This is a genomic window from Micromonospora sp. NPDC004704, from assembly GCF_053601675.1.
In genome coordinates, this window is the sequence record NZ_JBSGCD010000002.1 from 113,709 (window position 1) to 171,379 (window position 57,671).

51 protein-coding genes, 1 tRNA gene and 1 other RNA gene are annotated in these 57,671 nt (G+C 69.8%); 33 read left to right on the top strand and 20 right to left on the bottom strand.

Annotated elements, in window-relative coordinates:
- Positions 1–47: 47 nt before the first annotated feature.
- The 5 genes from ACWEFB_RS02765 (at position 48) to ahcY (ending at position 5,459) form a co-directional block, all read left to right on the top strand.
- The gene (locus tag ACWEFB_RS02765) at positions 48–236 is read left to right on the top strand and encodes a Trm112 family protein (RefSeq protein WP_326560860.1); all 189 of its coding nucleotides are present in this window, start codon (positions 48–50) and stop codon (positions 234–236) included.
- Positions 233–1,426 carry an SIS domain-containing protein gene (locus ACWEFB_RS02770; RefSeq protein ID WP_326560859.1) on the top strand — a complete coding sequence of 398 codons (1,194 nt, stop codon included), beginning with the start codon at positions 233–235 and terminating at the stop codon, positions 1,424–1,426. Before ACWEFB_RS02765 ends, ACWEFB_RS02770 begins: the two co-directional genes overlap by 4 nt.
- Before the next feature lie 31 nt (positions 1,427–1,457).
- Complete coding sequence (locus ACWEFB_RS02775) at positions 1,458–2,444, top strand: cation diffusion facilitator family transporter (RefSeq protein ID WP_452281587.1); 987 nt, start codon at positions 1,458–1,460, stop codon at positions 2,442–2,444.
- A 2-nt stretch (positions 2,445–2,446) separates the two neighbouring features.
- Positions 2,447–3,640: a mannose-6-phosphate isomerase, class I gene (manA, locus tag ACWEFB_RS02780; RefSeq protein ID WP_452281589.1), complete on the top strand. Its 1,194-nt coding sequence runs from the start codon at positions 2,447–2,449 to the stop codon at positions 3,638–3,640.
- A gap of 319 nt (positions 3,641–3,959) precedes the next feature.
- Positions 3,960–5,459 (top strand): adenosylhomocysteinase, encoded by a 1,500-nt coding sequence (ahcY, locus tag ACWEFB_RS02785; RefSeq protein WP_326560856.1) that lies wholly within the window; start codon positions 3,960–3,962, stop codon positions 5,457–5,459.
- Between the two features lie 40 nt (positions 5,460–5,499).
- On the opposite strand, the gene ACWEFB_RS02790 is transcribed toward ahcY, so the two are convergent.
- Positions 5,500–5,667 (bottom strand): hypothetical protein, encoded by a 168-nt coding sequence (locus ACWEFB_RS02790; protein ID WP_326560855.1) that lies wholly within the window; start codon positions 5,665–5,667, stop codon positions 5,500–5,502.
- A gap of 115 nt (positions 5,668–5,782) precedes the next feature.
- On the opposite strand from ACWEFB_RS02790, the gene efeU reads away from it, so the two are divergent.
- The 8 genes from efeU (at position 5,783) to hpf (ending at position 15,267) form a co-directional block, all read left to right on the top strand.
- The gene (gene efeU, locus ACWEFB_RS02795; protein ID WP_326560854.1) at positions 5,783–6,634 is read left to right on the top strand and encodes an iron uptake transporter permease EfeU; all 852 of its coding nucleotides are present in this window, start codon (positions 5,783–5,785) and stop codon (positions 6,632–6,634) included.
- Positions 6,635–6,738: 104 nt separating this feature from the next.
- Positions 6,739–7,875 (top strand): iron uptake system protein EfeO, encoded by a 1,137-nt coding sequence (gene efeO, locus ACWEFB_RS02800; RefSeq protein ID WP_452281592.1) that lies wholly within the window; start codon positions 6,739–6,741, stop codon positions 7,873–7,875.
- Positions 7,876–7,985: 110 nt separating this feature from the next.
- Positions 7,986–9,266, top strand: a complete 1,281-nt coding sequence (gene efeB / locus ACWEFB_RS02805; protein ID WP_452281594.1) for an iron uptake transporter deferrochelatase/peroxidase subunit — start codon at positions 7,986–7,988, stop codon at positions 9,264–9,266.
- Between the two features lie 54 nt (positions 9,267–9,320).
- A complete protein-coding gene (mtrA, locus tag ACWEFB_RS02810; protein ID WP_326560851.1) occupies positions 9,321–10,010 on the top strand; it encodes an MtrAB system response regulator MtrA in 690 nt (229 codons plus the stop codon).
- A 12-nt stretch (positions 10,011–10,022) separates the two neighbouring features.
- The gene (gene mtrB / locus ACWEFB_RS02815) at positions 10,023–11,798 is read left to right on the top strand and encodes an MtrAB system histidine kinase MtrB (RefSeq protein ID WP_452281596.1); all 1,776 of its coding nucleotides are present in this window, start codon (positions 10,023–10,025) and stop codon (positions 11,796–11,798) included.
- Entirely contained in the window at positions 11,795–13,642 is a 1,848-nt protein-coding gene (locus ACWEFB_RS02820; protein WP_452281598.1) for an LpqB family beta-propeller domain-containing protein, read from the top strand. Before mtrB ends, ACWEFB_RS02820 begins: the two co-directional genes overlap by 4 nt.
- Before the next feature lie 14 nt (positions 13,643–13,656).
- Positions 13,657–14,364: a ComF family protein gene (locus tag ACWEFB_RS02825; protein WP_452281600.1), complete on the top strand. Its 708-nt coding sequence runs from the start codon at positions 13,657–13,659 to the stop codon at positions 14,362–14,364.
- A gap of 255 nt (positions 14,365–14,619) precedes the next feature.
- A complete protein-coding gene (hpf, locus tag ACWEFB_RS02830; RefSeq protein WP_326560848.1) occupies positions 14,620–15,267 on the top strand; it encodes a ribosome hibernation-promoting factor, HPF/YfiA family in 648 nt (215 codons plus the stop codon).
- A 72-nt stretch (positions 15,268–15,339) separates the two neighbouring features.
- Here the strand turns inward: hpf and ACWEFB_RS02835 are convergent, their stop codons facing one another.
- Both ACWEFB_RS02835 and ACWEFB_RS02840 read right to left on the bottom strand, forming a co-directional pair.
- Complete coding sequence (locus tag ACWEFB_RS02835; RefSeq protein WP_452281602.1) at positions 15,340–16,452, bottom strand: GNAT family N-acetyltransferase; 1,113 nt, start codon at positions 16,450–16,452, stop codon at positions 15,340–15,342.
- The gene (locus ACWEFB_RS02840; RefSeq protein ID WP_452281604.1) at positions 16,449–17,660 is read right to left on the bottom strand and encodes a GNAT family N-acetyltransferase; all 1,212 of its coding nucleotides are present in this window, start codon (positions 17,658–17,660) and stop codon (positions 16,449–16,451) included. The genes ACWEFB_RS02835 and ACWEFB_RS02840 overlap by 4 nt, the downstream gene beginning before the upstream one ends.
- A gap of 163 nt (positions 17,661–17,823) precedes the next feature.
- On the opposite strand from ACWEFB_RS02840, the gene secA reads away from it, so the two are divergent.
- Positions 17,824–20,679, top strand: coding sequence for a preprotein translocase subunit SecA (secA, locus tag ACWEFB_RS02845; protein WP_452281606.1), 2,856 nt, complete (start codon positions 17,824–17,826; stop codon positions 20,677–20,679).
- 168 nt (positions 20,680–20,847) lie between these two features.
- On the opposite strand, the gene ACWEFB_RS02850 is transcribed toward secA, so the two are convergent.
- Both ACWEFB_RS02850 and ACWEFB_RS02855 read right to left on the bottom strand, forming a co-directional pair.
- Positions 20,848–21,465, bottom strand: a complete 618-nt coding sequence (locus tag ACWEFB_RS02850; protein ID WP_452281608.1) for an Rv3235 family protein — start codon at positions 21,463–21,465, stop codon at positions 20,848–20,850.
- A 145-nt stretch (positions 21,466–21,610) separates the two neighbouring features.
- Entirely contained in the window at positions 21,611–21,838 is a 228-nt protein-coding gene (locus ACWEFB_RS02855; protein WP_326560843.1) for a helix-turn-helix transcriptional regulator, read from the bottom strand.
- Between the two features lie 290 nt (positions 21,839–22,128).
- Here ACWEFB_RS02855 and ACWEFB_RS02860 point away from each other — a divergent pair, with 290 nt between their 5' ends.
- Positions 22,129–22,629, top strand: a complete 501-nt coding sequence (locus tag ACWEFB_RS02860; RefSeq protein ID WP_452281610.1) for a DUF6912 family protein — start codon at positions 22,129–22,131, stop codon at positions 22,627–22,629.
- A gap of 41 nt (positions 22,630–22,670) precedes the next feature.
- Here ACWEFB_RS02860 and ACWEFB_RS02865 read toward each other — a convergent pair whose 3' ends face one another.
- Positions 22,671–23,846 (bottom strand): hypothetical protein, encoded by a 1,176-nt coding sequence (locus tag ACWEFB_RS02865; protein ID WP_452281612.1) that lies wholly within the window; start codon positions 23,844–23,846, stop codon positions 22,671–22,673.
- Positions 23,847–24,162: 316 nt separating this feature from the next.
- Between ACWEFB_RS02865 and pruA the strand changes: the two genes are divergently transcribed.
- The 9 genes from pruA to ACWEFB_RS02910 all read left to right on the top strand — a co-directional run bounded on the left by pruA (position 24,163) and on the right by ACWEFB_RS02910 (position 32,513).
- Positions 24,163–25,791, top strand: coding sequence for an L-glutamate gamma-semialdehyde dehydrogenase (gene pruA, locus ACWEFB_RS02870; protein WP_452281614.1), 1,629 nt, complete (start codon positions 24,163–24,165; stop codon positions 25,789–25,791).
- Positions 25,792–26,252: 461 nt separating this feature from the next.
- Positions 26,253–26,768, top strand: coding sequence for a PadR family transcriptional regulator (locus ACWEFB_RS02875; RefSeq protein WP_326560839.1), 516 nt, complete (start codon positions 26,253–26,255; stop codon positions 26,766–26,768).
- Between the two features lie 67 nt (positions 26,769–26,835).
- Positions 26,836–27,957, top strand: a complete 1,122-nt coding sequence (gene prfB, locus ACWEFB_RS02880; RefSeq protein WP_326560838.1) for a peptide chain release factor 2 — start codon at positions 26,836–26,838, stop codon at positions 27,955–27,957.
- A 119-nt stretch (positions 27,958–28,076) separates the two neighbouring features.
- Complete coding sequence (gene ftsE, locus ACWEFB_RS02885; RefSeq protein ID WP_326560837.1) at positions 28,077–28,757, top strand: cell division ATP-binding protein FtsE; 681 nt, start codon at positions 28,077–28,079, stop codon at positions 28,755–28,757.
- Positions 28,758–28,835: 78 nt separating this feature from the next.
- Positions 28,836–29,711: a permease-like cell division protein FtsX gene (ftsX, locus tag ACWEFB_RS02890; RefSeq protein WP_452281617.1), complete on the top strand. Its 876-nt coding sequence runs from the start codon at positions 28,836–28,838 to the stop codon at positions 29,709–29,711.
- A 162-nt stretch (positions 29,712–29,873) separates the two neighbouring features.
- The gene (gene smpB, locus ACWEFB_RS02895; protein WP_326560835.1) at positions 29,874–30,350 is read left to right on the top strand and encodes an SsrA-binding protein SmpB; all 477 of its coding nucleotides are present in this window, start codon (positions 29,874–29,876) and stop codon (positions 30,348–30,350) included.
- A gap of 99 nt (positions 30,351–30,449) precedes the next feature.
- Positions 30,450–30,825: a transfer-messenger RNA gene (gene ssrA, locus ACWEFB_RS02900) on the top strand.
- A gap of 164 nt (positions 30,826–30,989) precedes the next feature.
- Positions 30,990–31,469, top strand: a complete 480-nt coding sequence (locus ACWEFB_RS02905) for a hypothetical protein (RefSeq protein ID WP_326560834.1) — start codon at positions 30,990–30,992, stop codon at positions 31,467–31,469.
- Positions 31,470–31,562: 93 nt separating this feature from the next.
- The gene (locus tag ACWEFB_RS02910) at positions 31,563–32,513 is read left to right on the top strand and encodes a hypothetical protein (protein WP_452281620.1); all 951 of its coding nucleotides are present in this window, start codon (positions 31,563–31,565) and stop codon (positions 32,511–32,513) included.
- 81 nt (positions 32,514–32,594) lie between these two features.
- Here the strand turns inward: ACWEFB_RS02910 and ACWEFB_RS02915 are convergent, their stop codons facing one another.
- Positions 32,595–33,398 (bottom strand): S-methyl-5'-thioadenosine phosphorylase, encoded by an 804-nt coding sequence (locus ACWEFB_RS02915; protein WP_452281622.1) that lies wholly within the window; start codon positions 33,396–33,398, stop codon positions 32,595–32,597.
- Between the two features lie 282 nt (positions 33,399–33,680).
- Between ACWEFB_RS02915 and ACWEFB_RS02920 the strand changes: the two genes are divergently transcribed.
- The 4 genes from ACWEFB_RS02920 to ACWEFB_RS02935 all read left to right on the top strand — a co-directional run bounded on the left by ACWEFB_RS02920 (position 33,681) and on the right by ACWEFB_RS02935 (position 36,970).
- Positions 33,681–34,280, top strand: coding sequence for a YqgE/AlgH family protein (locus ACWEFB_RS02920; protein ID WP_326560831.1), 600 nt, complete (start codon positions 33,681–33,683; stop codon positions 34,278–34,280).
- A 121-nt stretch (positions 34,281–34,401) separates the two neighbouring features.
- Positions 34,402–34,474, top strand: a tRNA-Ala gene (locus tag ACWEFB_RS02925).
- A gap of 280 nt (positions 34,475–34,754) precedes the next feature.
- Entirely contained in the window at positions 34,755–35,933 is a 1,179-nt protein-coding gene (locus ACWEFB_RS02930) for an ATP-binding protein (RefSeq protein ID WP_452281624.1), read from the top strand.
- A complete protein-coding gene (locus tag ACWEFB_RS02935) occupies positions 35,930–36,970 on the top strand; it encodes a ParA family protein (protein ID WP_452281626.1) in 1,041 nt (346 codons plus the stop codon). Before ACWEFB_RS02930 ends, ACWEFB_RS02935 begins: the two co-directional genes overlap by 4 nt.
- Positions 36,971–37,268: 298 nt before the next feature.
- Here the strand turns inward: ACWEFB_RS02935 and ACWEFB_RS02940 are convergent, their stop codons facing one another.
- The 5 genes from ACWEFB_RS02940 to rfbA form a co-directional block, all read right to left on the bottom strand.
- Positions 37,269–38,255, bottom strand: coding sequence for an HIRAN domain-containing protein (locus tag ACWEFB_RS02940; protein WP_452281628.1), 987 nt, complete (start codon positions 38,253–38,255; stop codon positions 37,269–37,271).
- Between the two features lie 447 nt (positions 38,256–38,702).
- The gene (locus ACWEFB_RS02945) at positions 38,703–40,292 is read right to left on the bottom strand and encodes a DUF2142 domain-containing protein (RefSeq protein ID WP_452281630.1); all 1,590 of its coding nucleotides are present in this window, start codon (positions 40,290–40,292) and stop codon (positions 38,703–38,705) included.
- Positions 40,293–40,452: 160 nt separating this feature from the next.
- On the bottom strand, positions 40,453–40,677 hold the full coding sequence (locus ACWEFB_RS02950) for a ferredoxin (RefSeq protein WP_452281632.1): 225 nt from the start codon (positions 40,675–40,677) through the stop codon (positions 40,453–40,455).
- A 44-nt stretch (positions 40,678–40,721) separates the two neighbouring features.
- Positions 40,722–41,711, bottom strand: coding sequence for a dTDP-glucose 4,6-dehydratase (rfbB, locus tag ACWEFB_RS02955; RefSeq protein WP_452281634.1), 990 nt, complete (start codon positions 41,709–41,711; stop codon positions 40,722–40,724).
- A gap of 6 nt (positions 41,712–41,717) precedes the next feature.
- Positions 41,718–42,590 (bottom strand): glucose-1-phosphate thymidylyltransferase RfbA, encoded by an 873-nt coding sequence (rfbA, locus tag ACWEFB_RS02960; RefSeq protein ID WP_452281636.1) that lies wholly within the window; start codon positions 42,588–42,590, stop codon positions 41,718–41,720.
- A gap of 134 nt (positions 42,591–42,724) precedes the next feature.
- Between rfbA and ACWEFB_RS02965 the strand changes: the two genes are divergently transcribed.
- The gene (locus ACWEFB_RS02965; RefSeq protein ID WP_452281638.1) at positions 42,725–43,759 is read left to right on the top strand and encodes an NAD-dependent epimerase/dehydratase family protein; all 1,035 of its coding nucleotides are present in this window, start codon (positions 42,725–42,727) and stop codon (positions 43,757–43,759) included.
- Here the strand turns inward: ACWEFB_RS02965 and ACWEFB_RS02970 are convergent.
- From ACWEFB_RS02970 to ACWEFB_RS03000, 7 genes are all read right to left on the bottom strand, one after another.
- A complete protein-coding gene (locus ACWEFB_RS02970; protein ID WP_452281640.1) occupies positions 43,713–44,357 on the bottom strand; it encodes a dTDP-4-dehydrorhamnose 3,5-epimerase family protein in 645 nt (214 codons plus the stop codon). The genes ACWEFB_RS02965 and ACWEFB_RS02970 overlap by 47 nt on opposite strands.
- A 23-nt stretch (positions 44,358–44,380) precedes the next feature.
- Complete coding sequence (locus ACWEFB_RS02975; RefSeq protein ID WP_452281642.1) at positions 44,381–45,637, bottom strand: methyltransferase domain-containing protein; 1,257 nt, start codon at positions 45,635–45,637, stop codon at positions 44,381–44,383.
- A 46-nt stretch (positions 45,638–45,683) separates the two neighbouring features.
- Positions 45,684–46,805, bottom strand: coding sequence for a DegT/DnrJ/EryC1/StrS family aminotransferase (locus ACWEFB_RS02980; RefSeq protein WP_452281644.1), 1,122 nt, complete (start codon positions 46,803–46,805; stop codon positions 45,684–45,686).
- Positions 46,806–46,875: 70 nt separating this feature from the next.
- Positions 46,876–48,171: an acyl-CoA dehydrogenase family protein gene (locus ACWEFB_RS02985; protein WP_452281646.1), complete on the bottom strand. Its 1,296-nt coding sequence runs from the start codon at positions 48,169–48,171 to the stop codon at positions 46,876–46,878.
- Between the two features lie 47 nt (positions 48,172–48,218).
- Positions 48,219–49,601 (bottom strand): NDP-hexose 2,3-dehydratase family protein, encoded by a 1,383-nt coding sequence (locus tag ACWEFB_RS02990; RefSeq protein WP_452281648.1) that lies wholly within the window; start codon positions 49,599–49,601, stop codon positions 48,219–48,221.
- Positions 49,602–49,775: 174 nt separating this feature from the next.
- Positions 49,776–51,020, bottom strand: a complete 1,245-nt coding sequence (locus tag ACWEFB_RS02995) for a cytochrome P450 family protein (protein WP_452281650.1) — start codon at positions 51,018–51,020, stop codon at positions 49,776–49,778.
- Positions 51,021–51,210: 190 nt separating this feature from the next.
- Entirely contained in the window at positions 51,211–51,615 is a 405-nt protein-coding gene (locus ACWEFB_RS03000) for an SgcJ/EcaC family oxidoreductase (RefSeq protein ID WP_452281652.1), read from the bottom strand.
- A 233-nt stretch (positions 51,616–51,848) separates the two neighbouring features.
- Between ACWEFB_RS03000 and ACWEFB_RS03005 the strand changes: the two genes are divergently transcribed.
- Both ACWEFB_RS03005 and ACWEFB_RS03010 read left to right on the top strand, forming a co-directional pair.
- On the top strand, positions 51,849–53,156 hold the full coding sequence (locus tag ACWEFB_RS03005) for a nucleotide disphospho-sugar-binding domain-containing protein (RefSeq protein ID WP_452281654.1): 1,308 nt from the start codon (positions 51,849–51,851) through the stop codon (positions 53,154–53,156).
- Positions 53,157–53,307: 151 nt separating this feature from the next.
- A complete protein-coding gene (locus tag ACWEFB_RS03010) occupies positions 53,308–53,703 on the top strand; it encodes a YciI family protein (RefSeq protein WP_326560817.1) in 396 nt (131 codons plus the stop codon).
- Positions 53,704–53,927: 224 nt separating this feature from the next.
- Here ACWEFB_RS03010 and ACWEFB_RS03015 read toward each other — a convergent pair whose 3' ends face one another.
- The gene (locus tag ACWEFB_RS03015; RefSeq protein WP_452281656.1) at positions 53,928–55,115 is read right to left on the bottom strand and encodes an acyl-CoA dehydrogenase family protein; all 1,188 of its coding nucleotides are present in this window, start codon (positions 55,113–55,115) and stop codon (positions 53,928–53,930) included.
- 340 nt (positions 55,116–55,455) lie between these two features.
- Here ACWEFB_RS03015 and ACWEFB_RS03020 point away from each other — a divergent pair, with 340 nt between their 5' ends.
- Positions 55,456–56,337 carry an alpha/beta fold hydrolase gene (locus tag ACWEFB_RS03020; RefSeq protein WP_452281658.1) on the top strand — a complete coding sequence of 294 codons (882 nt, stop codon included), beginning with the start codon at positions 55,456–55,458 and terminating at the stop codon, positions 56,335–56,337.
- A gap of 153 nt (positions 56,338–56,490) precedes the next feature.
- Positions 56,491–57,651, top strand: coding sequence for an epoxide hydrolase family protein (locus ACWEFB_RS03025; RefSeq protein ID WP_452281660.1), 1,161 nt, complete (start codon positions 56,491–56,493; stop codon positions 57,649–57,651).
- Positions 57,652–57,671: the final 20 nt, after the last annotated feature.

Here is a 57,671-nt window from a genome sequence, read left to right on the forward strand (position 1 = left end):
CCGGAACGCCGATCCGGCCGCCCGGATGACGTGGAAGGAGCCGCATCGTGGCCCTTGACCCGCAGTTACTCGAGATTCTCGCCTGCCCGGACACGCACCACGCCCCGCTCGATTACGACGCGGAGGCGCAGACCCTGACCTGCACCGAATGCCAGCGGATCTTCGAGGTTCGCGACGACGTACCGGTGCTCCTGCTCGACGAGGCCCGCGGCGGTACCGCTCAGGAGGAGAAGTGATGGACGCCCACGCCGGCGTGAGCGGGCGACGGGTCCCCGACGAGGGGCTGCTCGACGACGTGGCGGCGCTGGCCGAGGCCGATCCGGGCGGCATGCTGCGGTTCACCGCCTCGGCCGGTGCCCAGGTACGCGAGTCGGCGGCGCTGGCCGCGGAGGCGAACCTGGGGGTGCTGGCCGAGGAGGGCCGCCCGCGTGCGGTGGTGATCGCGGGCATCGGTACCGCCGGGCGTACCGGCGACATCCTCGCCACCGTCGCCGGGCCGCGTTGCCCGGTGCCGGTCATCGCGCACCGCAGTGCCGGGGTGCCGGGCTGGGTGGGCGCCGCCGACGTGGTGATCGCGGTCAGCGCCTCGGGACGCAGCCCGGAGGCGCTCGGCGCCGCCGAGGCGGCTGCCCGGCGCGGGGCCAGGCTGGTCGCCGTCGGTGCCCCGGACTCGCAGCTCCAGTCGGTGGCCGAGGGGGTCCGGGCGCCGTTCATCCCGGTGCCCCGGCGGGCGCCCGCGCGGGCCAGCCTCTGGGGCCTGACCGTGCCGGTGCTGCTCGCCGCCCGCGCGCTCGGGTTGGTGAAGGTCAACGAGGCGGACCTGGCCGAGACGGCCGCCCGGCTGGACGCCGACGCGGACCGGAGCCGGCCCGACGCCGAGTCGTTCGTCAACCCGGCCAAGTCGCTGGCTCTGGCTCTGGCCGGGTCGGTGCCGGTGGTCTGGGGCTCGTCCCCGCTGGCCACGGTGGCCGCCCGGCGGTTCGGCGACACGCTGTCGGCGAATGCGCGTTACCCCGTGGTCGCCGGTGCGCTCGGCGAGGCGGGCCGGGGCCGGGTGGGGCTGCTCGACGGGGTGTTCGGCGGGCTCGCCGAGTCGACCCGGGACATCTTCGCCGACCCGGAGGACGAGTCCGACTGGACCCGGCTGCGGGTGGTGCTGCTGCGCGACGGCGGGTTGAACGCCGACGACGACAGCGACGAGCCGCTGGCCGTCGAGGAACGGCGGGCGGACGCGTTGCAGACCCTGGCCGAGCGGCGCGGGGTGCGCTGCGACGTGGTCACCGCCGAGGGCGGCTCGGCCCTGGAGCGGCTCGCGTCGCTGATCGCCGTACCGGACTTCGCGTCCGTGTACCTGGCTCTGGCACACGGGCTCGATCCGATGGCGGTGCCTGCGGTCACCGAGATGAAGGAGCTTTCGAACCCGTGAACGTACAGAGCGACCGGCGGGGGACGCCGGCATGAGCGCCGGTGGGGGGACGCGGGCGATCATCGCCGCGTTGCTGGCCAACCTGGGTATCGCGATCACGAAGTTCGTGGCGTACCTGCTGACCAGTTCGTCGTCGATGCTGGCCGAGTCGATCCACTCCGTGGCCGACTCGGGAAACCAGGCGTTGCTGCTGCTCGGCGGCCGTCGGGCCCAGCGCGGCGCGACCCCACAACACCCCTTCGGGTACGGGCGTGAGCGCTACATCTACGCGTTCATCGTGTCGATCGTCCTGTTCAGCGTCGGTGGCCTCTTCGCTCTGTACGAGGGTTACCACAAGTGGCGAGACCCGCACGGGTTCGACAGCTGGCAGTGGCTGCCGATCACGGTGCTGATCGTCGCGATCGGCCTGGAGGGCTTCTCCTTCCGTACCGCGATCAAGGAGTCGAACCACATCCGGGGCAGGGCGACCTGGGTGCAGTTCGTCCGGCGGGCGAAGGCGCCCGAGTTGCCGGTGGTGCTCCTGGAGGACCTGGGTGCCCTGATCGGCCTGATCTTCGCCCTGGTCGGCGTCTCGATGACGCTGGTCACCGGGAACGGCCGCTGGGACGCGGCCGGCACCCTGGCGATCGGCATCCTGCTGGTCTGCATCGCGATCATCCTGGCGGTGGAGACGAAGAGCCTGCTGCTCGGCGAGGGGGCCTCCCCGGAGGACGTCAGCGCGATCGAGCGGGCGGTCAACGAGGGCTCCGAGGTCGAGCGAATCATCCACATGCGCACCCTGCACCTGGGGCCGGAGGAGTTGCTGGTCGCCGCGAAGATCGCGGTCACGCCGTCGGCGTCGGCCGAGGCACTGGCCCGTGACATCGACACGGTCGAGGCGCGGATCCGTACGGCGGTGCCGATCGCCCGGGTGATCTACCTGGAGCCGGACATCTACAGCGCACAGGCCGCGAACCTGCGGAGCGCGTCGGAGAACGTGGAGCCGCCGGTTGGCGGCGAAACGGGCGGGAAAGGCTGAGCGTGGAACCGTTGTACGGCCCGATCCGCGACTACGCCTGGGGATCCCGCACGGTGATCGCCGGGTTGCAGGGTAGATCCGTGCCGAGTGCCGGGCCGGAGGCGGAACTCTGGCTCGGCGCACACCCCGGATCCCCGGCGATGGTGTGCCAGCAGGACGCCCGGATCAGCCTGGTGGAACTGCTCGCCGCCGAGCCGGGGCGCTGGCTGGGGGACGAGGTGGTGGCCCGGTTCGACGGGCGGCTGCCGTTCCTGATGAAGCTGCTGGCGCCGGAGGCACCGCTGTCGTTGCAGGCCCATCCGGATTCCGACCAGGCCCGCACCGGGTACGCGGCCGACCAGGACCTGCCCCCGACCGCGCACCGCAACTACGTCGACCCGTACCACAAGCCGGAAGTGCTGGTGGCGATCGCGCCGTTCGAGGCGCTCTGCGGTTTCCGGGATCCCCGGGAGTCTGCTGCGGTGCTGGAGGCGTTCGACATCCCGGCGTTGAAGCCGGTGGTGGCGTGCCTGCGTACGGGGGTGGCGGGGCTGCGGGACGCCGTACAGCGGTTGTTGACGTGGCCGGCGGTGGACCGGGCCGCGCTGGTGGAGACGGTCCGGAGCACCGATCTCGGCCCGGAGTTCACCGAGGAGCAGGAACTCGTCCGCCGGCTGGCCGGCTGGTATCCGGCCGATCCGGGGGTGTTGGTTGCGCTGATGCTCAACCACGTACGGCTGGAACCGGGGACCGCGATCTGGATGCCGGCCGGCAACCTGCACGCGTACCTGCGGGGTGCCGGTGTGGAGATCATGGCGGCCAGTGACAACGTCCTGCGGGGCGGGCTGACGCCGAAGCACGTGGACATCGCCGAACTGCTCCGGGTGCTGCGGTTCGAGGTGCTGGAGGATCCGCTGCTCGCCCCGGCGCCGGTGGCACCGGGTGTGGTCACCTGGCCGGTGCCGGTGGACGACTTCGCCCTGTACCGGGTGCGCCTGGACGACGCGCTGCCGGAGGCCCGGCTCACGGTGACCGGGCCGCGGGTGCTGGTCGGCACCTCCGGCGCAGTGACCGTACGGGACGCGGCCGGTGCGGTGACGGTCGAGCCCGGTCGGGCGGCGATCGGGGCGGCCGACGGGGGTGACCTGGTCTTCTCCGGTCGGGGAGAGGTTTTTGTCGGCGCCGCCGGCATTTCGGATATTCCCGGATCGGCTTGACAGGTCATATGCGGAGTGTGACTCTATAACCACGCAGCGTCATTGCGATGGGGGTCGTAAGACGCGCGCGGGGGTACCAAACCGGGGGGATGCGCGGGGCGGAGGGATGCTGGGCGGGAAACCGTCCATGCCCCACCGCCCCGCGCGCTGTGCGACCATCGCTGGCGTAGACGCCGGCCAACCATGGCCATCCCCGTACCCGTTGTCGTTGCCAAATGTCGTGCTTGTCCGCCAGCGGACGGCACCGCCTGTGCCGGCACGGGTGCGGTCGGGCGTAATGTGGAGGGTCGCGCAGCAGACCCGTACGACAGGAGCTTTCATGACCAGCACTCTCCCGGCGCCCTCCGGTGGCGCGTCGACCGAGGCCCGACCCACGACCCTCGCCGGTGGCGACTTCAAGGTGGCGGATCTGTCGCTCGCCGAGTTCGGACGCAAGGAGATCCAGCTGGCTGAGCACGAGATGCCCGGCCTGATGTCGCTCCGCCGGGAGTTCGCCGCCGCGCAGCCGCTGCGGGGCGCCCGGATCACCGGCTCGCTGCACATGACCATCCAGACCGCGGTCCTGATCGAGACCCTGACCGCCCTCGGGGCGGAGGTCCGGTGGGCGTCGTGCAACATCTTCTCCACCCAGGACCACGCCGCCGCCGCGATCGTGGTCGGCCCGGAGGGCACCGTCGACGCCCCCGCCGGTGTCCCCGTGTACGCCTGGAAGGGCGAGTCGCTCGAGGAGTACTGGTGGTGCACCGAGCAGGTGCTGCTCTGGCCGGACGGGCAGGGCCCCAACATGATCCTCGACGACGGTGGTGACGCCACCCTGCTCGTGCACCGGGGCGCCCAGTTCGAGGGCGAGGGTGCGGTGCCGCCGATCGAGTCCGCCGACTCCGAGGAGTACGCGGTCATCCTCGGCGTACTGCACCGCTCGCTGGCCGAGGACAACACCCGGTGGACCCGGGTCTCGGCCGGCATCAAGGGTGTCACCGAGGAGACCACCACCGGTGTACACCGGCTGTACGAGATGCAGCAGGCCGGATCGCTGCTGTTCCCGGCGATCAACGTCAACGACTCGGTGACGAAGAGCAAGTTCGACAACAAGTACGGGTGCCGTCACTCGCTGATCGACGGCATCAACCGCGCCACCGACGTGCTGATCGGCGGCAAGGTCGCCGTCGTGCTCGGCTACGGCGACGTCGGCAAGGGCTGCGCGGAGTCGCTGCGCGGCCAGGGCGCCCGGGTCATCGTCACCGAGATCGACCCGATCTGCGCGTTGCAGGCGGCGATGGACGGTTACCAGGTCGCGACGCTGGACGACGTGGTCGAGACCGCCGACATCTTCGTCACCGCGACCGGTTGCTTCGACGTCATCACCAACGAGCACATGGCCCGGATGAAGCACCAGGCGATCGTCGGCAACATCGGCCACTTCGACAACGAGATCGACATGGCCGGTCTGCAGAAGCGGTCGGACGTGCAGCGTACGAACATCAAGCCTCAGGTCGACGTCTGGAAGTTCGCCGACGGGCACTCGATCATCGTGCTCTCCGAGGGTCGGCTGCTGAACCTCGGCAACGCCACCGGGCACCCGAGCTTCGTCATGTCGAACTCGTTCGCCAACCAGACGATCGCCCAGATCGAGCTGTTCACCAAGACCGACGAGTACCCGGTCGGCGTCTACGTGCTGCCGAAGCACCTGGACGAGAAGGTGGCTCGGCTGCACCTGGACGCCCTGGGTGTCCGGCTCACCGAGCTGACCAAGGAGCAGGCCGCGTACCTGGGTATCCCGGTCGAGGGTCCGTACAAGTCGGACCACTACCGGTACTGAGTCTCCGCCGTACCACCGGTCGGGTCGGCTGGCGCTCGCGTCAGCCGGCCCGACCGCTGTTGTTTCCGGCGCGGGCGGCGCGGATCCAGGTCCAGACGCAGTAGCCGAGCCAGCCGAGCGCGACCGCGGTGGCGAGCGGGCGCAGTCGCAACGCACTGAGCGCGAAGATGACCGCGAGTACGACCAGCCACGGTACGAAGGCCTTCATGCGGTCATTGGATCAGAGAGCCGGTGTGCGGCGCCACATTGACAAGATGTAGAAGGAGGGAGCAAGGTAGGCTGTCCTAACTTAGGGACGCCTAACCGAGTGACCCGGAGTCCTGATGTTCGCCACCTACCTGATCGGTCTGCGTGAGGGACTGGAAGCCACCCTGGTGGTCAGTATCCTGGTCGCGTTCCTGGTCAAGTCCGAGCGCCGGGACCGGTTGCCCCAGGTGTGGGGCGGCGTCGCACTCGCGGTCGTCCTCTCCGTCTTCTTCGGCTGGCTCCTCGAATACACCAGCACCACCCTGCTGGCCCGGTCCTCCGACCGGGAACTGTTCGAGGCGGTGACCTCGGTGGCCGCAGTCGCCTTCGTCACTGCGATGATCTTCTGGATGCGTCGGGCGGCCCGCTCGCTCAGCGGCGAACTGCGGGGCAAGCTCACCGACGCGCTCGCCGTCGGCTCCCTGGCGGTCGCCCTGATGGCCTTCCTGGCCGTCGTCCGGGAAGGACTGGAGACCGCCCTCATCTTCTACTCCGCCGTTCAGGGCGCGAACGTCAACGGCGGCCCCCTCTACGCGCTGATCGGCGGCATCGCCACCGCGATCGCGATCGGCTACCTGCTCTACGCCAGCGCGGTCCGGATCAACCTGACCCGCTTCTTCACCTGGACCGGCGCGCTGCTCATCCTGGTCGCCGCCGGGATCTTCAAGTACGGCACCCACGACTTCCAGGAGGCCGGCGTCCTGCCCGGCATCAGGAACCTGGCGTACTCCGGCCTGTTCGACCCGTCGACCTGGTACGGCACCCTGCTCAGCGGGATGTTCAACGTCACCGCCGAGTCGACCGTGCTGGAGATCGTCGCCTGGGCGGCGTACGCGATCCCGGTTCTGCTCCTCTTCCTGCTTCCCGGACGCCGCGCGTCCGGGACCGCCGCGCCCGCCGCACCGGCGCCCGCGGCCCAATCGGCCTGACCCGTTCGACCACCCCGACTGCTCGAAGCCTGCCCGTGTCCGCTCCCGCCCATCCCGGCGGCAGCCGACCGGGCCGGATCACCCGAACCGCAAGGAGAACCCGCATGCGTACCACCCGCTTTCTGGCGCTGGCCGCCGCCGGCGTGCTCGCCGGTGCCGGCCTGGCCGGCTGTGGCGCCGAGGACGACAGCGCCGGGGACGCCGCCGGTGGCGGGCCGATCACCGTCAAGGCCAGCGACACCGCGTGCGAGGTCGGCTCGACCGAGGTCGGCGCCGGCACGGTCGTGTTCAACGTGACCAACTCCGGTGCCAAGGTCACCGAGTTCTACGTCTACGCCGCCGGTGACCGGGTGATGGGCGAGGTCGAGAACGTGGTTCCCGGCCTCAGCCGCGAGCTGCACGTCGAACTGCCCGCCGGCACGTACGAGACCGCCTGCAAGCCGGGCATGATCGGCAAGGGCATCCGGGGCGCGCTGACCGTCAGCGGCTCCGCCGCCCCGCTCACCGACGACGCGGCCCTGGCCGGCGCGACCGACAGCTACCAGCGGTACGTGCAGAGCCAGACCGGTGCGCTGCTGGACAAGACCACCGAGTTCGTCGCCGCGGTCAAGGCCGGCGACGTGGCGCAGGCCAAGGCGCTCTTCCCGGTGGCCCGGACCTACTGGGAGCGGATCGAGCCGGTCGCGGAGATCTTCGGTGACCTCGACCCGAAGATCGACGGCCGGGAGGAGGTGCTCGAGGAGGGCATGGAGTTCACCGGCTTCCACCGCCTGGAGAAGGACCTCTGGACCACCGGCGACGTCAGCAAGGACGGCCCGATCGCGGACCGGCTGCTGACCGACGTCAAGGAGATCGTGGCCAAGGCGAACGCGGAGAAGCTCTCCCCGCTGAATCTGGCCAACGGCGCCAAGGAACTGCTCGACGAGGTCGCCACCGGCAAGATCACCGGTGAGGAGGACCGCTACTCGCACACCGACCTGTGGGACTTCAACGCCAACGTCGAAGGCTCCAAGGCGGCCATCGCCGCGCTCCGCCCGGTGCTCACCGAGCGCGCGCCCGACCTGGTCACCTCGCTCGACGCCGGGTTCGCCACGGTCGACACGACGCTGGGCAAGCACCGCGCCGGTGACGGGTGGAAGCTGCACAACGAGCTGAGCAAGGCCGACCTGAAGGATCTCTCGGACGCGATCAACGCGCTCGCCGAGCCGATCAGCAAGGTCGCCGCGGTGGTCGCCAAGTAGGGCGGTGGTCGCCGGGTAGGGCGGTCGAGCCGGGTGGGTCGACCGGTGCCCGGCGCCGCCTCGGGCGGCGCCGGGCGGCGTGGGACGGGCGAGCGATTGGGGGGTTGGACGTGACGGAGAACCGGGTGTCGCGTCGGCGGGCGATCGGGCTCGCCGGGGCGGCCGGCGTCGCCGGGGTCGGGGTCGCCGCCGGTACGGGTGCGCTGCTGCGCGGTACGTTCGACCCGAAACCGACCTCGGCCAGTTCCGCCTCCGGCGCGGTCCCGTTCCGGGGCGAGCACCAGGCGGGCATTACCACCGAGGTGCCGGACCGGCTGCACTTCGTCGCCTTCGACGTGATCACCAAGGACCGGGCCCGCCTGGTCGAGCTGCTCCGGGACTGGACCGTGGCCGCCGCGCGGATGACCGCAGGCCAGGACGCGGGGGTCGTCGGCGCGGTGAACGGGGCGCCGGAGGCCCCGCCGGACGACACCGGGGAGGCGCTCGGCCTGCCACCGTCCGGGCTCACCCTGACCGTCGGGTTCGGCCCCACCCTGTTCCGGGACGCCGACGGCCGGGACCGGTTCGGCCTCGCTGACCGGCGCCCCGCCGCCCTGGCCGAGCTGCCCCGCTTCCCGGGCGACGCCCTGCAACCGGAGATCTCGGGTGGCGACCTCTGCGTACAGGCCTGCGCCAACGACCCGCAGGTGGCGGTGCACGCGATCCGCAACCTCGCCCGGCTCGGGATGGGCGTGGTGAGCGTCCGCTGGTCGCAGCTCGGCTTCGGCCGTACCTCGTCGACCTCTCGGGAGCAGGCCACCCCGCGAAACCTGTTCGGGTTCAAGGACGGTACGGCCAACCTGAAGGCCGAGGACACCGACCTGCTCCGGGACCACCTCTGGGTCCAGCCGGGGGACGGCCAGGAGTGGATGGCCGGCGGCTCCTACCTGGTGACCCGGAAGATCCGGATGATCATCGAAACCTGGGACCGGACCTCCCTGGGCGAGCAGGAGGAACTGGTCGGCCGGACCAAGGGCAGCGGGGCACCGCTCGGGCAGCACGACGAGTTCGACGAGATCGACTTTCACGCGACCGGCCCGGACGGCAAGCCGGCTATCGCCGAGACGGCGCACGTCCGGCTGGCCCACCCCGACCTGAACAACGGGGCCCGGCTGCTCCGCCGGGGCTACAACTACGTCGACGGCTCCGACGGGCTCGGTCGGCTCGACGCCGGACTGTTTTTCATGGCGTACCAGCGTGATCCGCGAAAGCAGTTCGTGTCCATCCAGACCCAACTCGCTCGTCACGATGCGTTGAACGAATATCTACGGCACGTATCCAGCGGGCTCTTTGCCTGCCCGCCCGGCGTACGGGATCAGGGCGATTTCTGGGGTCGCGCACTCTTTGACTGATCGTCGGGGTGGTGCCGGTCCCATGAACATGAACGGGGATGGAATATTGGTGCCATGAGAGCCCGGGTACTGGTGGTCGACGACGACCCCGCGCTGGCCGAGATGCTCGGCATCGTGCTGCGCAGCGAGGGATTCCTGCCCTCCTTCGTCGCAGACGGAGAGCGGGCGCTGGCCGCGTTCCGCGACAGCCGGCCCGACATCGTCCTGCTCGACCTGATGCTGCCGGGGATGAGCGGCATCGACGTGGCCCGGTCGATCCGGGCCGAGTCGGGCGTGCCGATCGTCATGCTGACTGCGAAGAGTGACACCGTCGACGTCGTACTCGGCCTGGAGTCGGGTGCCGACGACTACGTCGTCAAGCCGTTCAAGCCCAAGGAACTGGTGGCCCGGATGCGGGCCCGGCTGCGCCGGGGCGAGGATGCCGCGCCGGAGATGCTGACCATCGGCCCGCCCGGCAACCAGATCAACATCGACGTACCGGCGCACACGGTGAGCCGGGACGGCGAAGAGGTCAAGCTGACCCCGCTGGAGTTCGACCTGCTGGTCGCCCTGGCCCGCAAGCCCCGCCAGGTGTTCACCCGCGAGGTCCTGCTCGAACAGGTCTGGGGCTACCGGCACGCGGCCGACACCCGGCTGGTCAACGTGCACGTACAGCGGCTCCGGGCCAAGATCGAACCAGATCCCGAGCGCCCCGAAATCATCCTGACCGTGCGGGGCGTGGGCTACAAGGCGGGCACCGGATAGCCTGGGCACACTGTGGCTCACCCTGCGCTTCCCCCCGCACTGACCCGTGCCCGCATCGCGGCCCGGGAGTTCTGGCGTGCGGCGTTCGCCCGGTCCCGGGCGATCGCCGCCGGCCTGCACCAGGCCTGGCGCCGGTCCCTGCAGTTGCGGGTCGTCAGCATCACCCTGGTCGCGTCGAGCCTCCTGGTCGGCGGCTTCGCCGTCCTGGTCGCCGAGCGGATCACCAACATCCTGCTCGACAACGCCACCGCCGACGTCAAGCAGCGGCTGGAGAACGGCCGTAACTACGCCGAGGACCAGATCAACGTCTACACCGTGTCGTACGCGCCGAAGCTCAGCGCCACCTTCGAGACGACCGCCCTCTACCTCGCCGGCAACGACCCCGAGCAGGTCGCCGGCGTGGTGGTGGCGCTCCAGGCGGACGGGTACCGGACGATCGAGCCGGCCACCTCGCCGGTCGGGGTGGACGTGAGCCCGATGATCAGCGACGAGCTGCGCGAGCGGGTGGCCGGGGGCGAGGTGGCCCACCAGTTCCGCACCGGCAACCTCGACGGCGGTACGGCGAAGTACCTCGTCTACGGCTCCCCGGTGCCGACCAAGTTCGGCCAGGTCGAGCTCTACTACTTCGTACCGCTGACCCGCTGGGACAAGATCGCCGACGAGGCGCGGTCGACCGTGGTGGCCACCGGGATCACCCTGGTGCTTCTGCTCGGGCTGCTCTCCGCGCTGGTGACCCGACTGGTGGTCAACCCGGTACGGGTGGCCGCCCGGACCGCCCAGCGGCTCTCCGCCGGCCTGCTCGACCAGCGGATGGTGGTCAACGGGGAGGACGACCTGGCCCTGCTCGCCGCCTCGTTCAACCAGATGGCGACCAACCTCCAGCGGCAGATCGTCCGGCTGGAGGAGATGTCCCGGTTGCAGCGGCGGTTCACCTCCGACGTGTCACACGAGCTGCGTACGCCGCTGACCACCGTACGGATGGCCGCCGATCTGATCTTCGCCGAGCGGGACGAGTTCGACCCGGCGGTGGCCCGCAGCGCGGAGCTGCTCCAGGCCGAACTCGACCGGTTCGAGGGCCTGCTCACCGACCTGTTGGAGATCAGCCGGTTCGACGCCGGCTTCGCCATGCTCGACGCCGAGCCGACCGACCTGGTGCCGGTGGTGCACCGGGTGGTGGACCGCCTCGACGGCCTGGCCGCCCGGCTCGGCGTACCGCTGCTCCTGAACGCGCCCGACCTGCCGGTGATCGCCGAGGTGGATCCGCGCCGGGTGGAGCGGATCCTGCGCAACCTGGTCGGCAACGCGGTCGAGCACGGCGAGGGACGTCCGGTCGAGGTCGTCCTGGGTGTGGACGAGCAGGCGGTGGCGATCACCGTCCGGGACCACGGGGTGGGGCTCAAGCCCGGCGAGGAGAAGCTCGTCTTCAACCGGTTCTGGCGGGCCGACCCGTCCCGGGCCCGGCAGACCGGCGGTACCGGCCTGGGGCTGTCGATCAGCCTGGAGGACGCCCGGCTGCACGGCGGCTGGCTGGAGGCGTGGGGGGCTCCCGGACAGGGGGCCCAGTTCCGGCTCACCCTGCCGGTGCGCGCCGGTGACCGGCTGACCTCCGCGCCGTTGCGACTGGTGCCGAGCGACGCCGCGGCCGGTGCCGTGGTGCCGGTGCCGAGCGGGGCACGGTTGGCGATCGGCGCGGGTCCCGTGCCGGAGACCGTGGCCGCCGGACCGGATCGGCCGGTGGACCCGACCGCGTCGGAGTCCGGCGCGCAGCGTACGGAGGTGACCACGTGAGTCGGAGGAACCTGCCCGCCGCGACGGTGGCCCTGCTGCTCTGCGTGGGGCTGGTCGGCTGCGGCATACCCGGCGAGACCGAGGTACGCGTCGACGGCAAGGGACCGGAGTCCGGGCAGGACTCGGGCGGCGGTTCCACCCAGCGGCTGCCGCAGCGGCTGGACAGCGAGGTTCCCGAGCAGGTCGCGGCGAACTACCTGACCGCCGCGGCCGGGGGCGAGACCGACGAGATCTACCAGCGCGTGAACAGCTACATCCCCGAGGGCAGCGGCAAGCTCAAACTCAAGGTCGGCGGCGAACCGGCGATCAACCTGGTCCGGCTGATCGGCCGGCCGCAGGTGAAGGGCGATCCCGCCCGCAGCGGTAGCTGGCTGGTCACCATGCAGGTGCAGCAGGTCGGCGTACTGCGGATGAACGGCACGATCGGCGAGCCGGAGCTGACCGAACGCACCTACGTCTTCCGGATCGGTCCGGCGCCCGTCGTCGACGGCGCGGCGCCGCCCACGGGCGGGATGTGGGTGATCGACCCGCCGCCGGTACTGCTGATGAGCACCGGTGCACTGGACGCGTACTACAGCCCGCGCACGATCTACTTCTGGAACGCCGGCCGGACCGTGCTGGTGCCCGACGTGCGCTACCTGCCGCTGTCCGTGCCGAGGGAGTCGCAGGCCACCGAGCTGCTCGGCTGGCTCATCGGTGGCCCGGCACCGTGGCTGTCGCCGGCCGCCGTACCGCTGCCGGAGGGGACCAGCCGGATCGGCAACGCGCCGACGTCCGGCGGCCGGCTGGAGGTCAACCTCTCCGTGCCGGCCAGCGAGGTGACCAACGACGTCGACCTGGACCGTCTCTTCACCCAGCTCGCCTGGTCGCTGCTGCCGCCGAATCCGCAGGGTATGGGCGGTGACGACGGTGAGCTGGAGTTGAAGATCCAGAGCCAACGGCGGAAGGTGGCCGCCGTCGACGGCTACCGGCGGGTCAACCCGCCCTACCCGCTGACCGGCACCGCCACCCGGTTCTGTGTGTCCGAGGGGGCGGTGCACCAGCTGCGGGACGGGGACGAGGCGATCGAGCCGGTCCCGATCGTGCCGGAGCAGAACCGCGACGTGCACTCCGCCGCGCTGACGCGGGACGGCAACCAGGTCGGGGCGGCGCTCGTCACCCCGGACGGGGAGCGGTGGCGGCTGCGGGTGGCCAGCGGTGCCGAACCGTTGCAGACCTTCGCCCTCAGCGACCCGTACCCGAGCATGGAACGGCCGATCTGGCTGAAGGGCGTCGACCTGCGGGCGCCGATCGGGTTGGTCGTCGCGGACGGGAACCTCTACCGGTTCGACTCCAACGCCCGGCTGGTCAGGATCGCGCTGCCGGGGGTCACCGGCCGGGTGACCGGGGTCGGCGCGGCACTGGACGGGCACCGGATCGCGGTGGTCGCCGGCGGCGCCGTCTATGTCGCGGCGCTGAGCACCGACGGCGGTACGGTCACCGTCGGCCGGGCCCGCCGGTTGGACACCTCCCTGACCACGGTGACGGCGGTCGACTGGAGCGGGGAGAGCCGGCTCGCGCTGGCCGGTGCCCAGTCGGACCGACGGTCGGTGATCGAGAACATCAGTGCGGACGGGGTGCTGGAGACCGGGCTGGTGGACGACACCCGCGGTGACGTCCTGCACCTGGCCGCGTACCCCGACAATCCGCTCAGCCGTACGCAGCTCGGCGTGATGTACGAGACCAACGGCGCCGCCTCGGCGGCGGACCGGCTGATCGGCCGGGACCAGGTGGTACCGAACCCCGGCCCGACGCCCTCGGTGAGCGCGTCGAGCAAACCGAGCGCGCCGTTCTTCCGTTACTGAGTGCGGGGGAGTATGTGACCGGAGTCTGGGCCGAGCTGGCCGATCTGGTGCTGCCGGCCGAGTGCGCCGGTTGCCGGGTCACCCGGACCGAGTTGCGGCACGGTGTCTGCCCGCGCTGTGCCGGTGCGCTCCAGGCGCTGCGTCCCGCACCGGTACGCCCCACCCCGGCACCGCCGGGACTGCCCGCCTGCGTGGCGCTCGGGGCGTACGGGGGAGAGCTGCGGGAGATGCTGCTGGCGTACAAGGAACGGGGTCGGCACTCGTTGGCCCGGCCGCTGGGGCGGTTGCTCGCCGAGGTGGTCGCGGAGGCCGCCGGCGCACCGCGACCGGTGCTGCTGATCCCGGTGCCGACGACCGCGGTGGCGATCCGCGCGCGGCACGGTGACCACCTGCGCCGGTTGGCCCGGCATGCCGGACAGCGGTTGCGGGCGGCGGGTTGGCCGGTCGCGCTGGGGGCGCCGCTGCGGGCCCTGCCCCGACCGGACTCCGCCACACTGGACACCGCCGGTCGGGCGGCGGCGGCCCGGCACGCCTTCGCCGTACGGGCGGGTCGCCTGCCGGCGGTACGCCGCAGCGGCGCCGGCCGGTTCGTGGTCGTGCTCGACGACATCGTCACGACCGGGGTGACCCTGGCCGCGGTGAGCGGTTCGCTGCGGGCGGCCGGGCTGCGGGTGGATGCAGCGGCGGTACTCGCCGCAACGAGTCGATGGGGTCGACGGTAACGGTCCGTGCAGCCGATTTCACACGATCGTGCCACAAGTGACTGTTTCCAAAGGTTCTTGGTAGCGGGGGGTGACTATAGGAAGAACAGGAGTTAGCGTTTTGGGGACCGGGGGTATGAGGGGGACTCCACCCCGCCCCGGGTTTGAGGAAGGAGGCGGCGTCATTCTCGACCGGTCGGTGCCGAAGGACGATTCCTGGAGGCAGGCTGACCGGGTTTTTCTGTTTCCGGACCGTCCGATCACAGGAGGTCACGCATGGATGTCGTGGTCAAGGGCCGTAACGTCGAAGTCCCGGAGCATTACCGGGTTCATGTAGCCGACAAGCTCGCGAAGATCGAGCGCTACGATCACAAGCTCATTCGAGTCGACGTCGAGCTGTCCCACGAACGCAATCCGCGACAGGCTGACAACTGTCAGCGAGTAGAGATAACCTGCGTCTCTCGCGGACCCGTCGTGCGCGCCGAGGCGTGCGCCAAAGACTTCTACAGCGCCCTGGATGTGGCGATAGCCAAGCTCGACACCCGGCTGCGCCGGGCTGCCGACCGCCGCCGGGTGCACCGTGGCCGGCACGCGCCGATCTCCGTCGCCGCCGCGACGGCCGGCCTGCCAGTGGCCGACCTCGGCGACTCCGCCGTGGCCACCCTGACCGCCGACCCGGACCTCCGGGACGAGCCGGAGTCCACCGAGGACCCGTACGGCTACGGCTACGAGGAGCACGAGCCGGGCCACATCGCCCGGGCGAAACTGCACCCGGCCGAGCCGATGACCGTCGACGACGCGCTGTTCCAGATGGAACTCGTCGGGCACGACTTCTACCTGTTCCTGGACAAGGAAACCGGGCGGTCCAGCGTCGTCTACCGGCGCAAGGGCTACGACTACGGGCTCATCGCGCTCACCGAGTAGGGCGCCGGTCGGTCGCGCGGGGCGCAGCGGCAACTCGCCCCGCCCGGCCGGACCGGATCCGCCGGCGGTAGCTCAGCGGCGCAGGTCCTGCGGCAGCATCCCGTAGAGCACGTCGTCCAGCCGCCGTCCGGCGGGACCGGGCAGCCGGCCCCGTAGCTCACCCTCCTGCCGGAAACCGGCCTTCTCCAACACCCGCCGGGAGCCGGGATTGTCCGGTGCGGCGCCGGCGATCAACCGCTCGATCCCGGCGTCCTCGAAGGCCCATCGGGCCACCAGCCGGGCGGCGCGGGTCGGGTAACCCCGGCCCCGCCAGTCCGGGCTCATGCCGTACCCGATCATGGCCTGGCCGGTCTGCGGTTCCTGGTAGTAGAGCCCGATCTCGCCGGCCGGCGTACCGGTGGCGGTGTCCAGGATGACCAGGTCGGCGCGTTCGCCGGCCAGCCACTGGCCCGGTGCGCGGGCACACCGGTCCGCCACCTCGGCGCGCTCCGGTGCGACCGGCGGGACGCTGGTCGCGACCATCTCCGGCAGGCTCCGCAGCCGGTGCACGAACTCCGTGTCGGCGGCGGTCAGCGGGCGGAGCGTGACCACGCCGTCGGTCAGCAGTCCGCCGGGGAGGTCCGGCAGGAGCCGGGCCGCCGGACCGGGCGGATCGTCCGCCAGCCGGGCCCAGGCCACCAGGTCGTGCCGGCTGCCGTCGGGGGCGTTCCCGGCGCCGCGCCGGATCCCCTCGCGGCTGAACCCGCTGCCCAGGGCCACCCGCTGGCTCGCCACGTTCTCCGGGTCGGTGAGCAGTTCCAGCCGGGCGAAGCCGTGGGTCAGGGCCCGCCCGGCCAGCAGGGTGGTGGCGGCGGTGGCCACCCCGCGACCACGGGCGCGGGGCGCCACCCAGTAGCCGATCTCGCCCTGACCCCGCGCGGGTGCGACCTGGTCGATGCCGATTCCGCCGAGGAGGCGGTCGGTGGCCGGGTCGGCGATCGCGTACGCCGCACCGCCTCGGGCCCAGACCGCCGCCGTACCGTCGCTGATCCACCAGTGGGCGTCGGCGGCGGTGTACGGGCCGGGCAGGTGCGGGAGGAACCGTCGGGTCAGCGGGTCGTTGCAGCCCACCATCAGGTCTTCGAGGTCGGTGTCGCGGAACAGTCGCAGCCGTACGCCGGGCGCCTCGATGGTCTCCCGGTTCACGCCGTGCCCGCGCCGGCCCGGCCAGGTACGACGCCGTCCTGCGCCAGCAGCGCGCCGACCCAGACGTCCACCCGGGCGCCCCGGTGCGGGATGCCCTGCCGGCTGATGCCCTCCACCACGAAGCCGACCTTCTCGGCGGCCCGCCGGGAGGCGTCGTTGCCGACGTGGGCCCGCCATTCGATCCGGGCGAGGGCGAGGCTGCTGAAACCCCAGGCGCAGACGGCGGCGAGTGCCCGGGGGCAGTAGCCGCGCCCCCGGGCGTGCGGTGCGACCAGGTAACCGACGTCGGCCACGCCGGGGTCGTTGCCGTTCAGGCGTAGCTCCATGGTGCCGGCGAAGTTGTCCTCCGGGTCGGCGATGACGAACACCGCCCCGTCGCCGCGTCCCCAGCGCAGGGCGGTGTGCCGGTGGGTGAAGAACTCCGCGTCCGAGCGCTGGTACGGGTCCGGCAGGCTCAGCCAGCGCAGCGCCCACGGGTCGCGGCAGGCGGTGACCATCGCGTCCAGGTCGCGTTCCTCCGGCCGGCGCAGCCGGATCTCTCCGTCCGCCGTGGTGGCGAACAGCACCGGTTGCGGGCGGCCGAAGACCGCGGCCCGGCGGGCCACGAGCGAGCCCGGTCCGGCCGGCCCACCGGTTCCGGTCGGATCGGCGTCCGGCTTGGGCAGGTCGCCGGGCAGCAGCGAACCGATCCAGCCGTCGGAACCGCCGTGGTGGTGCGGCTGCGCCAGCCGGAGCTGGCCCTCGATCCGGAACCCGGCCCGGAGCGCGACCAGCCGGGAGGCGTGGTTGCCCACCTCGGCCTGCCAGACCATCCGGCGCAGGCCGAGGTCCCGGAACGCCCATCGGGCGACGGCGCGGGTGGCCCGGACCGCGACGGCGCGACCCCGGGCCCAGGGGGCGGTCCAGTAGCCCACCTCGCCCGACCGCAGACTCGGGTCGATCGTCACCAGGCCGCAGGAGCCGAGCAGTTCGCCGGTGACGGCGTCGCAGACCGCGAACGGGGCGCCGGTGCCCGCCTCCCAGGCCGCCGGGGCGCTGCCGCCGACGAATCCCTCCGCGTGTTCTGGCAGGTAGGGGGCGGGAACAGTGGTCCAGCGCTGGATGTCCGGATCCTGGCAGGCCCGGTGTACGGCGCTCGCGTCCGCCGGATTCCAGGGGCGGAGCAGTAGGCCGCCCTCGATGATCTCCACGGGCTTCACGTCGGCCATCTTGCCGGAGAGTTCGCCCTGGGCGTAACTGGATTCGGCGCGTCTGCTCGAACCTATAGGGTGAATTGTCCGGTTAGCTCGGACCGGTCGACAGCGCGGCTGCCGATTGCCCCGGCGGAGCGCCTACGATGGTTCGGCAGACCGTCTAGGGGAGCGTTGATCCGTGTCGATTCTCGAAAAGTTCCTCCGCGCCGGCGAAGGCCGCATGGTGCGGCGGCTGAAGGCCGTCGCCAATGCCATCAACTCGATCGAGGACGACTATGTCGATCTCACCGACGAGGAGCTGCGCGCCCTGACCGAGCAGTACCGCCAGCGGATCGCCGATGGCGAGTCCCTCGACGACCTGCTGCCGGAGGCCTTCGCCACCGCCCGCGAGGCCGCCGCCCGGGTGCTCGGCCAGCGCCACTACGACGTCCAGGTGATGGGTGGTGCCGCGCTTCACTTCGGCAACATCGCCGAGATGAAGACCGGTGAGGGCAAGACGCTCACCTCGGTCCTGCCGGCGTACCTGAACGCGTTGTCGGGCAAGGGCGTGCACATCGTCACCGTCAACGACTACCTCGCCGAACGTGACGCGGCCTGGATGGGTCGGGTGCACGAGTTCCTCGGGTTGACCGTGGGCGTGATCCTGCCGAACCGGCCGGCCAGCGAGCACCGGGCGGCGTACGCGGCCGACATCACGTACGGCACCAACAACGAGTTCGGCTTCGACTACCTGCGGGACAACATGTCCTGGTCGCAGGAGGAGCTGGTCCAGCGCGGGCACAACTTCGCGATCGTCGACGAGGTCGACTCGATCCTGATCGACGAGGCCCGTACCCCGTTGATCATCTCCGGCCCGGCAGAGCACTCGGCCCGCTGGTACGGCGAGTTCGCCGGCGTGGTGGCGCGCCTCCAGCCCGGCAAGGACGGCGAGGGCGACTACGAGGTCGACTACGCCAAGCGGACCATCGCGGTCACCGAGAAGGGCGTGGGCAAGGTCGAGGACCGGCTCGGCATCGACAACCTGTACGAGTCGGTGAACACCCCGCTGGTCGGTTACCTGAACAACGCGATCAAGGCCAAGGAGCTCTTCAAGAAGGACAAGGACTACATCGTCAGCGATGGCGAGGTCCTGATCGTCGACGAGTTCACCGGTCGAATCCTGCACGGTCGCCGTTACAACGAGGGCATGCACCAGGCCATCGAGGCGAAGGAAGGCGTGGAGATCAAGCAGGAGAACCAGACTCTTGCCACGGTCACCCTGCAGAACTACTTCCGCCTCTACTCCAAGCTGTCCGGTATGACCGGTACGGCCCAGACCGAGGCCGGCGAGTTCCAGAAGGTCTACAACGTCGGCGTCGTGTCCATCCCGACCCACCGCGCGATGGTCCGGATGGACAAGCCCGACGTCATCTACAAGACCGAGAAGGCCAAGTTCAACGCGGTCGTGGAGGACATCGCCGAGCGGCACGCGGGCGGCCAGCCGGTGCTGGTCGGCACGGTCTCGGTGGAGAACTCCGAGATCCTGTCGCAGCTCCTGCGCCGCCGGGGCATCCCGCACGCGGTGCTGAACGCCAAGTTCCACGCCCGGGAAGCCGAGATCATCGCGCAGGCCGGGCGCAAGGGCGGGGTCACCGTCGCGACCAACATGGCCGGCCGTGGTACCGACATCCTGCTCGGCGGCAACCCGGAGTACCTCGCCGCCAACGAGCTGCGCCAGCGCGGGCTCGACCCGGTGGAGCACGAGGAGGAGTACGCCAAGGCGATGGAGGAGATCCTCCCGCGCTGGAAGCAGGCGTGCGACGACGAGGCCGACGAGGTCACCGACGCCGGTGGCCTGTACGTCCTCGGCACCGAGCGGCACGAGTCCCGCCGGATCGACAACCAGTTGCGTGGTCGTGCCGGCCGGCAGGGTGACCCGGGTGAGTCCCGGTTCTACCTCTCCCTCCAGGACGAGCTGATGCGGCGCTTCCGGGCCGGGGCGGTCGAGGCGGTGATGGAGCGCTTCAACATCCCCGAGGACGTGCCGATCGAGTCGAAGATGGTCACCCGGCAGATCAAGAGCGCCCAGGCCCAGATCGAGGGCCAGAACGCCGAGGTCCGCAAGGACGTCCTGAAGTACGACGACGTGATGAACAAGCAGCGCCAGGTGGTCTACGCCGAGCGGCTGCGGGTGCTCAACGGCGAGGACCTGAGCGACCAGGTCCAGCACATGATCGAGGACACCGTCACCGCGTACGTGACCGGGGCGACCGCCGACGGCTACGCCGAGGACTGGGACCTCGACCAGCTCTGGTCCAGCCTCAAGCAGCTCTACCCGGTCGGCGTTACGGTCGACGACCTGATCGACGAGGCCGGTGGCGAGCGCAACAACCTCGACGCCGACTTCCTGCTCGCCAAGGTCCGGGAGGACGCGCAGGCCGCGTACGCCCGGCGCGAGGAGGAGTTGGGCAGCGAGGCGATGCGCCAGCTCGAGCGGATGGTGCTGCTCCAGGTCATCGACCGGAAGTGGCGCGAGCACCTCTACGAGATGGACTACCTGCGCGAGGGCATCAACCTGCGGGCCTACGCCCAGCGTGACCCGGTGGTGGAGTACCAGCGCGAGGGCTTCGACATGTTCGCCACCATGATGGACGGCATCAAGGAGGAGACGGTCGGCTTCCTGTTCAACCTGGAGGTCCAGGTCGAGCAGGAGACCCCGCCGGCCGCCGCCGAGGTCGTGCTCGACCAGGCGCCGGTGGAGATCCGGGCGAAGGGTCTGGCCCGGGCGCCGCGCCGGCAGGGTCTGCAGTACTCCGCGCCGACCATCGACGGTGAGGCGGGCGCCGGTGGTGTGGTCCTGGAACGCCAGGAGCCGCAGCCGCAGGCACCGGCCCTCGGGGTCGGACGCCAGGGTCCGCCTCCGCCCTCGGCGGCGCGGCGTACGCCGGCACCGGGTCAGTCGGTCGGCGGCGAGGGTCCGTCCCGTAACGCCCCCTGCCCGTGTGGCTCCGGCCGCAAGTACAAGCGCTGCCACGGCTCCCCGACGGGTTCCTGACCGACCCGCCGGCGCGCAACTGGCGCCGGCAGGCGACTACCGATCCGGGTCCGGTTCCGCCCACCGACACAGGTGGCCGGAACCGGACCCGGTTTCCGTTTCCACCTTCAGGCGACACCGCCCGTGGTCGGCCTGCCTCAGAGCACCTGGGCGTGGGGTCCGCCCGCATCAGAGCACCCGCGTGTAGGTGCCGAGCCAGCTCCCCCGCCGCCGTTCCAGGCGGTACGCCATCGCCCAGCTCCGTTCGTCCGACCCGAGTACGGCGGCGGCCTCGGCGATCCCCTGGTGTGGCTCGCAGACCCGCAGCAGCCGCAGGCGTACGGCCACGCGCCCCGCGCCCGCCCCGGGTGGGCGTACGACCGGGCGCTGGCGGCGGTGCTCGCCCAGTCGCCGGGTGGCGGCGACGAGCTGCTCGGTGATCGCGGTCGCGTCGGCGCCGACCGACAGGGGCCGGACATGGGCGGCCGGTCGGTAGCCGTTCAGGATCTCCAGAGCGGTGCTCAGGAACCGGTAGGCCGCCTGTCGTGCCTCCGCGGAGGCGGTGGCCAACGCCTCCGGTGGCAGGGCGGCGGGACCGGGCGCCACGGGTGTGGCGGTGGCCCGGTCGGTGGCACCGGATCCGCCGACCCTCGGCACGGGAACGGCCAGTGGCAGGGCGAGCTGCCCGTCGAGCCCGGCGACCCAGCCCGGACCGGCCAGTTCGTCGTCGAACGGAGGGTCGAGCGGGGGCACCGGTCGCAGTCGTACGGCGGGGCGGGCGAGTGGCCTGGTCCGTACGGCGGGCATGTGTTTCCCTTCGTGATCTTGCGTTTGCTTTCGTTTGCCTCCGACCAATCACATTTGTAGCGAACGATGGATGGCTCGTCAAGGTTTTCCGGGCAGCGCGGAGCGGGGTGCCACCAGGTGGTGGCACCCCGCTCGACGGGTACGGCTACTCCGGGTCGCGCTCGATCAGCGGGTTGCTGCGTACCCAGTCGGCGGTTTCGGCGTATTTGTGCTGGATGTACTGCTCCAGTTGGGCCCGTTCGACCCGCCACTGACCCCGGCCACCGATCTTGATCGCGGGCAGCTCCCCGCTGCGCACCATGTGGTAGACCTGCGAGTCCGAGACGTTCAGCTCGGCGGCGACGTCGGACAGCAGCAGGAACCTGGGCTCCACGAGTGACTCCCGGTGGTCGTGTTTGCTTCAGTTTGCCATCGACTGCCGTTTCCCGCTCGACCGTGGTTCCCACCCGGACCCCCTCCGGGCGTGCCGGTACCGGGCGATCGGGCGCGCGCCGGTACCGGGCGACCGGGCGGGCGTGGCCGACGTTGCTGATCGGCCACAGCCGGGAGGGGCACGCTTCCGGTCCGGCCCGGCGGGGTGTATGACAGGGACGGCGCCGGACGATTCGGCGTCGTCGGGGTCAGCGCCGCCGGTGGCGTTGTCGAGCGGGGGAGACGAGAACGGTGCGCGCAGAACTGGTTCGGGTGTACCTCCCGGCTACCGTGCCGATGCTGGCCGCCCTGCGCAAGCAGGGCGAGTTGCCCGCCACCGAGGCGCACGCGGTGACACCGATGCTGCGCGAGTGGTACGCCGAGGGCGACGAGGAGGAACTGGAGTACGTCGCCTTCACCCGCGCCGCCCAGGACGCTCTGCGGCTGCTCCGGGAGGATCCCGACGCCCCCCGTCGCCGGGTGGTGGTCTCCGCCGACCTGCCCGCCGAGGCGGTGCAGCGGGCCGAGGTCGAGCTGGGATCCAGCACCGTACGCCTGGACAAGCCGGTCCCGGTGGGCGCGGTGGCCGCGATCCACCTCGACGACGGCGAGGCGGTCGAGGACGTGAGCGCGGCGGTCGCGGTGGTGACCGAGGCGCTCGCTGGTGACGAGGACGCGCAGTTCACCGTCGACGGCGTCGAGGACCACGAACTGGCCTGGTACGACATCTCCGAGCTGGACGACCTCGGCTGACCGGGCCGGCGGCAGGGGCTACCTGCCGGGGGAGCGGAGGGTCAGGAGCGGGCGGTGTCCGGGCGGCGGTCGGCCGATCGCTTGTCAATGCCGCCCCCGTCGTCCCATCCGATCTCGTCGTCGTCCGGATCGAGCCGTTCGTCCGCCACCGGGTCCTCGTCCGAGATCCCGTCCTCGTCCGCCACCCGGTCCCCGACCTCCACCTCGTCGGTGAACTCGGTCGCGGTCTCGTCCTCCGGCTCGGCGCCGGCCGGGCGAAGGGTGCGCCCGAAGGCGATGAGCGCGGTGAGCGCGCCGACGAAGAGCACCCAGAGGGCCTGGTTCGACCGGTATTCGCTGAGCTGGTCCTGGAGCCCCCGGTCGACCTCGCTGAGCGATCCGGCGGCGGCCAGCAGCCGGGCACCGGCGGTCTGGGTGAGCAGTTCGGCCGCGAGCAGGAGCAGCCCGGGGCCGGCGCCCGCGACCAGGTAGGCGGGCCAGCGCGGCAGGCTGGCCCGGGGGTTCAGCGCGAGGGTCCGGCGTCGGGCCAGGCCGAGGTAGAAGAAGACCAGCAGCCCGGCGACGAGCCCGCCGCCGATCGAGCCGGTACGGGAGAACCACTCCAGGGCGTTGGTCTGCGACTGGTCGGTGTCGCCGTAGCCGTAGAGCGAGAGCAGCGGGTCCTTAAAGATGTTCAGAGCCGTGTTGATCATGAAGACGGTCAGCCCGGCGGCGACCACGGCTCCCACCACCGGCACCGCCCGTACGCCCCCGGCGATCCCGCCGACGGTGGCGGCCGCGGCGACGGTGCCGGCCAGGACCGTGATCGAGTCGCCGTCGCCGTAGCTCAGGGTCACGGTGAGTGCGGCGAGCAGCCCGACGAGCAGCCCGGCGCCGACCGCCGCGGCGAACCTGGGGGTGCTGCGGTGGATCCCGCGCCGGGTGAGCAGGTTGGCCACCACGACGGCCGCCGCGGCGCCGCCGACCATGCTGGCCGAGATCAGGCCGGGCAGCGCGAGCGCGGCCATGGCGATCACGATCGAGTTGATGTCCGAGGAGGTGATCTCGGCCTGGCCGATCCAGAGCATCGCGGCGAGCCAGCCGATCGCCAGCACGCCGAGGCCGAGTGCCGCAGGGGCGTACGTGGGCGGGGTGGTACCGCCGTCCGGCGTCGGTGCGGCCGTGGTGGTGGCCGACCGGTCCGGGGGCGATACCGTGCTGCCGGACTGTGTGCTCATCGTCTCCCCTTCAACGGGTACCCGCCCGCCGCGCCGCCGCAGCGGCGGGAGGGGCGCGGCGTGGTTGGGTCGCCGGGCCTCTCAGCGTACGTGGCGCGCCGGTCCGGGCCACGGGCCGCCTGCGCGGTCCGGTCCCGCCGGGGCCGCTCCGGGTCGTGCCGTGATCCGTCCGGGCCGGCGTGCGTGGGAGGATTGGCCCAGGTCCCACCCCCGGATAACCGGCACCCCCGGTGAACGGGCCACGGCGACCGGCCGACCGGCCGGAACAGGTGGGTCCGATTTCGCCGACGTTGTCGAGATCGTTCAGGAGCATGCGATGGACGCCGTACTTTCCGTACCCGAGCCGCGTAACGAGCCGGTTCGCGACTACGCGCCGGGGAGCGCCGAGCGGGACAGCCTGCAGCGGCGGCTCGGCGAACTGGCCGCGGAGCGGCTGGACCTGCCGATGGCGGTCGGCGGTCGGCAACGGATGGCTGCGGGCGCCGCGATCGACGTCGTACAGCCGCACCGGCACCAGCATGTGCTGGGGGTCACCCACAACGCAACCAACGCGGATGCTCAGGCGGCGGTGACGGCCGCCAAGGAAGCTGCCCCGATGTGGCGCGGTTTGTCCTTTGCCGACCGGGCCGCGGTGTTCCTCCGGGCGGCCGACCTGCTCGCCGGACCGTGGCGGGACACCCTCAACGCCGCGACCATGCTGGGCCAGTCGAAGACGGCGATCCAGGCCGAGATCGACGCCGCCTGTGAGCTGATCGACTTCCTCCGGTTCAACGTGCACTTCGCCCGCAAGCTCCTGGCCGAGCAGCCGAACTCGTCCGCCGGGGTGTGGAACCAGTTCGACCACCGCCCGCTGGAGGGCTTCGTCTACGCGGTCACCCCGTTCAACTTCACCGCGATCGCGGCGAACCTGCCGGCCGCCCCGGCGCTGCTGGGCAACACGGTGGTCTGGAAGCCGGCGCCGACCCAGCAGTTCGCGGCCCACTTCACCATGCAGCTCTTCGAGGCGGCCGGCCTGCCGCCGGGCGTGATCAACATGGTCACCGGGCACGGCGTGGAGGTCTCCGAGGTGGTCCTCGCCGACCCGGATCTCGCCGGCATCCACTTCACCGGTTCGACCAAGGTCTTCCAGCAGCTCTGGCGGACCGTGGGGGAGAACCTGGGCGGCTACCGGGGCTACCCGCGGCTGGTCGGGGAGACCGGCGGCAAGGACTTCGTGATCGCGCACAGCAGCGCCGACGTGGACGCGCTGCACACCGCGCTGGTTCGCGGGGCGTACGAGTACCAGGGTCAGAAGTGTTCGGCGGCGTCCCGGGCGTACGTGCCCCGGTCGTTGTGGGAGGGCGGCCTGCGCGACCGGCTCGCCGCCACCGTCGAGTCACTGAAGTACGGCGACGTCACCGACTTCTCCAACTTCGGCGGCGCGGTGATCGACGCCAGGGCGTTCGCCCGGCACGCCACCGCCCTGGACATGATCAAGAATGCCGATAGCTGCCGGGTGCTCGCCGGTGGCACGGCCGACGACTCGGTCGGTTACTTCGTCCGCCCCACCCTGCTGGAGTGCGACGACCCGGGTCACGAGGTCTTCACCACCGAGTACTTCGGCCCGATCCTCGGCGTGCACGTGTTCGACGACGCCCGGTTCGAGGACGTGGTGGCACAGGCGGAGTCGGTCGCCCCGTACGCGCTGACCGGCTCGATCTTCGCCACCGACCGCCGGGTGCTGGACTGGGCGAGCGGGGCGCTGCGGTACGCGGCCGGCAACTTCTACCTCAACGACAAGCCGACCGGTGCCGTCGTCGGCCAGCAACCGTTCGGTGGCGCCCGGGCCAGCGGCACCAACGACAAGGCCGGCTCCTGGCACAACCTGGCCCGGTGGATCTCCCCCCGGACCATCAAGGAGACCTTCGTCCCCGCGACCGACCACCGTTACCCCCACATGGGCTGACCACCCCCACCCCCACCCCCACCCCGCCCCCGCCCCACCCCCACCCCCACCCCCCGTACGCGATCTAGGGCAGATACGTGTTTTTTGATCTTCATTCACACGTATTTGCCCTAGATCGCGAGAGAAGGGCGAGCGGGGGTACGTGTGGCGGGTGTGGTGGGGCGGTCCGGGTGGATCTTCTGGGCCGGGCGGGTGGATCTTCGGGGTAATTCCCGGAAGATTGCGCGAAATGCCCGAATTGTGGCGTACTCTACCCGGCAGCGCAGGTACTCGATAGTGGTCGGCCCGCCCGAGGGTGGACCACTGTCACCCGGACGGCTGTCCCAGGGGCTTCACATCGGCCACGATATCGAGCATCCTCACTGGACAGTCTGCCACGGACAGTGCACAGTGGAGTACAACCTGCCGCAGATCATGCCAAATCCTAGACGCGACGGCGCCAAAGTGGCAGCGTAAGGGGCATGGCGGATTCAGGAATCAACCCAACGGCAGCAGCTCTACTGGGGCTGCTCCACGAAGGACCAATGACCGGCGGCCAGTTGATGGCCGCCGCCGAGCGGCGACTCGCACCGTACTGGTCGATGACCCGGAGCCAGGTCTACCGGGAACTCCCGGTGCTGGCCGACCAGGGTCTGGTCCGGCTCGGCAAGCCCGGCCCGCGCTCCAGCCAGCCGTACGCGATCACGGCGGCCGGGAAGCGGACATTCTCCCGCTGGCTGACCGACGTGCCGGGGCGCGACACGGTGCGCAACCCGACCGCACTGCGGGTCGCCTTCGGCGAGCAGCACTCGGCGAACCAGCTGCGCAACCTCTACAGCGGGGCGAACGAGTACCACACCGAGGCCCTCGCAATGGCCCGTGAGCAGGCCAAGGACGCCAAGAAGGCCGGTGACTCGTACGGCGCCGCGGCGCTCGAGTTCGCCGTCCAGTACCACAAGGCGGCGCTCTCCTGGCTGAAGACGGCACCGGCCAGTTGATCTCGTACGGGGACCCGTCGCTGAGGGAGTGGGCCGCTTGCGCTGACGGTCGCTATTGTTGACAGTTGTGACCGCTGCCGATTACGCCGACCAGCTCAAAGACCTCGATGCCACGCTACGCAGCATCGAGGCAGTCCTCGATGTCGACCGGCTGCGCCAGGACAAGGTCAAGCTCGAAGAGGCGGCCTCCGCGCCCGACCTGTGGGACGACCAGGTCAAGGCCCAGGAGGTCACCTCCCAGCTCTCGTACGTCAACAGCGAGATCGAGCGACTGGGCAGCCTGCGCAGCCGCCTCGACGACGCCTACGTCCTGCTGGAACTGGCCGAGGCGGAGGACGACCCCGGGGTGCTCGGCGAGGTGGAGACCGAGATCGGCGGGCTCGGCAAGGCCATCCAGGAGATGGAGGTCCGCACCCTGCTCTCCGGTGAGTACGACTCGCGTCAGGCGCTGGTCGCGATCCGGGCCGGTGCGGGCGGGGTGGACGCCGCCGACTTCGCCGAGATGCTGCTGCGCATGTACCTGCGCTGGGCGGAACGGCACGGGTACCCGACCGAGGTCTACGAGACGTCGTACGCCGAGGAGGCGGGGCTGAAGTCGGCCACCTTCGCGGTGAAGTTCCCGTACGCGTACGGCACTCTCAGTGTTGAGTCGGGCACTCACCGGCTGGTCCGGATCAGCCCGTTCGACAACCAGGGGCGGCGGCAGACGAGCTTCGCCGGCGTCGAGGTGCTACCCGTCACCGAGCAGACCGACCACATCGACATCGCGGAGAACGAGATCCGGGTCGACGTGTACCGGTCGTCCGGGCCAGGTGGACAGAGCGTGAACACGACCGACTCTGCGGTACGGATCACACACATCCCCACCGGCATCGTGGTCACCTGCCAGAACGAGAAGTCCCAACTGCAGAACAAGGCGTCCGCGATGCGGGTGCTGCAGTCGCGGCTGTTGGAGCGCAAGCGCCAGGAGGAGCAGGCCCGACTGGCCGGGCTCAAGACCGACGCGGCCGGCTCCTGGGGCGACCAGATGCGCTCCTACGTGCTGCACCCTTATCAGATGGTGAAGGATCTGCGAACTGAGCAGGAGACCGGCAATCCGACCGCGGTCTTCGACGGGGAGCTGGATGGCTTCATCGAGGCGGGAATCCGCTGGCGCAAGCAGCGTCAGCTCGCTGGCGAGGTGGCCTGAGCGATGGCCCGCCGGGGCGCACCAAGCGCCGACGGCGGGCCACTCCTTTCCGACATTGCGGGCCGATTGATGGCCCGTGGGGCTTGGACTTTTCGTTACACCGCGTAGACTCACGACCCGTGATTCAGCTTGAGCAAGTGACGAAGACGTACCCGAAGGCGTCCCGGCCATCGCTCGACGACGTGTCGGTCTCGATCGAGAAGGGTGAGTTCGTCTTCTTCATCGGTCCCTCCGGATCCGGCAAGTCGACGATCATCAAGCTGCTGCTGCATGAGGTGACTCCCAGTAAGGGCAAGGTCGTGGTCAACAGCCGCGACGTCACCGGCATGCGCTCCTGGAAGATCCCGAACTTCCGACGCTCTATCGGCTGCGTCTTCCAGGACTTCCGGCTGCTGCCCAACCGCACCGCGTACGAGAACGTTGCCTTCGCCCTCGAGGTGATCGGCAAGACCAAGGCGGTCGCCCGCCGGGTCGTGCCCGAGGTGCTGGAACTGGTCGGCCTCGGCGGCAAGGAGCACCGCTACCCGCACGAACTGTCCGGTGGCGAGCAGCAGCGGGTGGCGGTGGCGCGGGCGTTCGTGAACCGGCCGCTGATCCTGCTGGCCGACGAGCCCACCGGAAACCTCGACCCGGACACGTCCATCGAGATCATGCGTCTGCTGGACCGGATCAACCGCACCGGTACCACGGTCGTGATGGTTACCCACGACTCCAACATCGTCAACCAGATGCGCCGCCGCGTCATCGAGATCGAGAGTGGTCGCATCGTGCGCGACCAGGCCCGTGGCGTCTACGGCTGAGCCCCGGCGCTCAGACGGCCGACCCGGCCCTGACCTGACGACGAACGACCCTCTGCGGAGATCCGGAAGGAACCCCCGATGCGCGTGAAATACGTCCTGTCCGAGGTATTGGTCGGACTGTGGCGCAACGTGACGATGACCATCGCGATGATCATCACGATGGCCGTGTCGTTGACGATGCTGGGTGCCAGCGGCCTGATGTACCTTCAGGTCGACACCATGAAGGACTTCTACTACGACAAGATCGAAGTCGCGATCTTCCTGAAGGTCGACATCCCGGACGACCAGCGGTTGGGGCTCGAGGGCGAGCTGAAGAGCGACCCGCTCGTCGAGCAGGTCATCTTCGAGTCGGGTGAGGACGCGTACAACAAGTTCCGGACCATGTTCCAGGACGCGCCCGACCTGGTGAACGCGGTCAAGCCGGAGCAGCTCCCCGAGTCGTTCCGGGTGAAACTGAAGAACCCGGAGGAATACCAGGCCGTCTACGAGAAGTACAAGGACACCGAGGGCGTCGACGAGATCGTCGACCAGCGGCGACTTCTCGACAAGATCTTCAACATCCTCAGCGCGGTGCAGAAGATGGGCCTGGTGGCCGCCTCGATCATGGCGATCGCCGCCCTCCTCCTCGTCGGTAACACGATCCAGGTCGCCGCGTACAGCAAGCGCCGCGAGGTCGCGGTCATGAAACTCGTCGGTGCGTCCAACTGGTTCATCCAGGCACCATTCGTGCTCGAGGCGGTGGTGGCCGGTCTCATCGGTTCCCTCATCGGCTTCGGCGCGCTGGTCCTGGGCAAGGTCTTCCTGCTGGACGGCTCGCTACGGGACCTGACCGACCTGCTCACCCCGATCGAGTGGAGCCGGGTGCTGCTGATGCTGCCGCTGATGGCCGGCGCCGGCTGTCTGGTCAGCGCGGTCACCGCCTGGGTCACCCTCCGCTTCTACCTGCGGGTCTAGCTTCCGGTACGGGTCGCGTTCGCCCCGTTCGGGGTGTAATCGGACACAAGGGCCTTCGGTGGCGCGAAAAGCGCTAACCGGAGGCCCTTGTGCACGAGGTAGCATTGCGCGGCCGTCAACGGAGTCCGGCGGCCGTCAACGCAGCGGAGAGGGGTGGCGCGGATGCCACGGGAGAAGGGGCGCAAGGTCGTCGCCTCCAACCGGAAGGCGCGCCACGACTACGCCATTCTCGACACGTACGAGGCGGGCATGGCGTTGACCGGCACCGAGGTCAAGTCCCTGCGCGCCGGCCGCGCCTCGCTGGTCGACGCCTTCGCCCAGGAGCGCAGCGGGGAGCTGTTCCTGCACGGGATGCACATCCCGGAGTACACCCAGGGCACCTGGACCAACCACGAGCCCCGCCGTACCCGCAAGCTGCTGCTCAACCGGATCGAGATCAACCGGCTGCTCGGCAAGCTGAAGGAGAGCGGCCTGACCCTGGTCCCGCTCTCGGTCTACTTCAACGACGGCTGGGCGAAGGTGGAGATCGGCCTCGCCCGGGGTAAGAAGTCGTACGACAAGCGCCAGGACCTGGCCAAGCGGGACGCCGACCGGGAGATCGCGAAGGCGGCCGGCCGGCGCGGCAAGGGCATGGACTGACCTGACCTGGGGCGACGCGCCGGGACGGGGATCCGGAATTAACCCGGTGGCGCGAGGCGTTAAGGTTGGGGTGGCTGCCACGTCAGGTGGCCCTGTCTAGGGGGTGACTGGTTTCGACTTCGTACGCTGCGTCAGGGGAAGCGAGCCGAGGAAGCCGACGTCGTCTCGAGAATCGGTCGTCGGAAACCAATAAGCGCCAAGCACAATCGCGCTGACTTCGCTCTCGCCGCCTGAGGCGAGTAGCAAGTCTGTCGGCCTGGGAGTGCCTTCGTCCCAGTCTGCCGGCATCAGCTAGAAGGCTGGCCAATCGAACCCGGTCGCGGGGTTCGTGCGGCGAGATTAATCAGCGACTGGGCCCGTCACACCAACTCGCTCGCGTGATCGGTGGGGCCGAGTAGAGGCATAGCGAGCTGCGCTCGGAGAAGTCCTGACAATCCGACGAAGGACCCGGGTTCGATTCCCGGCACCTCCACCAGCGCTCTGCGCCTCGGTCCTCGGACCGGGGCGCAGAGTCGTTTTACCCGCTCTGTGCCCCGGAGGGGATCGACCGGGGACGGATCGAGCACTCCGGAGGCTGGACACCGACGGGGTGGTGGACTCACCATCAGCTCAGGCGGTAGGCGCTCAAGGAGGTGCGTCATGGTGACCGGCCCGATTCAGCACCCGGTGGCGGCGTTCCCGACCGGCGACCCGATCGCCCTGCGCGCGGCGCGGCGGCACCGGGTCACCCTGCTCCGCGAGATCCACGCCTTCGAACAGGCCCTGGCCGGTCCGGCCGACGATCCCGACTGGCGACACCGCGTCGCGCTCCGGCTGGACGGGCTGCGGGGCGAGTTCACCGAGCACGTCAGGCTGACCGAGGGACGGTCAGGGCTCTACGCCGAACTGCTCGACCGGGCACCACGGCTGGCCCGGACCGTACATGTGCTGCTGCGCGAGCACGCCGCGGTGGCCGCCGTACTCGCCGCGCTGCAACGGCGGGCGCAACTGCCCGAGGCGACCACGGAGGAACTGCGGGGCTGGGCCGGTGACCTGCTGCGGGAACTGTCCCGGCACCGGCAGCGCGGGGCCGACCTCGTCTACCGGGCCTACGGCACCGACATCGGCCGCCCGAGCTGACCGGGCCGGACCTGGTCGTCCCGGTCGGAGCGGTCCGACGCGCCGACGACCGGGTGTACGGAACCCGACAGCGCCGGACGACGTCTGATCGACATGCGACGTTTTCCCGCCCCGCTGGGCCTAGCGATGTTGTTGACCCTCGCCGCATGCGCACAGCCGGACACCTCGACCGGATCGGCCGCACCCGACCGCCGGGAGGAGGCGTTCCAGCAGCGGGCGACCGAGGTCGCGGCGGCCTGGCAGGCGGCGGTACCACCGGACTGGCGCACCGGGTACGTCCCGTTGCAGGAGCCGACCGTGGTGCCCGCCGACGCCAGGCTCGGTGAGGACACCAAGCAGGCCCTCATCGCGGGGTGGTACCGGGAGCGGGCACCGCTGCCGTCCGCCGTTCCGGCCGACGGCATGATCGTCTTCCCGGACGGGAAGCTCACCGTGCCACTGGTGAGCGCGGTGGACGCGTACCGCCAACTCGACCAGGGTGACCCGCCGCCCTGTCCGAAGGGTCCGAAGCTCCCGCCGCCGCCCGTACCGGCCGACAGCGGGCCGGACGGCTCGGTCAGCGGGCCGGCGATGATCGCCTGCACCCCGCTCACCGTCACCAAGGTCGAGCTGGGCACGACCACCATCCGAACCAGCCGGGGCGAGGCCACGGTGCCGGCCTGGCTGTTCACCGTCGACGAGCTCGCCACCCGGATCGCCCGGGTCGCGGTCGCCGCGAGCGCGACCGGGACCCCGCCGGAGCCGCCCGCCCCCGCCGACACCCCGGCCGAGGGGCTGGTGGGCGCGCAGGACCTGGTCGGGACCGACGGGTCCAAACTGACCTACCGGCTCGGCGTCGGCGCCTGCGACACCGAGGTCACCCCACTCGTACGGGAACAGGACGACCTGGTGCTGCTCGGCGGTACGGCAGTCCGGTCCGACGGCATCTGCACCGACCAACTGGTGCTGCAACCGGTCACGGTGACCCTGGAGGCGCCGCTTGCCGCCCGTACCGTGCTCGACGCCTCCTCCGGACGGCCGCTGATCCTGACCACGGCCCGCTGATCCTCCTCGGCGGCCCGGTCCGGGCAGCCGCGCTCGCGCGGCGCGCCCTGATCCGCCGGCGGTCTCCCTGCCGTCGGCGGGTCAGGGCAGTTCGATCGGCAGGGTGATCCCGTCCAGGCTGCGCGCGCAGGCGCAGGATCGGTCCAGGGGCAGCGTCGCGACCGCGTCGAGGAGCAGTTCGCGCAGCCGTTCCGTGTTCTCCCCGAAGACCCGGAACACCTCCTCGTGGGTGACGCCCTCGCCACCCTCCACGCCGGCGTCCAGGTCGGTGACCAGGGCGACCGAGGTGTAGCAGAGTTCCAGCTCACGGGCGAGTACGGCCTCCGGATGCCCGGTCATGTTGATCACCGAACCGCCGATCGCGGTGAACCACCGGGACTCCGCCCGGGTGGAGAAGCGCGGACCCTCGACCACCACCATGGTCCCGCCGTCGTGGGCGTCGATGCCCTGCCGCTGCGCCGTGGTCAGCACCGCACGCCGACCGTCCGGGCAGTACGGGTCGGCGAACGAGACGTGCACCGCACCGGTGTCGTAGTACGTCTGCTCCCGGCCACTGGTCCGGTCGATCAACTGGTCCGGCACCACGAACGTGCCCGGCCCCAGTTCCGGCCGCAGGCCGCCGACCGCGCACGGGGCGAGGATCTGCCGTACGCCGAGCGAGCGCAGCGCCCACAGGTTGGCCCGGTACGGGATCCGGTGCGGCGGGTACCGGTGATCGCGCCCGTGCCGGGGCAGGAACGCCACCGGTCGGCCGGCGATCTCGGCGATCGTGATCGGGTCGGACGGGGCGCCGTACGGGGTCTGTACGGCGTGCTCGGTGGCACCGTCCAGGAGGGCGTAGAGGCCGGAGCCTCCGATGATGGCAAGCTCTGCGTCTGCACTCACGGGCCTACCCTGCCATCCCCGACCGCTCCGGTGCCCGGTAGCCCCGCCACACGCCAATCAGCGCTGTTACCGGCAAGTGGACCACTGTCGGGACGATCCGGACGGTCCGGCTTATCGCCGGTTGCTCAACTCGCACTGGCCGTCCAGACCTTAGCCAGCGACAGCCGTGCAAGCTATGGTGCGAGGCATGGCGTTGACTGCGCGCATGGTCGCGTTTGACGGTGTGGATCCGGTATGGCCGACGGTGTTCGGCCCCTCCCGTGACTGCGCCTCCGAGTAGAGATGTCCGGCGTACAGGGTGAGGGGCAGGCGATCGGGGGGCGCGCCATGGCGTCGATGACCGGGCAACTGCTGGTCGCGACTCCGTCTCTGAAGGATCCCAACTTCGACCGTACGGTGGTGCTGCTGGTCGCGCACGAGCCCGGCGGCGCCCTCGGGGTGGTGCTCAACCGCGCCACCGAGGTGCCGGTGGCCGATGTGCTCGGCGCCTGGGGCAGCCTGGCCGGTGAGCCCGCGGTCCTGTTCGAGGGTGGGCCGGTGCAGCCGGAGTCGGCGATCTGCCTGGCCCGGATGCGCACCCCGGTACGCCGGGTGAAGGGCTTCCACCAGGTGTCCGGTGCGGTCGGCACGGTGGACCTCTCCGTCGACCCGGAGCGGATCGGTGACGCGGTCTCCGGAATCCGGGTCTTCGCCGGCTACTCGGGTTGGTCACCGGGGCAACTGGAGGCGGAGATCGAGAGTGGGTCGTGGTTCGTCCTGGACGCCCTGCCCGGTGACGCGTTCGTCGACCGGCCGGACGACCTGTGGCCGATGGTGCTGCGTCGCCAGGGCGGCATGATGGCCGCGGTGGCCCACTTCCCGCCGGACGTGGCCCTGAACTAGCTGGTCGGGGGCGGGTTGCCGGAGGCGACCCCCTCGGAGATGACCTAGCAGCGGGGCATGTGTAATATTGCGCGAGTGCCCGAGAGATCGGGCAGGCAAGACAGAGCGGTTGAGCAAGCTAGGGGCCGTGGCGCAGCTGGTAGCGCACCACACTGGCAGTGTGGGGGTCAGGGGTTCGAGTCCCCTCGGCTCCACCCTAGGGCGAAGGCCCTGGTCGAACCCACTCGGGTCGACCAGGGCCTTACTTTATTGGTTGTATCCGGCTGGCTGTACTGTGCCAAATCGGCCCACGCTGACGGTTTCATCGTCACGGTCGGCGGCGGATCGACCGCGAGGCACAACGCTTGGTTCATCGCGTACATCGGGCGAAGCTGCTCGGTACAGCGGCCCGCAAGGCGTGTGGGCCGTTGATCTGTCGGCGCGACGCGGCGGCGCCAGCGGTGTTCCTCGTGGCGGGTGAGGAAGAATCAACCCATGAGCACCGACCTCGCCCTGCTCCTGGGCACCCAGGAGACCGCTGCCCTGGAGTTCAAACGGGAGGCGACGGACCGTAACGCCATCCGAAAGGCAATTTGTGCGCTAGCTAACGATTTGCCGGGAGCGGGCGGTGGACATCTCATCATCGGGGTGGACGACGGGGGTCAACCGGTCCGGGGCATGGATATCTCCGATGCGGCACTCCTTAGAATCACCGAATATCGTGACCAAGGTTTGATTCTGGACCGGCCTTCCATGGTGGTCTCCGCTGAGAAATTTGACGGCGTTGATGTCATTCTGATCCGGGTAAACGCCTCGCGTACGCCTCCGGTGCGCTTCGACAACGTCGTCTACGTACGCCCAGGGCCGACCACTCGACGGGCGATGCGGGACGACGAGCGGGTCCTGTCCGAGCGGCGACGCTCCTTTGAGACGCCGTTCGACGTCCGAGTCGTGCCGGGGGGCGAACTGGATGACCTAGACCTCGAACTCTTTCGGTCGGAGTACCTGCGCCAGGCGGTCGATCAGTCAGTGCTCGACGAGAATCACCGTTCCATCGAGCAGCAACTCGCCTCACTCCGCCTTGCGGATGTCGACGGCACGCCGTCCGTGCTCGGGCTCCTCCTCGTCGGGCTGAACCCGACCGTGCGACTGCCGGGAGCCTACGTGCAGTTCGTGCGTTACGAAGGAATCGACGTCGGCGGTGCGATCCTCGACGAGCAGGACATCCGTTCGAATGTGATTGGCGCGGCGGAACGCTTGGAATTCGTCCTCAAGGGCCATCTGCATACGCGTCTGGTGGAGGTCAGCGGATTCCGTGAGGAGCAGAGGCCCGACTATCCGTTCGACGCCCTGCGTGAGGTGTGCATGAATGCGATCATGCACCGGAATTACGAGTCCTCGAATGCGCCGCTGCGAATTGCATGGTTTGACGATCGAGTCGAGGTCACGAACCCTGGAGGTCCATTCGGACAGGTGCGGGCGGACAACTTCGACAGAGTCAACGACTACCGGAATCCGTCGCTCGCTGCGGCGATGAAGTCACTGGGATACGTCAACCAGTTCGGCCGAGGCATCGGCCGTATCAAGAGCGCCTTGAGTCGAAACGGAAATCCGGAGCCCGTTTTTGTGGTCGATGACTCCTCCTGGACGGTGACGATGAGGAGCGCCAGGTGATTTCCGTAGCGATGTTCAACAACAAGGGTGGCGTCGGAAAGACCACCCTCACCTATCACCTCGCGCACATGCTCCAGCGACTCGGGCACCGGGTTCTCGCGGTTGATCTCGATCCGCAGTCGAACCTGACCGCGGCGTTCCTCGACGAGGACGCGCTCGGCCTGCTGTGGAACGAGACCGCCACGCCAGCGTGGGGTGGCCCGCATCAGCAGCGTCTGTGGGCGGCCGCGGATCGAGGGTCAGGCACGGTGGTGACCGCCCTCCAGCCGATTATGGACGGTGTCGGTGACATCGAGACCATGCTGCCGGTGACCATCACGCAGGACCTATGGCTGCTCCCCGGAGACCTGGACCTGAGCAGGTTCGAAGACCGCCTCTCCGACGCCTGGCCCCGTGGCTTCACCGGCAATGACCAGGCGGCGCTCCGGGTAACGACCGCATTCCATCGGATCATTCGGCAGGCGGCCGAAGAGGTTGACGCTGAGATAGTCCTCATCGATGTCGGCCCGAACCTGGGCGCGATCAATCGGGCGGCCCTGCTCGCGGCGGACGCGGTGCTGATGCCGTTGGCGGCCGACCTCTTCTCCCTCCGTGGTCTGAAGAACCTGGGGCCGACCCTACGGGAGTGGCGTTCGATCTGGCGGGAGACCGTTCTGCCCAAGGTTCCGTCGAGAATCAGCGCGCCCAGGGGAACGATGGCGCCCCTGGGGTACGTCATCATGCAACCAACCATGCGACTCGACCGGCCGGTACGTGCGTACCAGCGATGGTTGGAGAGAATCCCTACCGTGTTCGCCACAGCCGTGCTTGACCAGGCCGATTTCGACATCGGCCAGCAGTACGAGATCGCCACTCTGAGGAACTATCAGAGCCTCATGCCATTGGCACATGATGCGCGTAAACCGATGTTCGACCTGCGGTCGGCCGATGGTGCACTCGGTAGTACCCAGACGCTTGTCCAACGGTGCCATCAGGATTTCAGGGCGCTGAGCCGTGAGCTGCTGCGCCGGTTGGACATGTCACACGACGATCGTTGAGCGTGGATGCGGGCTCGCTTGGTATGCGGTCTTCGATGTCTGGGAGGTGCCGCCGAACCCGGTCGGCGCCAGGGTCTCCGAGCGGGTTGAGGGTGTGAAGTGTGCGGCGGACCCGTGCTCGCCTTCGGCAGCTCGGCTGCTCCGGCTTTGTGGCCACGGTGCGAGCTGGGTCGGACCTGCGTCCCTGCTCTACGCATCCACTGGCGCTTCCCGCTCGGGAAGCGCCAGTTCTGTCTGTGTGGACCCTGTCCGGAGCCTTCGGCCGTAGTCATGGGCGCGGCCCCAGTATGGCGGTGCCTTACGCCTGGACCCAGAACTGCCACCCCTGCGGTGCGGGCGGCCAGGTCGGGTCCGGTTGCCAACTCTGCGGCGGCGCCCAACCGGGAGGGGGCGTGGGCCAACCCGGTGGGACGACGAACCGCCACACCGGTGCCGTTGCCACATCCTGAACGGTCGAGGTCTTGGCATGGGTGGCCGGGACCACGCCAGTCGCGCTCGGGGGCGCATCAAGCCAGGCGTCGGAAAGCTCGCTTGCCTTCGACATCTTCACCGAGATATCGGCCTTGACACGGTTGCCCTTGAGGATCGCGCGCGCTGCCGTGGTCAGCCCCATGCCGCTGAGGTGGGCGATCACCGGCAGGATCTCGTCTGAGGTCGCCGGGCTCAACGTGCCGGCTGCGGAACCGTTGATCCTGACCTCGACGAGCGTACGGCTGGATCGCGCCCGCTGAATTTCAACCTCGTGCAACGTCACGTAAACCCACGATTCGCCCTTGGTGCTGACTAGGGCGGCGAGATGTGCCATGTGCTTCTCTTCGCCACTTACCTGCACAGCCCGTCCGGTTGGCAGCACGGTGTGAAGCTCCGACGGTGGCATGTTCGTCGGTACGATCATGTGCGGTTCCGCGAGGTCGAGCCGCACCGAACCAACGAACGTTCGGCGGCGCGGATTATCCCAGTCCTCCCGCTCCTCCGCCCACACTCGGGCCCGAACCTGGGGTGTCCAGCCCTGGTCGAAAAGCGCGGTCAGAACAGGGGAATACAGCGCTGCCTGCTCCTTGGGCAGGTAGCCGACGTGACGACCGGAGCAGACCACCTTGATCGCGTTGCGATCGAACTTATTGCCGGGCTTCGGTATGAGGTGGGCCTGCACCATGATCTCGTTGCCGTGGGGCTTGAAATCTCGTCCGAACAAGGCCCGGATGTCCTTCGCGTAGTTGGACTCCCCGGAAACCTCCTGATCGCACCATCCGCGCTGGCCCCACAAGTCAAACGGTCGAGTCACCGAAGCACGGTACCGCTTTGAAGATCAAAGGCATGTTCCCCTGAATGGACACCGGCCTTGTCGGAAAACCGACACGTCGCACTCGTCTATCCCCCAGAAGAAGGGCCCCTCGCAGATGAAAAAGGCCGTGGTCCAACTTTGGCGCCGTTGCGGTCGCGGTTCCTCCGGACCGGGTACGCGGAACAGGTCTGGTTGCCTTGCGTGGCTTACGCCGAGGCCCGGGATGCGACTGCTTCGCGACTTCCTCCGCGTAGCGCTGGTGGTTGAGTTCGAGGAGCCGGTCCAACACCTCGACCGTGACGACGCGCTCGGGCTGCGGGCGAGGGGCCGCGCCCGATGGCGATCGCCCATCCGCGGGGAAGTCGCGGGTGGACGATCTGCGGTCCTGCTCAGTGGTGGCCAGACGAGCCGTGGTTTGTCGGTCGTACCCGGGCGGACGGGCGGCGGTCAGGCCGCCACCGGGGCCACGGCCGGTACGGCGCCGGTGGTGCCCGTCGAACCGTCGGCACCGCTCGTGGGACGTACCCGGTCGGTGTTGGAATTCTCTTCCGGGTGCACCGGCGGTGCCGGCTCGATCGCGGCCAGCCGCCAGCAGAGTACGGCGACGACGAGCAGCCCCACACCGGTGACGATGAGCGGGACGATCGGACCCGTCGCCGGTTGCCAGTCGCCGCCGAGCGGGTTGTAGCTTGCCGGCGAGGCCATGGGCGGGATGCCGCGGGTGTACCGCGCCTCGGCGACGAGCAGGGCGTAGAGCTGGATGGGCACCGTGATGACGATGATCGCCCGTACGGCCAGCGCGGTCTGCCCGGTGGTCAGGGTGCCGCCGCGGGTGATGATCCAGGCGGCGAGCAGCAGCGCCCCGCTCAGGACGGGCAGCAGGTAGCGGCCCTGTCCGACGAACCCACCGGTCGCGTCGGCGTTCACCGCGTCGAGAACGGACGCGACGCCCACCGCGCCACCGACGACGATGAGCAGCCGCCACCGGTCGACACCGCTGCCTACCAGCGCGGCGAGGAGCAGCAGCGCGCCGGCCGGCAACTGCCACAGGACGTACGCCGATCCGGACAGGTGTACGTCGAGCCAGCCGAGCTCACCGACCATCTGGTCGATGAGCTGTGGCCAGCGACCCACCACGTGCACCATGATCTGGCCGGGACCGAAGCCGGCCGGTGTGCCCCCGGCGAGTTTGCTCGCCTTCATCACGACGATCCACAGCACCGACAGCACGCTGACGACCGTGACGACCAGGGTGGCGATCCGCAGCGACCGGTCGACGACCAGGCGGCGCAGGTTGGCCCAGCGCAGCGGGAGCAGCAGGGCGCCGAGCGCCAGGGCGAGCCAGGCCGGACCACCGCTGCGGACACTGACCAGGATGGCGGCGCTGATCACGACGAGGGTGAGCATCCAGGTGGGCGGCCGGTCGTCCCGGGGCCCGGCGAGGACGGACAGGCCGGCGGCGAAGAGCAGGATGCCGGCGGCGATCTCGACGCCGTTGGGGTTGACCGCGCCGGCCATGTTGATCGCGATCGGGCTCGTACCGAGCAGCAGCGCGCCGAGCAGCAGGGGGCGCCGCGAGCGGACGATGCAAACCACCGCGAAGGCGAGCAACGTGGCGGCGACCATGCCGGTGAGCAGCCGTACGCCCATCACCCCCCGCATGTCGGGCCAGATCTTGAGTGGCAGCCCGACCGCCGCGTAGTACACCGGGTTGTACCGTCCCGCCGGGTTGCCGACCTCGACCGGGGTGAGGTCACGGCCGTCCGGGGCCTTGGCGCAGGCTGCCGACACCTCGGGACGCATCTGCCAGCAGATGTCCGCGGCCTTCACCAGGCTCGCCGGCACCTTGTGGAAGGCGCCGGTGCCGAGCGAGGCCGCCTCCGGCTTCAGGAACACGTCGCCGCTCACGACGCCGTACGCGCGGTAGATGTGCGCTATCTCGTCCGCGTTGCCGTTGTACGGGCTGGCGAGGGACCAACCGGTGATGACGAGGAAGAACCCGGCGAACGCCAGGGACCAAAGCCGTGGAAGGTGCAACTCACACTCCGAGTTAGGAGGGATGTCGGCACCTGTTCCGGCCGACGCCCGGCGGGGCGCGATGTTATCAGGGCCGGACGTTCCTGAAGGGGCGACGGCCCAGCTCGGCGACGGGTCCGTCACCGCGCGGGTAGGCCCCGGCTCGCGTGGAACCCGCCGACTACGGGGCGACGACCGAGTTGTCGGTCACGTCGACGATCCTGATCGCTTCCATCGGGCACGTCTCCGCGGCCTCGACGACGTCGTCGTCCGGGTCGAGCAGCTCGGCCCGCGGACGTGCCCCGTCGTCGGTGAGTTCGAACCGGCCCCGCGCGATGGACACGCAGTTGCCGGAGGACACGCAGGCGTTCGGGTTGACTGAGACCCGCCACCGGGTAGTGGTCACGGCTTTCTCCTCCGATCGTCCGATCCGATGCCCCGTGACGGTGCTCAGTCGCGGGTCGCGCGCAGCGGCTCCCACCAGGCGCGGTTGGCGCGGTACCAGGCGACGGTCTCGGCGAGGCCCTCCGCGAACCCGATCCGTGGCCGGTAGCCCAGCTCCGCCGTGATCTTCCCGTCGTCGACCGAGTACCGCCGGTCGTGGCCCTTGCGGTCCTCGACCCGGCGGACCCGTTCCCACCCGCACTCGCAGGCGGTGAGCAGGTGGTCGGTGAGCTGGCTGTTGCTCAACTCGGTGCCGCCGCCGATGTTGTAGATCTCACCGGGTCGGCCGCCGGCCAGCACCAGGGCGATGCCGCGACAGTGGTCGTCGACGTGCACCCACTCGCGGACGTTGTTCCCGTCGCCGTAGAGCGGCACGGTCCGCCCGTCGAGCAGGTTGGTGACGAAGAGCGGGATGACCTTTTCCGGGTACTGGTACGGCCCGTAGTTGTTGGAGCTGCGGGTGATCATGACCGGCAGTCCGTGCGTACGGTGATGGGCCAGCGCCAGCAGGTCCGACCCGGCCTTCGTCGCCGAGTACGGCGAGTTGGGCGCGACCGGGCGGCGCTCGTCCCAGGAGCCCTCGTCGATCGATCCGTACACCTCGTCGGTGGAGACGTGCACGAACCGGGAAACCCCGTGCCGGTGGGCGGCGTCGAGCAGGGTCTGCGTGCCCTGCACGTTGGTCCGGGCGAACTCGGCACCACCGTCGATGGAGCGGTCCACGTGGGTTTCGGCCGCGAAGTGCACCACGGCGTCGTGGCCGGGGACGACCGTGTCGACCAGCCGGGCGTCGCAGATGTCGCCGGGCACGAACCGCAGGCGTGGATCGTCCGCCACCGGCTGGAGGTTCGCCCGGTTGCCGCAGTACGTCAGCTTGTCCAGGACGGTGACCTCGGCGTCGCGCAGGTCGCCGTACCCGTCGTATTCGCCACCGAGGGTGGCGCGGACGAAGTGTGAACCGATGAATCCGGCTCCGCCGGTGACCAGGATCCTCATGTCCGCTCAGTCCAGCGCGTACGCGATTTGGGTGAGGTACTGGCCGTAGTCCGACTGGCGCATTCCGACGCCGAGTTGGTAGCAGGTTTCGGCGTCGATGAACCCCATTCGGAGGGCGATCTCCTCCAGGCAGGCCACCCGTACGCCCTGCCGCTTCTCGATGACCTGCACGTACTGGCTGGCCGCCAGGAGCGAGTCGTGGGTGCCGCAGTCGAACCAGGTGTTGCCCCGGCTGAGCCGGATCAGCCGTGCCCGGCCCTGCTTGAGGTATTCCAGGTTGACGTCGGTGATCTCCAGTTCGCCACGGGCCGACGGGGTGAGCCGGCGGGCGATGTCGACCACCTCGTTGTCGTAGAAGTAGAGGCCGGTGATGGCGCTGTTGGAGCGCGGGCGCAGCGGCTTCTCCTCGATCGAGACGAGCATCCCGTTCTCGTCGATCTCGCCGATGCCGTACCGGCTCGGGTCCGAGACGGGATAGCCGAAGAGGGTGCAGCCGTCGAGCGAGGCCACGCACTGCTGCAGCCGCTGGGCGAAGCCGGCGCCGTGGAAGAGGTTGTCGCCGAGGATCAGCGCGACCGGGTCCGGTCCGATGTGGTCGGCGCCGATGACGAACGCCTCGGCGATGCCCCGTGGCTCCTCCTGGGTGGCGTAGGAGATCCGGAGGCCGAGCTGGGAGCCGTCGCCGAGCAGGGCGCGCATGAGCGGCACCGTCGACGGCGTCGAGATGATCATGATGTCCCGGATGCCGGCCAGCATCAGCGCGGAGAGCGGGTAGTAGACGAGGGGCTTGTTGTAGACGGCGAGCAGCTGCTTGGACGTCGCCAGGGTCAACGGGTAGAGCCGGCTTCCGGTGCCGCCGGCCAGGATGATTCCCTTCATGCCAGCTCCGTTCGTCGGGGCTTCCAGTATTGGCTTGTGACCCCTTGGGAAAGGTCTCCTGTATTGCGGCGTTCCGTGGTGAGATGCGCAATCCGGAAGATGCCGCCGACCACCGCCGCCGCCACGCTGTAGCGATGACGCAGACACGCGAACGCGGGCCGTGGCCGACTCGTGGGGACGGGAGGCCACCGCTGGTCGCCGTACTCGGGGCGTCCGGTTTTGTGGGGTCGGCGGTGACGGCGGCGCTGGCCCGCCGCCCGGTCCGGCTGCGGGCGGTCGCCCGCCGGCCGGTCACGGTGCCGCCCGGCGCCGTCGCCGAGGTCGAGACGTACGCCGCCGACCTCACCACCCCTGGTGCCGTCGAGGCGGCCGTGGCCGGCGCCGACGCGGTGGTCTTCCTGGTCCTGCACACCTCCGGCTGGCGCGGCGCCGACCACGACCCGGCGAGCGAGCGCACCAACGTGGGGGTCCTGGACGACCTCGTCCGGACGCTGCGCAGCCGCCGTCTGCCGGCCCCGGCGGTGGTGTTCGCCGGGTCCACGTCGCAGGTCGGCCTGCCGCCCCGGGTGCCGATCGACGGCACCGAGACCGACCACCCGGCAACCGCCTACGACCGGCAGAAGCAGGCTGCCGAAGGACTGCTCCGCGCCGCCACCGCCGAGGGTGTGCTCCGGGGCGTGTCCCTGCGGCTACCGACGATCTTCGGACCGGCCCCGGCTCCGGCGGCACCGGACCGCGGGGTCGTGGCGGCGATGGCCCGCCGGGCACTCGCCGACGAGCCGCTCACCGTGTGGGCCGACGGCGCGGTCCAGCGCGACCTGCTGTACGTGGACGACGTCGCCGAGGCCTTCGTGGCGGCCCTGCACCACGCGGACCTCCTCGCCGGCCGGCACTGGCCGCTCGGGACAGGAGTGGGAGTGAGCCTGCGGGACCTCTTCGGGACGATCGCGGAGGTCGTCGCCGGGCACACCGGCCGACCCCCGGTCCCGGTTGTCTCCGTACCGCCTCCGGTGCAGGCCACCGGGACCGACGCGCACAGCATGGTGGTGGACGCTTCGGCGTTCCGGGCGGCCACCGGGTGGCGTCCGCTGGTCCCGCTCCGGGAGGCGTTGGACCGTACGGTCACCGCCCTCGTGCACCCGACCCGGACGGCTTCGGCGTCGGGGTGAGCGCCGCCTCGGCCCGCAGGCTCGCCGTGTAGTCCGGCAGGATCCCGGCGGCCAGCGCCTCGGCCAGTGTCGGCGCCAGCCGGTCCCGCTCGGACAGCAGCGGCGTGATGTCCCTGGGGATCGGCAGCGACAACCTCGGGTCGAAGGGGGAGACAGCCAGCTCGTTCTCCCGCTGGTACTCCGTGGAGAGCAGGTACGTCATCACCGACTCGTCCTCCAGGGCGACGAACATGTGGCCGACCCCGACCGGGAGGTACACGGCCGGGAAGTCCTCGCCGCCCATCACCACCGTGTCGTGGGCGCCGAACGTCGGACTGCCCACCCGCAGGTCGACCACAACGTCGAGGACCCTGCCGCGCGGGCAGTAGACGTACTTGGCCGTACCCGGTGGGGTGGTGGTGAAGTGCACACCCCGCACCACACCCCGGCGGGACGAGCTGTAGCTGCACTGGGCCACCGGAAACAGCGGGTACCCGACCGCCTCGACGAACACCGACTGCTGGTACGGCGACAGGAAGACACCGCGCTCGTCCGGGAAAGCCGCGGTGGTGAAGGCGAAGGCCCCACCGATCGCCAGTTCCCGCGCGTGTTCGGACATGGTCAGCTCCGTCTCGTGTGTGGTCAGCTCACGTGTACGTGCGGCACGTACCGGATCCATTTCCCGCCGGCCTCGCGGAACCCCTGCTCCTTCGCCATGATCTCGTCGGCGTGGTTCCAGGCGAAGAGCAGCGCGTAGGCCGGGTACGGGTCGGCGAAGGCCGCCGCCGGCCGGACCGGGATGTGCGTGCCGGGCGTCAACCGCCCCTGCTTGGCCGGCGTGGTGTCGCAGACGAACGAGACCAGGTCGGTCCCGATGCCGCAGAAGTTGGTCACCGTCGCGCTCTTGGCGGTGGCCCCGTACCCGACCACCTCGTGCCCCTCGTCCCGCAACCGCTGCAGCAGGGCCCGCAGGTCGTCGCGGATCCGCGCGGTCGCGTCGGCGAAGCGCCGCAACGTCGCCGGGTCGGCGAGCCCCTGCGCCTCCTCGGCGGCGATCAGCTCGGCGACCGCGTCCGACGGCGTACGCGCCCCGGCCCGCGCGATGGTGTAACGGACCTCGCCGCCGTGCACGGGAATCCGCTCGACGTCGACGAGTTCGAGGCCGAAACGGGCCACCATCGCCCGGACCGACCGGGCGGTGAAGAAGAAGAAGTGCTCGTCGTAGATCTGGTCGAACGACGTCTTCGCCACGATGTCCCCGAGGTACGGGTCCTCGAAGACGAACACCCCGTCCGGGGCGAGCAGCGTGTCGACGCCCTCCAGGATCGACCGCATGTACGGGATGTGGCAGATCGTGTTGGCCGCGAAGATGGCGTCGGCGGGCCCGTCGTCCGCCCGTACCCTGGCCGCGGTGCCCGCGTCGAAGAACTCGTTGAGCACCCGTACCCCGTGCTCCATGGCCGCCGCCGCGACCTTCCCGGACGGCTCGAAGCCGAGGTGGCGCACCCCGGCGGCGCGGATCGTCTTCAACAGCACACCGTCGTTGCTGCCGATCTCGACCATGAACGAGTCCGGCTTGGCCAACGCCGTCGCGAGAAAACCGCGGGCCGTCTCCTCGAAGTGCGCCCGCATCACCGACGACCCCGACGAGTAGTACGGGTAGTCCTCGTGGAACATCCGCTCGCGCGGCACCTGCTCGACGAGCTGCACCATCGTGCACGAGTGGCACACCCCGACGGCGAGCCGGTAGAAGAACTCCTCCGGGACGTCGCGCTCGGTCAGGAAGGCGTCCGAGAGCGGCTGCCGCCCGAGGTCCAGGAACTCCTCGACCGAGCCGTCGCAGACCTGGCACTTGGTGGTGGTGGTGGACGCGGGCGGGGCCGAGTCGGCGGTAGGCATGATGGCTGTGCTCCTCGGTCGGTGGCGGCGGGGAAAAGCGGCGGGACTAGAGGGATCCGAGGACCTCGTGCAGGGCCTCGATCACCTGGTCCTGGCGGGCGCGGGGCAGCGACGGGTACATCGGCAGGGAGAAGATCTCGTCGGCCAGCCGCTCGGTCACCGGCAACGAGCCGGTGGCGTAGCCGAGGTGCGCGAACCCGGTCATCGTGTGCACCGGCCACCGGTAGCTGATGTTCAGCGCGATGTCGTACCGCTGGAGCCGCTCGATGATGTCGTCGCGGCGCGGGTGGCGCACCACGTACACGTAGTAGACGTGGTCGTTCTCCGGCCGGACCGAGGGCAGGACCAGGCCGCCGGGGCCGGTGAGGTCGGCGAGCCCCTCGGCGTACCGTTCGGCGATCTCGTTGCGTCCGGCGATGTACTCGTCGAGCCGGCGCAGCTTGCGGCGCAGGATCTCGGCCTGGACCTCGTCGAGACGGCTGTTGTGGCCGGGGAGCGCGGTCACGTAGTAGACCGTCTCCATGCCGTAGTACCGCAGCCTGCGCAGCGCGCGGTCGACGTTCTCGTCCCGGGTGAGCACCGCGCCGCCGTCGCCGTACGCGCCGAGGACCTTCGTCGGGTAGAACGAGAACGCCGCCGCGTCGCCCATCGTGCCGGCTAGTTGGCCGTGGTGGCGGGCGCCGTGCGACTGGGCGCAGTCCTCCAGGATCGACAGGCCGTGCTCGCCGGCCAGCCGCCGCAGCGGGGCCATGTCGACGCACTGGCCGTAGAGGTGCACCGGCAGCAGGGCCTTGGTCCGTGGCGTGATCGCGGCGGCCACCAGGTCGGTGTCCATCAGGTAGTCGTCCTCCCGGACGTCCACGAAGACCGGGGTGGCACCGGCGCCGACGATGGCGACCACGGTCGGTGCGGCGGTGTTCGAGACGGTGATCACCTCGTCGCCGGGGCCGACGCCGAGCGCCTCCAGGCCCAGCTTCACCGCGTTGGTGCCGTTGTCGACCCCGGTACAGTGCCCGCCACCGTGGTAGCCGGCGAACTCGGACTCGAAGCTCGACACGCTGGCGCCGAGCACGAGCTGCCCCGACTCGAACACCGTCTCGACCGCGTCGATGATGTCCACCCGTTCCTTCTCGTACTCGGGCAGGTAGTCCCAGACTCGAGTGGTCATGGCCGCCTTCCGGTTCGCACCAACGGGTGTCGCGGGGATGTTGACGTACGTTGATCTCCGGCTCTCATCGTCACACCCGCTCGCGGGACGGGGCATCTTCCGTGTTGCCCACCGGGGCGGGCACCGCCCGAGCGCTCACGTAGTCGTTGTCCCGCCGCAGCCGCAGAGCCTGCGCGGTGAGGTAGTTGACGCCGTCCGGGTACGTGTACGGCTGCATGAACCAGCCGGCGCGTACGTCCCGGACGAGCCGGGCCAGCGGGTGCGCCGCCGAGTACGCCATCCCGCCGACGATCGTGAGGCTGTCGTTGACGATGCCCAGCGACATCTTGTTGACGATCATTTTCGCGTACTGGAACGGGGTCATCATCCGCCGGCCCCGCTCGGCCGGGTCGCCGCTGTGGTCGGCGGACGCGGTGTCGGCGTCGGTGAGCGCGGTCCCGGCGGTCGCCCGGAGCGCGAAGAGGCGGGCGTCGATCTCCGCGAGGAGGGTGGCCGCCGCGGCCGGCGGCTGGCCGGAGCCACCCGCGCACCGGGCCACCGCGATGTCCCGGGCAGCCTGTGAGATCCCGGTGTAGATGCCGAGCATGGTGATCGAGCTGACCGTCTGGCCGGCCAGGACCGCGTCGTTCCGGCCGCCGAGAGATCGGCGGGGCAGCACGTCGTCGTCGGAGACCGGGCAGTTGTCGAACGCGATGTCGGCCGTGCCGGAGGCGCGCATGCCGAGGCCGTTCCAGTCGGTGAGCACGGTCAGACCGGGCGTGTCCCGGGGCAGCATCGCGACGGTCAGCATCGGCGGCTCGCCGTCGACCCGCGTCTGCGCGTGCACGAAGAAGTGCGTGGCGATCGGGGTCATGCTGACCAGGGTCTTGCGGCCGGACAGCGACCAGCGCCCTGAGCCGTCCCGGGTGAGGGTGGTGACCGCCGAGTGATGGTCCTTGACCGCGCCGCAGACCGCCGCCCTGCCGCTGGCCATCGAGCGCAGCAACTGCTCGGCCATCACCCGTACCGGTGGTGTGCCGTTGCGCCACTCCCAGGTGAGGGTGAGGCCGCGGCTGAGCTGGACGTGCCAGGCGAGCGCGGTGGAGGCGTCGGCCTCGGCCACGGTGGCGAGCGCGGTCGCCACGTCGTGCAGCCGGGTCACACCCAGGCCGCCGAGTTCGGTCGGCACGGTCGCGCCCATCAGGCCGTTCTTGGCGAAGGCGGCGAACGTCTCGACCGGGAAGGCGGCCAGGCGGTCGTTCTCCTCGGCCTCCGCCCGGATCTGCGGTACGTACGGGGCGGCGAGGTCGAGCAGCACGCGACCCTCCGCCGTCAGCGGCGAGCGTAGGGCACCGCCCCCCGCCTGCCGCGGGTGCTGTGTCGACATCGCGTCTCCTTCCGTGATGGTGGGTGCCGGGCGCGGAACGGCGGGGGTCAGAACCGGACCGCGCCGGCGTTGATGACGGCAAGCAGGGTCCGGGCCTGGACGTTGACGTACCGGCTGTACCGGGCCAGGGAGGTGAGCTGGCCGGGGGTGACCCAGCGGTAGCCGGGCGGTGGCTGAGCGGGCGCCTGATCCTCGTCGGCGTCCACGACCAGGTACCGGCTCTCCGCCCGGAGGAAACGCCCGCCCTCCTCGCAGTGCCTCGCCGAGTAGCGCAGCCGCGCCGGGGTGGCATTCATGACCGTGTCGAGGAAGGGCGAGCGTTCCCCGGTGAGCGGGTCGGTGAGGTCGTGCGGCTGGCACTGGACGGTCGGGCCGAGTTCGATCACGTCCAGCAGGCCACCCTCGGCCCGGGCGTTCACGAGCAGGTGCGGCACCCCGCCGAAGGAGCGGGACAGGAACGCGTGCACACCCGGACCCTCCGGCTCGATCAGCGGCTGGGTCCAGGCCGTCACCTCACGGCTGCCCGCCTCGACCGCGACCGCCACCACCCGGAAGTACCGGTCCCGGACGTGTCCGAGGGACGCGTCGCGACGGGGCCAGTCGGCCAGCCGGGACAGCGGGACGAGCCGGGCACGCAGGCGGCACCGGGACCGCTCGGTGGTCAGCCAGGACAGCAGGTCGGTGTCCGAGTGCAGCGCGCCGGCCTCGGCGTACGCGGTGGGCGCGCAGGCGAGCACGGTACGGGCGTCCATGTTGACGACGTTGTCCAGGCGCAGGAGTTCGCCGATCTGGCCCAGCGTCAGCCACCGGAAGTCGTCGTCCGGCGGCACGTCGTCGAGCGTCTCGACGATCATGTTCCGGTTCGACTTGTGGAAGAACCAGGACCCGTGTTCGGACTGCAGGACGTCGGCGAGCACCCGGTGCCGATCGAGGTTGGTGAAGAATTCGAGGTACTTCACCGCACTGCCGCCGTGTACGCGGGTGTAGTTGCTGTGCGTTGCCTGCACGGTGGGGGAGAGCTGGAGCAGGCCGGTGTTGCCCGGCTCCATCTTGGCCTGCATCAGGAAGTGCAGTACGCCGTCGAACTCCTTGGCGAGGATGCCGAGGATGCCGATCTCCGGCTGGACGATGATGGGCTGCTGCCAGATCGGCGTCGGGTCGTCCTCCGAGCTGACCTCCAGGCCCTCGACGGTGAAGAACCGGCCGCTGCGGTGCCGGAGGTTCCCGGTGGTCGCCTCGAAGTCCCACCGGTCGAGTTGGGTGAAGGGGATCCGCCGGACCCGGAACTCGTGGGCCAGGCGGCGCCGCGCGAACCACGCCGGAAAGTCGGCCGTTTGCAGGGCGGCGCCGGACGTGGCGGCGGCGGAGCGGGCGAACCGGCCGGGGAGCTCGTTGTCCTCGCGCGCCTCGAGAAGGGCATCTGTGGCCATCCGAAGGATCTCCCTCTCATGGGGTTCGCCGAGGTCGCATCGCCAGGGCAACTCCAGCCTGCCGGCAGGTCGACGGCCGATCCACTTCGTCGTTGCCCTCCGTCGGGGGGCGGCGATTCCTCGACGGGCACGGCGACGTCCCGGCCGGGCGGGCCGGCCGGGACGTCGGAACCGTTAAACGGCGCCGGCGGGAACCGGGGCCTTCTCCAGGACCACGTCGAGCGTCTTGTGGCCGTTCATGATGAAGGTGCCCTGCGACTCCAGGTCGTCGGGCGTGACGGCGAGCTGGATGTCGGGGAAGCGTTCGAACAGCGCCGGCAGCGCGATCTTCGCCTCCAGTCGGGCCAGCGGCGCCCCGAAGCAGTAGTGGGTGCCGTAGCCGAAGCTCAGGTGCTCCTTGTCGGCCCGGGTCACGTCCCACTCCTCGGCGGTCTCGCCGTGGACGGCCGGGTCGCGGCCGATCGCGCCGTACCCCATCAGGATCGGGTCACCCTTGGGGACGATCGTGCCGTCGATGTCGAGGTCCTCGACGGCGAACCGCAGCGGCAGCATGTTGAGCGGGGACTCCAGCCGCAGCGTCTCCTCGATGACGTCGTCCCACGAGGCGCGGCCGTCCGCCACCATCGCCCGCTGCTCGGGGTGGGTCAGCAGCTTGAGTACGGCGTGCGTCACGAGGTTCATCACCGTCTCCGAGCCCGCGCCGAGCGCGACGAAGAGGGTGCCGATGAGCTCGTTGTCGGTGAGCCCCTCATCACCGTCACCGCGCAGCAGGTCGGTGGTGAGGTCGTCCTGGGGGTGCGCCCGCTTCGAGGCGATGAGCTTGCCGAACTGCTCGTGCCAGTCGCGGATGTTGGCTTCCGCCTCCTCGGGCGTGAGGGAGGAGTCCGGCGTCTTCTCCCCGCCCCGGAGCACCGCGGCGCGGTCCGCCTCCGGCACGCCGAACAGGTCGCAGATGATGGTCGCCGGCAGGGGGTACGAGAAGTTGCGCTTGAGGTCGACCGTCTCACCGGGCGGCGTCTCGGCGAGCCGGTCGAGCAGGCCCGCGACGGTGCGCTCGATGTACGGCTGCATGGCGCGCACCCGCTTCGGGGTGAATGCCTTGACCACCGGGCGGCGCAGGCGCTGGTGTTCCTGGCCGTACGCCGTGGTCATGTTCTCCATCGTCGGCCAGCTCGCCAGCGGCCAGTCGGCACCGATCTCGCCGCTGATCCAGGCGGGCCAGTGCATGCGTGGGTTCTTCGACACCTTGGGGCTGTTCAGCAGCTCCATCGCCAGATCGTGTCCGACGACGACCCATCCACGGACATTGCCCGGAAGCTCGACCATGGCGATGCCCGATCCCTGCTCCCGCAGTGCCTGCGCCTCAGCGTGCACGTCCTGACCGGTCACGTCGAGCTTGTACGGGCAGCGGCCTTCCATCCGAACCTCCTGGGAATAACGCGGTTGTCTTGTTGGGTCCTTTTCGACCGTACGGACACTGTTCGGCGGCCGGCATCTTCGACGTTGCGGGCCGTTGCGGTGGCCCGGTTCCCGATCGGAATCGAAATCCGGGCACGAACATGCCGGACACCCCGCCGAGTGACGGGGTGCGGCAATGCGGGGATCTGCTTCAGGAAGGCGTGTTGACCGGGCTGTTCTGGTAGGCGGCGAGGCGCCATTCCCCGTCGTCCTTGATCACGATCCAGGTGGCGCGGATGGCCCGCTCAGGGGTGACCTCCGCGTCGCCCGGGGCGAGCACACCGCCCTGGGTGACGACGATTCCGAGGTCACCGTGAACGCGCAGGTCGATGGGCTGCCCGGTCACCCTGGTCCCCTTGAACGGGCCCTCGAACGCCTGGCTCATGTACGCGCGGATGTCGTCCTGGCCCTTGAGGAACAGGCCCGGCAGGATCAGCGTGCCGTCGGCCGTGAAGACACCGGCGAAGGCGGCCGCGTCCTGCTTGGCCCACGCCTCGACGACGCGCTGCGGGACGGCCGCGATCGCGGCCTTGTCGGTAGAGACCTCGGTGGTCATCGATGACTCTCCTCTGTGGGGAAAAGCGGTCAAGCGCATTCACCGTGCGCGCACCGATGGCGTCCACGGCGGTCCCTCCAGTCTGCACACACGACTGGTCCGAAGCTTCTTCCGTAGTGCTCGCACGCACCGCATTCCAGGAGATGCGGTGGTCAAAACGCGGATGGGAGGGTTGACGGGCACGTCCGATTCACATGCGTGTGACGCTAAATGACCTGGTGGAGAGGAAGTCGATGCGGGTTCTTTTTGTGACCGTGCCGTTCAAGACGCACCTGTACGTGTTCGCGCCGATGGCGTCGGCATTTCGTACTGCGGGACACGACGTCCGATTCGCCACCGCACCCGATCTGACCGACGCTATCGGGGCGATCGGGTTCATGGGCGTACCGGTGGGTGGAACCATTCCGATGGACGTGATGATGTCCTCGACGGAGCCGGATCGGGGGCCGGACCGGTCGAACCTGCCGGTGTACCGACCGGCCCAGACCGACTACCGGAAGGTGAAGGACCCCTTCACCGAGCTGGAGTTGACGGCCTTCGGCTCCAGCACCCTGTACCACCACGAGGACATCTACGAGGACCTCGTACAGCTTGCCTCCGACTGGAAGCCCGATCTGGTGCTCAGGGACCCGTTCATGTTCGGCGCCGGTCTCGCGGCCCGGGTGTCCGGTGCGCTCGACGCACGGCTGTTGTGGGGCGCGGACACGCTCGCGCAGCTCCGCGCCGACTGTTACGGCGAGGGCGGCGGGCTGCACCGCAGCGAGGGCAGGGCGGACCCGTTGCGCGACTGGTTGGCGCCGATATACGAGCGGTACGGCTTCCCCTTCGACGAGGAGGTCCTGCTCGGAGAACGTACGGTGATCGGCTGGCCGACATGGACGTGGCGGCCGAAGGACGTCGACTACATCCAGTCGCGCCCGATCGCGTTCCACGGTCCGCACAAGGTCGAAAAGTGGATGTTCGAAAAGCCGGAGCGTCCCCGGGTGTGCATCACCCAGGGTGTCTCGCACCGGGACTTCAACTTCGGCCAGACCGGGGCCGCCGAGACGTTGTTCAACGCGGTCGCCGATCTCGACATCGAGGTCGTCGCGACGTTCAACGCCAAGCAGCTCGGTTCGGCGTCGATTCCGGACAACGTCCGCGTGTTCGACTTCGTGCCGCTCAACGCGCTGCTGACGACCTGCTCGGCCGTCGTGCACCACGGCGGCTACGGCACGATGGCCACCGCGCTCGAACTGGGTGTTCCGCAGCTCGTGGTGCCCAACATCTACTGGAACGAGAAGTGGTGGGCGTCGGTCGCGTTGGCCAACGGGCTGGAGGAGCAGGGGGCGGGCGCGTACGTCGCCGACGCCGACCAGCTCACCTCCGAACTCCTGCGCGAGTATCTGGTCAAGGCGCTGACCGATCCGGACATGATCTCCAATGCCCGGCGGTTGCGTGACGAGCACCTGCGGACACCCACCCCGAACGACACCGTCACCGTCTTCGAGAAGCTGGTGGCGCAGCGGAAAGCGGGCGGAGGGACCGGACCGCTGACGTGATCTTCGGGATCGTCGCGAATCGGAGTTGTGCCGATTCGTGGACGGGAACACGACCGGCGCCGGTGTTGCTGTCAACGGCGGCGTCGGTCGCGGTATGCGGGGTACGCTCGCCGGTATTGTCCGACGTGGGCGTTCCCGACGGGGAGGCACGGTGAAGTTCCTGCTATTGATCTACAGCAATCCGGAGAACTGGGAGCATCCCATGTTCCTGCGCAATCCGGAGTTCCTGGCGATGCCGGCGGCCGAGCGCGAAGCGTTGACGGAGCAGGCCGAGGCCCTGGGCCGGGAGATCAGCGAGTCTGACGAGCTGGTGGTGGCCGCGGCGCTGGCCGATCCGGTGACCACCCGTACGGTTCGGGTGCGCGACAACGTGCTGACCACCACGGACGGCCCGTACCTGGAGACCAAGGAACAGCTCGCGGGTTACGACGTGCTCGACTGCGAGAGCATGGAGCGGGCGATCGAGATCGCCTCGCGGATTCCCGACGCGCGGTTCGGCGCCGTCGAGATCCACCCGATCATGGATATGTCCGGCCTGGAGATGTGAGCACCGGCGGGGAAATCGAGGACCTGCTGCGCCGTCCGGCGCCGCGGGTCCTCGCCGTTTCGGGGCGGCATCGCGACAATCGTCCGGCCCGGCATCGCGACAACCTCGAAACCGTCGGAGAAGCGGCCCGGTAGCGTTCGGGCCACCACGACACGGCGGCCCGAACGCAGTACACCACAGGCCGGAATGGCGCCCCGGCCTGTGGTGCGTGGAATCCCGGTGGGTCAGAGGAACGGGGTGTTGGGCTCGAGCCCGCACAGGCTGCGGCCGTACAGCTCGATGTTGGTGTCCGGCAGGGTCAGCGCATGCATGGCCATGGCGTGCAGATTGCGCTGGATGCGCTGGATCGGGACGTCCTCGTAGATCGACGACGCCCCGCTGGCCGAGGCGAGGATGTTGACCGCCCGCTCGGCGAGCTGGGCTATCCGCCCGAGTTGCACCCGGGAGTAGATGCGATCGGCTTCCGACCACGGTTCATTGATCTTCGCCTTGCGCTCCACCATTTCGGCGAAGCGGTGCGCCCGAGCCTCGGCCTCCTCCGTCAACAGCGCCGCCTCGCCCACCTTGAAATGGGTGATCGGCGCCTCGCGCTGGCTCTGGTAGTAGGTGTAGGTGATCTTCCGGCCCGGGAGCCGCTCCAGGAAGGACTCCATGGCGTACTTCGCGGCGCCGATGGTCTGCCCGGCCGTCGCCGCGGTCGAGGTGACCAGCAGCGGCACCTCGTAGATCGGCTTCGCCGCGTTGGCCCTGGACTGGCTCTGCGGGCTGAACAGATCGCTCTGCGCGACCACGTGTGCGGCGGGCACGAACAGGTCCTTCGCCACGGTGGTGACACTGCCGGTGCCCCTTAGCCCCGTCACGTGCCAGTCGTCCACGATCTCGATCTCGCTGGCGGGAATGAGCGCGGTCATCGGCACCGACTGGCCGTCCGGGCTGTCCAGCATGGCCGCCGCGAAAACCCAGTGGCTGTGCAGTACGCCAGAGCTGAAGCGCCATCGGCCGTTGTAGACGTAGCCCCCGTCGACCGGAGTGGCCGTACCGGTCGCCGAGATGTTGCCGCACACCCGGACATTGGGCGTGGCGAACACCTCGTCCTGCACCTCGTCGGGGAAACGCCCGACCAGCCAGTTGATCAGGGACCAGACCGAGATGCAGAAGGCGGCCGAACCATCACCCCGGGCGATCTCCGCGTGGACGTCGATCAGGGTACGGGCATCGCTCTCGAACCCGCCGTACTGCGTCGGAACGCGCATCCTGAGCAGGCCGGATTCCTCGAACGCCCGGATCACGTCGTCGGGCAGCCGCCGGTTGTCGTCGATCCACCCGCTCCGCTCGCGCAACAACGGCACCAGCGACGAGGCGCGCCGGACCAACTCTTCACGCGTCGGGGCCACCGTCTGCGTCGGCGACATCATGCCCTCCTGGGTGTCGAAATCTGGAAAGTGCTCTGCAATGGAGCCGGGTCGCCAGCGATGTGGCACTTGATTCTGCATTGACGTACGCCGTAGGCGCACCTCCGAGGATGCGATCCCGGTGGTCATTTCTTGCGCTTTGCGGGGCACGCTCGGAGATGCGGTTTTGGTACGGCGGGACCCAGAATCAGATCCGCGAGGGGCTGCGAAATGCCGAAAATGCCGCATGCCCGTGTACTCGCCGCTCGCCGCTCGAGGCGGAGCCCTGTGGGATCGCGCGACCCCGTGCTCATGCCGCGGAACCGGAAGCCAGAGACCATTCACTGTTAGGGGAAAACCGATGGACGACAACCTTCGGCATCGTCAGGTGCAGGTCGGCGATTCGTCGCTGCACGTGGTGGAGGCCGGCACGCCCGGGGCACCCCCGGTCGTGTTCGTGCACGGCTTCCCGACCTCGTGGGTGACGTACCGGAGGGTGCTGGAACTGGCCGCGCCCTCCGCGCACGCCATCGCGGTGGACCTGCCCGGGATCGGCGGCTCGGTCGGTGACCCGACCGACGGGACCAAGAAGGCGATCGCGGGAAAGTTGTACGGACTGTTCGAGGCGCTCGGGCTCAGGGACGTGACACTGGTCGGCAGCGACGTCGGCGGGATGGCGGCCTTCGCGTACCTGCGTCACTTCCCCGGACTGGCCCGCGCGGTGATCCTGCACGTTGTCATCCCCGGGGTGTTCCCGTGGGAGTTCGGTACCCGTGACCCCTCCATGTGGCACTTCCACTTCAACGCCATGCCCGGCCTGCCGGAGGCGCTGGTCACCGGCCGTGAACGGCAGTTCTTCGACCACTGGTACGACAACCTCTCCGGGGACGGGAGCCGGATCAGCGAGCAGTCGCGGCAGGAGTACGTGCGGGCGTACCAGACCGAGGGCGCGCGGCAGACGGCGTTCTCCTGGTATCGGGCCATGCCCCGCGACGTCGCGGAGAACCAGGCCGCGACAACGGACGTCACCACCCCGCTGCTGTACCTGCACGGCGAGAAGCCGGCCGGTCATTCGCTCGACCCGCACGTGAAGGGCTTCCTGGAGGCCGGTATCCGCAACGTGTCGGCCGCCTGGGTGCCCGACGCCGGGCACCTGGCCCACGAGCAGAACCCGGAGGCGTACTGGTCCCTGGTGGCCGACTTCGCCGGCATCCCGGTCCGCTCCCCGGAGCGGACCGGCTGAGACGCGACGCACCACCCTGCCTGTTCCGGCTTTCCCGAACCGCCGGAGGCAGGCGCATCACCGCAGGCAGCGCATCACCGAAGATGCGGCACCCGGAAAGTCGATGGGAAAGTCGACGAGCGACCTCTCATTCAGTGCGACTAGGAGCCCAGCGTGAAGCCGTTTCGAATTGAGATTCCGCAAGCCGATCTGGATGACCTGAACCGCCGGATCGCCGCGACCCGTTGGCCGGAGAAGCTCCCGGACACCGGTTGGGACCGCGGTGTGCCGACCGCCTACCTCAAGGATCTGGCCGAGTACTGGCGCACGTCGTACGACTGGCGTGCCGCCGAGGCGGAGCTGAACCAGTACCCGCAGTTCACGACCGAGCTCGACGGTGCCAACGTGCACTTCCTGCACATCCGGTCGCCCGAGCCGAACGCGACGCCGCTGCTGATCACGCACGGGTGGCCGGGTGCGGTCGCGGAGTTCACCAAGGTGATCGGCCCGCTGACCGACCCCCGCGCGCACGGCGGCGACCCGGCCGACGCGTTCGACCTCGTCATCCCGTCGATCCCCGGTTACGGCTTCTCCGGACCGACCGAGCAGACCGGCTGGAACCTTTTGCGGGTCGCGCAGTCCTGGGCCGAGCTGATGCGCCGGCTCGGGTACGAGCGCTACGTGCCGCAGGGCGGTGACTTCGGTGCGCCGATCTCGATCCTGGTGGGTCTCGTCGACCCCGAGCACGTGGCCGGCGTACACCTCAACATGCTGGCCACCACACCCAGTGAGGACCCGGCCGACCTGGAGAACCTCAGCGAGGTCGACCAGGCCCGGATGGCGCACTCGCAGCGGTTCAACGACCACCTCGCCGGCACCATGAAGCTGCACTCCACCCGCCCGCACACGGTCTCGTACGCGCTGACCGACTCGCCGGTCGGGCAGCTCGCGTACATCGTGGAGAAGTTCAAGGACTGGACCGACTCGGACCGGTTCCCGGAGGACGCGGTCGACCGCGACCAGTTGCTGACCATCGCCACCATCTACTGGCTCACCGGGACCGCCGGCTCGTCCAACCAGACCTACTACGAGTCGGTGGAGCAGCTCCCGATCAACCTGCCGGTCGGCCGTTACCCGACGATCCAGGCACCGATGGGGGTGGCGGTCTTCCCGCACGCCGCGTTCGTGGCCATCCGCCGGTTCGCCGAGCGCGACTTCCCGACGATCGTGCACTGGTCGGAGTTCGACCGTGGTGGCCACTACGCCGCCATGGAGGAGCCGGACCTGCTCGTCGACGACATCCGGACCTTCAACCGCCTGCTGAAGAAGGACTGACGTCGGTCCCGGACGGGCGG

Excerpts from the sequence above, each read along its gene's own strand:
- ACWEFB_RS02990 (WP_452281648.1), bottom strand. The coding sequence starts at position 49,601 with ATGGCCACAGATGCCCTTCTCGAGGCGCGCGAGGACAACGAGCTCCCC.
- efeU (WP_326560854.1), top strand. The coding sequence starts at position 5,783 with ATGTTCGCCACCTACCTGATCGGTCTGCGTGAGGGACTGGAAGCCACC.
- ACWEFB_RS02850 (WP_452281608.1), bottom strand. The coding sequence starts at position 21,465 with ATGCCCGCCGTACGGACCAGGCCACTCGCCCGCCCCGCCGTACGACTG.
- pruA (WP_452281614.1), top strand. The coding sequence starts at position 24,163 with ATGGACGCCGTACTTTCCGTACCCGAGCCGCGTAACGAGCCGGTTCGC.
- efeO (WP_452281592.1), top strand. The coding sequence starts at position 6,739 with ATGCGTACCACCCGCTTTCTGGCGCTGGCCGCCGCCGGCGTGCTCGCC.
- ahcY (WP_326560856.1), top strand. The coding sequence starts at position 3,960 with ATGACCAGCACTCTCCCGGCGCCCTCCGGTGGCGCGTCGACCGAGGCC.
- ACWEFB_RS02975 (WP_452281642.1), bottom strand. The coding sequence starts at position 45,637 with ATGCCTACCGCCGACTCGGCCCCGCCCGCGTCCACCACCACCACCAAG.
- ftsX (WP_452281617.1), top strand. The coding sequence starts at position 28,836 with ATGCGCGTGAAATACGTCCTGTCCGAGGTATTGGTCGGACTGTGGCGC.
- ACWEFB_RS02965 (WP_452281638.1), top strand. The coding sequence starts at position 42,725 with ATGACGCAGACACGCGAACGCGGGCCGTGGCCGACTCGTGGGGACGGG.
- ACWEFB_RS02970 (WP_452281640.1), bottom strand. The coding sequence starts at position 44,357 with ATGTCCGAACACGCGCGGGAACTGGCGATCGGTGGGGCCTTCGCCTTC.
- ACWEFB_RS02930 (WP_452281624.1), top strand. The coding sequence starts at position 34,755 with ATGAGCACCGACCTCGCCCTGCTCCTGGGCACCCAGGAGACCGCTGCC.
- ACWEFB_RS02995 (WP_452281650.1), bottom strand. The coding sequence starts at position 51,020 with ATGGAAGGCCGCTGCCCGTACAAGCTCGACGTGACCGGTCAGGACGTG.
- ACWEFB_RS02985 (WP_452281646.1), bottom strand. The coding sequence starts at position 48,171 with ATGTCGACACAGCACCCGCGGCAGGCGGGGGGCGGTGCCCTACGCTCG.
- ACWEFB_RS03005 (WP_452281654.1), top strand. The coding sequence starts at position 51,849 with ATGCGGGTTCTTTTTGTGACCGTGCCGTTCAAGACGCACCTGTACGTG.
- ACWEFB_RS02875 (WP_326560839.1), top strand. The coding sequence starts at position 26,253 with ATGGCGGATTCAGGAATCAACCCAACGGCAGCAGCTCTACTGGGGCTG.
- smpB (WP_326560835.1), top strand. The coding sequence starts at position 29,874 with ATGCCACGGGAGAAGGGGCGCAAGGTCGTCGCCTCCAACCGGAAGGCG.
- ACWEFB_RS02905 (WP_326560834.1), top strand. The coding sequence starts at position 30,990 with ATGGTGACCGGCCCGATTCAGCACCCGGTGGCGGCGTTCCCGACCGGC.
- ACWEFB_RS02910 (WP_452281620.1), top strand. The coding sequence starts at position 31,563 with ATGCGACGTTTTCCCGCCCCGCTGGGCCTAGCGATGTTGTTGACCCTC.
- ACWEFB_RS03015 (WP_452281656.1), bottom strand. The coding sequence starts at position 55,115 with ATGTCGCCGACGCAGACGGTGGCCCCGACGCGTGAAGAGTTGGTCCGG.
- ACWEFB_RS02775 (WP_452281587.1), top strand. The coding sequence starts at position 1,458 with ATGAGCGCCGGTGGGGGGACGCGGGCGATCATCGCCGCGTTGCTGGCC.
- ACWEFB_RS03000 (WP_452281652.1), bottom strand. The coding sequence starts at position 51,615 with ATGACCACCGAGGTCTCTACCGACAAGGCCGCGATCGCGGCCGTCCCG.
- hpf (WP_326560848.1), top strand. The coding sequence starts at position 14,620 with ATGGATGTCGTGGTCAAGGGCCGTAACGTCGAAGTCCCGGAGCATTAC.
- ACWEFB_RS02920 (WP_326560831.1), top strand. The coding sequence starts at position 33,681 with ATGTCCGGCGTACAGGGTGAGGGGCAGGCGATCGGGGGGCGCGCCATG.
- ACWEFB_RS03020 (WP_452281658.1), top strand. The coding sequence starts at position 55,456 with ATGGACGACAACCTTCGGCATCGTCAGGTGCAGGTCGGCGATTCGTCG.
- ACWEFB_RS02840 (WP_452281604.1), bottom strand. The coding sequence starts at position 17,660 with ATGGCCGACGTGAAGCCCGTGGAGATCATCGAGGGCGGCCTACTGCTC.
- ACWEFB_RS02865 (WP_452281612.1), bottom strand. The coding sequence starts at position 23,846 with ATGAGCACACAGTCCGGCAGCACGGTATCGCCCCCGGACCGGTCGGCC.
- rfbB (WP_452281634.1), bottom strand. The coding sequence starts at position 41,711 with ATGAGGATCCTGGTCACCGGCGGAGCCGGATTCATCGGTTCACACTTC.
- ACWEFB_RS02980 (WP_452281644.1), bottom strand. The coding sequence starts at position 46,805 with ATGACCACTCGAGTCTGGGACTACCTGCCCGAGTACGAGAAGGAACGG.
- rfbA (WP_452281636.1), bottom strand. The coding sequence starts at position 42,590 with ATGAAGGGAATCATCCTGGCCGGCGGCACCGGAAGCCGGCTCTACCCG.
- ACWEFB_RS02790 (WP_326560855.1), bottom strand. The coding sequence starts at position 5,667 with ATGAAGGCCTTCGTACCGTGGCTGGTCGTACTCGCGGTCATCTTCGCG.
- mtrA (WP_326560851.1), top strand. The coding sequence starts at position 9,321 with ATGAGAGCCCGGGTACTGGTGGTCGACGACGACCCCGCGCTGGCCGAG.